Here is a 57,671-nt window from a genome sequence, read left to right as displayed (position 1 = left end):
GTTCGAGGCCGGCGCGGGCAATGAAGTGATCCACGCTCGCTGAGCTAGAGAAGACGCCGAACCTGGCCCTGCATCTGATCGGCGGACAGGTTCGCTTTTTGAAGTGCATCGTTGCTTTGCGGCCCCGGTTGCTCAGCTAGTTCGTTTATCGTTACACACAAAGAGCATCGCAATGAAAGCGATCAGACTTCATTCATTTGGGGGCCCAGAAGCGTTCGAGCTTTGTGACGTCCCCAAGCCCGTGCCACACGCGGGGCAAGTCTTAGTCCGGGTCCATGCAACGTCCATCAATCCGTTGGATTACCAGGTCCGACGTGGAGACTATTCCGACTTGGTGCAACTGCCGGCCATTACCGGACACGACGTATCGGGCGTGGTCGAAGAAGTCGGAGCGGGTGTGACGAGCTTCTCTGCAGGAGACGAAGTCTGGTACACCCCGCAAATATTCGACGGGCCCGGAAGTTATGCTGAGTACCACGTTGCAGCCGAAAGCATCATCGGAAAGAAGCCTGCCTCATTGAGCCATCTTGAGGCGGCCAGCCTGACCTTGGTTGGCGGGACGGTGTGGGAAGCACTGATCGTTCGTGCGGCGCTAAGAGTCGGCGAATGCATTTTGGTGCACGGCGGCGCAGGGGGAGTCGGTCATGTGGCAATCCAGCTCGCAAGAGCCATCGGAGCGAAGGTGTTCACGACCGTGCGTGAAGCAAATGCTGAGTTCGCACGAAGCATGGGGGCCGACGTGATCATCGACTACCAAAAGGAAAACTATGTCGATTCCATCATGCGCGAAACGGGTGGCCGAGGAGTCGATGTTGTGTTCGATACTATCGGCGGCGACACTTTGTCGTGCAGCCCAGACATACTTTCGCAACTTGGCCGCGTCATCTCGATCGTGGACACAACTTTGCCGCAAAACATGATTCAGGCCTGGGGCAAAAACGCGAGTTATCACTTCGTTTTCACAAGACAAAACCGCGGCAAGCTTGATGAGTTGAGTGCATTGGTCGAACGAGGTCGGCTGAATCCACACGTCGGCGCTGTCTATTCGCTCGCCGACATTCCACTCGCCCATACGCGTCTTGAGAGTTCCGACAACGGCGTGCAAGGGAAGATTGCGATTGCGGTCGACGATCGGCTTTGTGAAACCCTGGAGTAACCAAGAGAGAAGGCGTTCACTGCGACTTGTTCGGAGCCGAGCTGAGACGATCGACCTGTTCAGTGGGGTGTTAAAACCGCAACTCCTCATGCATTTCGCAGAGGTACCGGGTCAAATCCCCTCCACGATGAGGCCGCGGTAGACCGCGCCACGGAAACGATGCTGAGCGGCTTCTTGGTAGGCTGGGCTGTCGTACCAAGCGCGGGCCTCCTCCATCGTCGGAAACCCTGCGATGACGACGCCTTCGACTTCTGGTCCCTCCAACGTTACATGAGAACCATACGCGGCCAAAGGCTTGACCGGATGCCCCTCCATGGCTTCAGGTGCTTTCTGCCAATACGTCTCCAACTCCGACTTGTCGAGCGTCTTTTCACGAATGAATACGATATAAGCGGCCATGGTCTCTCCACCGTTGGTTGAAATTGATTGGGGATAGGTTTCGGTGCCGTTTATCGCAGACCGCCGGATGCCAGGATCACTTCGCCTGTCAGCCAGCCCGCATCGTCGGACGCGAGGAAAGTGACGACTTTCGCAATGTCCGGTGGAGTTCCGATGCGGCCCAGCGGCGTCATGGCCACCAGTTGCTGTTCGAAGTCACTGCCCGTGCCGTACAACCCGGCCGACTTCGTCCCTTCGCTTAGCGTCGCACCGGGATTGACCGAGTTGACTCGGATGCCGCAAGGAGCCAATTCTTTCGCGAGCACTCGGGTGATTGCATCGAGCGCACTTTTGCTCGCGGCGTAGATCGAATAACCGGCAGGGCACATTTGCGATGCCCCCGAACCAATGTTGATGATGCTGCCGCCGTTTTTACCGAAGCAAGGCAACGATGCCTGAATCATCAGTAACGGGCCAAGCACGTTGGTGTTGAACTCGCGATGAAATTCGAGTTCGGTGACGTCTTCAAGGTTCATTCGCTGATAGATGCCAGCGTTGTTCACCACGATATCGAGCGGCCCGTAGGCGTCAGTGACTTCTGCCAGCATTCGATCGATGTCGTTAGAATCCGACACGTCACCCTGGATCGAAATGGCCTGACTGCCGGATTCCTCGATCTTCTCAGTCACAGCACTCGCACCGTTTTTGTCCCGGTGATAGCTAACGGCGACAACCGCCCCTGCGGCTGCCAGTTCCTCGGCGATGGCGGCCCCAATCCCCTTCGACCCACCGGTCACCAAAGCGACCCGGTTCTGCAGTTTCAACATGATTTGCGTCCTCACAACCAGAAAGAAATTGCCTCTCAATGGCATAGACGCGCTGCGTGAACGACTGTGACAGTTCGTGGGAAAAAGTTCTCAACCCAATTCGAGCGTCGCGCGAACTTCCGGCAGATCAAGAATTCGCCTCAGCCAACGGGATTGCTCCGCAGGTTCAAGAAACGGGTGATCGCGGTAAATCGCGAAAAAGGATCGCTCGGCGATATCGTCGATCTCGCGAGCCGTCCCCTGCGCGACGTCGCCAATACGCTGAAGGTGGCTCGTCGCGAAAAGCAGGTTGTTGGGATCGACGTGTCCTGCGTCGATGAATCCCTTGGTCTTCCTGGGACAACGACAGGGGTTGTTTGCGTTTACCAGTCCGCATTGCTGATTCATAAACTGATGCAGGTCGCGGCGGGCGCGGGAAAGACGCTGACGGAAGTTGGCAGTCGTCATTTCCAACACTTCACTGCCGAGGGCGTCGCTCACGCCGAAGATTTCGCCCAACGTGAATATCAATCGCTGTTGTCGGTCGAGGCAAAGCAGCATTCCTGTCGTGCAGGCGACTTTGGTTTCTTCGACCAACAGCGGCACTTCTACCGGCACGCTTTTGGAATCGGGCAGATCGAGGTCCGGAGTGCCGTTGATAGCCTCGGCGTAGGTGGAGAACGTTAGAATCGCCTTCTCGCCGCCGCGGCGTTTCATGCTGAGAACGTGGTTCACCGCAATGCGGTAGAGCCACGTGCGAAACTGGCTGTCACCACGAAACGTGCTGAGTCGGGTGACGACCTTGATCAGCACTTCCTGCGTGACCTCCTCCGCGTCATAAGGCTCAAATACCATGCGGACAGCGATGTTGTAGATCCATGCCTGATGCCGCAGAATCAGCTTTTCAAGGGCCGAACGATCACCGTCATTGGCCTGGCAAACCAACTGGGCATCCTCAGGATCACCAATCGCCGCGTCTTCAGTAAAAGGGTTGTACATAGAAGTCCTCAACGGTCTCGAACAGGAGCCATTCTACGCGAACTTAACTCGCACCTTCGACTTGGACGCATTCCGGCAACGACCGTGACAGAATGAGGCGGATTTCGAGTAAAGATCGAGCAACAATCCCAAGCAGGCCCGAGAAACGCCCCCGGTCACTTCCCACATTCACCGCTCCGCCAGCTACAGGAACTCATGCAGACGACACCGCAAGTGAGTTGGTGGCACTGATTAATGCGTCTGGAATTGTGCGGAGCCCTCGGGCAAAAAGTTCTACTAGCGTCCGGTGTTCGCGAAAGTTCAAACGCTTTGACTGCGATGTCGATACTTTCATCCCCTTCACGGCTCCATCGTTCCATTTCAAGCTGCAATCCGGCGTCTTCATCCCTCAACTCACGGGGCCTGGCGGCGCACGTGTCATCATCGATCTCTTCAAGCAGTCGCTGGCCGAGTTGATTCTCCGTTAACCGAATCCGAGGATGGTCACCTTTAATCGCCAGCGTCGTCTAATTCGTGTTCAGAAACGTCACGACTGCTGGGCCTGGCTGGCGTCCATCCAAAACAACTCCCAGATATGCCCATCGAGGTCTGCAATGGCGCGGCCATACATGAAGCCTAACTCCTGCTTCGGATTGATATCGGCGGTGCCACCGTACGATGCCGCGGCCGTGTTCATTTTATCGACGTCTTCCTGAGAGTCGCAGGACAGGGCCAACATGACTTCGCTTGAATCGGTCGCTGGAATGGGCCTCGTGGTAAACGTTCGCCACTTTTCATGCGTTAACAACATGGCGTGGATCGTTTCGCTCCACACCATGCAAGCTGCGGTATCGTCGCTGAATTGCGGATTGTTCTTAAAACCAAGGGCCTCATAAAATGTCACGGAAGCTGAGAGATTAGCCACCGGCAAATTAACGAAGATCATTCTCGACACGAGTGTTTCCTATTTTCAATGATCGGGTAACAACTAAAGAGTGCGCAAACACAATGACGCTCAAAAAAACTGATCCAACGCAAAGCAGGATGATCGCGTTGTAAAGACCGTTCGCTAAAGAGAACGGCAAAGTCAATCCAGTTGCAATGCCGCTCCAGGCCACCAAACAAAGCGGACATTTGGGCATCAGGCAAAGCAGAGCGCCGGGAATCACGCCGCCGGCCAACGGCTGAAGCAAAGTGCGAATCAGAGTGCGTTTCGGCAAGTCGGCTTCGACTCGTGATTGGCAGCAGGGTCTCATCGCTGCACAACCCCCGGCTGGTCATATTCGTCGTGCCTCCGCCACCAGACGTACGGCTCCGTCTGAGGCCACCCCGGCGGCGACTCTTCCCAGTTTTCCTGTCGCCCAAACGGAGACATGTCGAGCAAAGTGAAGTTGCTGAGCAGGACTTCGACGCCGCGTCGACCGGTAAAGTAAGTTTGATAAATGTGGTCTCCGTCTCGAAGGAACATGCTCAAGCCATGAGTTTCCCCAGCTGGAGTCGTCACGCCGAAATCTTCGTTGAAAGTTGTCCCCGCGGAGGAGTACCAGGGAAGAGTCCACCCCATCCTTTGCTTGTAGGCTTCAAGATTCTTCAACGGGCCACGCGAGACGAGGGCCAGTGAAAGATCGCGCGTCTGAAAGTGAGCCGGATGACCGATGTTGTCGACCAAACATGAGCAACCTGGACAGCCGGCGTCTGGCCAGCCACCAACGCTTTCGGCGAACATAAAGTGATAGACGGCCAACTGCCGCCGACCCTCGAAGAGATCAACGAATGGTACTCTTCCGGACGGACCGTCGAACGCGTAGTCGGTCTCAATCCTAACCATCGGCAAACGCCGGCGTTCGGCGGCCAACGCATCGCGTTCTCGAGTTGCTTTCTTCTCTTTTTCATGGAAACTGTCGAGCGTGTGCTGCCACTGGCGGCGTGAGACAATTCGCGGACGTCCCTCGGTTGGAGTTTCCATCCGCCGACCGGCTTCTGATTCCTCTGCGAACCTCAATTCACGAGCAGCAAACGTTTCGTTGACTTGTTCATCGGCGGGCCGGATCTCGAAAGGGCCCAATTTCACGCCAGGATGATTCGACATCAATGCAATAGCATGTTTCAAATCGCGAGCTTCCAGCCGAAGTATCCCCCCAAGCATCTCTTTTGCCTCAGTGTACGGGCCTTCGGTCACGTCAACGGATCCATTTTTGATTCGCAACGTCACCGCGTTCGTGGCAGATTGCAAGGCTTCGCCGCCGAGCAAATGCCCACCGCGGCGCAGTTCATCGTCGTAGGCAAAACACTCCTCCATCATTTGTTGTCCGGCTTCTTCCGACAGCGATTGCTGAGTCGATTTAGCGATAAACCCCAAACAGATAAACTTCATCGTTTACAATCCCTCCGTACCTTAGACGACTATCGGCGTTGATTTTCAGGAGTAGTCGAACGGGCATTGCCGGTATCGACACCGACTTACAGAAACTCGGAAAATACTTCCTCGCACCGAGTGCATGGTCCACGGACAGTTAGCCTGCGCCATCAACGTTTCCGCAGGGGCAAACGGCGGAAGGCAGACTCAACAAGAGCAAGAGTGCTCTAAACACGCGTGTGTTTCGCGACCATGAATCGCTGCCAATCACCTTCGTCCGATTGAAGTTCGCTGGTTAACAACCAAGTGTTTGTGTCGACGATTTCAATGATGTCTCGATATTTCCCCATCCCACTTCCGTCGAACTTGGGACCTTCCGAGTTGAGCGGCAATCGTTTGGCAGAGGCATCGAGAACACCGTCATATGGCCAGATGTTTGCCATCATCGACCCGACGAAAGTTCCGACAAACCGGCTTTGAGCCGGATCAAAACCCAGTGTCATTACAGCCGACCAGTCTCCTTCTGGTGACTCGCCGCTGCTTTCGCAAATTAGCCACATGCCCCCCAGTGACCGGCAGTTCATGGTGCCACTGGCGGTAGACTTTGTGCCATCCGGCATCTCACAGTTATGCTCGAACTTCCATTGACCAACCAGTTGGTCCAGCCACTGGTGTTCCTGCTGTGGTTTGGCAAACATCTCGCAATTCTCCCGTTAAAGTTGTGTTAGTGACGCGGACCAATCGTCCGCTACCTAAGTAGTCGATTTGCGGAAATCCGAATCGACATGATTCTTTCAGTTTTTCAACAGGTGACTCTCGAACCTCAGCGGTGATTGGAATGCCACAACCTAGAGTTTCGTCTAAATCAAATGTTCGGGTTCAGCTCATCAGCCGACGGGCGTTAGCCCCGGTTACTGCACCGAAACCGTGGCTAACGCCATGCGGCTCATCCTAAATTCAAAAATAGACGAATGCACTAGTTCGAATTTTTCGACAGCCATCTTCCGTGGGTGACTGAGCCAACAACACATCGACGGCCCTTTTTCGACCGAAGGCTGATTCGGCCGATGTTGGTTCAAAGCGGCGTTCTTTCTCCGCGATTGCGAGCAGTGAATCCGCCAGTCTTCGCATCCAGTTTCTGCCGTCAGTGTGTTTCAAATTTGTGTTGAAGCGTCTTTGCTTCCTGCGTTCGGTGGATTTACAATCGTAGCGATTGCTGAGGTCGCTATTGCAGAAAGGGTCGTCTTTCGCATTGTCTGTTTCCTGGCTTCGACGATTCTTGCTAGAGGTTTCTCGATCACAATCGGCTTGCGGTCGCGAGATGAGAATATCTGTCTAATTACTGGAGCCGGAGATCGTGAAAGAGCTTACTTCGCTTATTTTCTGCAGCATTCTATTGCTGACATCAGAATCCTCTCACGCGCAAGAATCGTTGCCGTTCCCACCGACGCCATCTGCATCTACGGCAGGTCCCACGATGCAAGAGTCGGAATACAAGACACGCATGAAGCCACGTAGACTCCCGGCTGATTTTCCAAATATCTTGATCGTCCTTATCGACGACGTCGGCCCCGGGACGCCGGAAACCTACGGGGGCGAAGTGCACACACCTAATCTATCGCGGATCGCTAAAACAGGTATCTCTTTCAACCGCTTTCATTCAACCGCCATGTGCTCTCCAACACGGGCATCATTACTTACCGGTCGCAACCATACTCGTGTTGGCAACGGACAAATCGCTGAACTGGCCAACGATTGGGATGGATTCAGCGGCACGATCCCCAAATCGAGCGGCACATTGGCCGAGGTGCTTAAAGACTACGGCTACAACACTGCCGCGTGGGGCAAGTGGCATAACACGCCGGCGGCTCAGACCACATCCAAAGGTCCGTTCGATTATTGGCCGACAGGCTATGGTTTTGAGTACTTCTATGGATTCCTCGCGGGAGAAGCTTCGCAGTATGAACCACACTTAGTCCGAAACACGTCACCCGTTGAGACCCCTGAGAAGCTTGACGATGGCAGCGACTACCATTTGACGGGGGATATTGCTGACGACGCGATCCTATGGCTCCGTGAGCAGCAGGCGTTTTCGCCGGATAAGCCCTTCTTCATGTACTGGGCTACTGGAGCTTCCCATGGTCCTCATCAAGTTCCGATCAAGTGGGCCGATAAGTACAAAGGCAGGTTCGACGATGGCTGGGATAATTATCGAGAGCGTGTCTTTGCGCGTGCCAAGAAGCTTGGCTGGATTCCAGAGAATACCAAACTAACGACGCGCCCCGACTCATTAGCAAGCTGGGAATCAATCCCGGACGACGAAAAGCCGTTCCAACGCCGCCTTATGGAAGTCTTCGCCGGATTTACCGAGCACGCCGACCATCACGCTGGCCGAATTTTTAATGAACTCGAACGACAGGGACGACTCGACAACACGCTTGTCTTTTATATCTGGGGCGACAACGGGTCGAGTGCCGAAGGCCAGAACGGCACAATCAGTGAGTTGCTTGCTCAAAACGGCATCGCAACGAAGATCGAAGACCATCTAAGAGCGATCAATCAGTTGGGCGGGCTCGACGTGCTGGGCTCGGCGAAAACTGACAATATGTATCACGCCGGGTGGGCATGGGCCGGAAGCACGCCCTATAAGAGCACCAAGCTGGTAGCCGCGCATTTTGGCGGAACTCGTCAGCCGATGGCAGTGAGTTGGCCGAAAAGGCTCAACGCTGACAATCGGCCACGTTCCCAATTCCATCACGTGGTCGACATCGTGCCGACAGTCTACGAAGTACTTGGCATCACGCCGCCTCGCGAGATCAATGGAGTCCCTCAGGATCCAATCGACGGGGTTAGCATGCAGTACACCTTTAATCAGCCCGAAGCTGAAGGCGAACGCAAGACGCAGTTTTTCGACATCATGGGTAGCCGAGCTATCTTCCACGACGGCTGGATGGCCAGCACGTTCGGCCCCCGCACCCCTTGGACGCCTGGATCACCCGACCTGTCGACGTGGGACCCTCGCGACGACAACTGGGAACTCTACAACCTGGAAGAGGATTGGAGTCAAGCTCATGACTTGGCAGCCGACATGCCTGAAAGGCTCCGGGACATGAAGGAATTGTTCCTCATCGAATCGACAAAAAACAAGAACCTGCCCATCGGAGGAGGTCTCTGGGTGCCCGTGTTGCATCCGGAGGACAAGCCAGCGCCCCCTTACACCGATTGGACTTTCACCGGCGCCATAACCAGGATGCCTGAGTTTACAGCGCCGGCGCTAGGGGCACGCCCGAATACAGTAACGATTGATGCCGTCGTGCCCGAGAAAGCTAGCGGTGTTCTCTACGCCCTGGGCGGTTTCTCAGGTGGCCTAACTTGCTACATGGACGACGGATACCTCTGCTATGAGTACAACCTGTTCGAGATCGAGCGGACCAAATTCCGATCCGAGAAGCGAATCCCTGCCGGTGAGGTCCAGATAGAAGTGGTTAGCGACTTTGAACTCGTCAAGCCAAATCTCGTCGGCAATATCGTGCTTAAGGTAAATGGCGAAAAAGTCGCGGGCGGCAAGGTGCCCCGCTCGGCGCCACTTACGTTTACAGCGAACGACTGCCTCGATCTTGGCAGTGATCTCGGCTCGCCTGTTTCAGAGTTCTACTATGACCGAAAGCCGTTCGAGTTCTCGGGCACATTGAACACTACCAAAGTTACCTATCACGAATAGCGTAATAAGGTTGGTCGGATCGTCGATCGATTGCGAGTCATCGTTATTCGTGTGACACCGCCGTTCACGGTTGAAGAATACCTTTCGAGCGACTTTTGTCACGCTTTGATGCTTCGACGATCGAATCAAGCGCGGTCGCGGAAAGCCAGCCGTGATCAATTGCAATCGTTGCAACTTGAGTGCTGTCGGCGACCAAATACATCGGTACTCCTACCTCAGCGGCTTGGCACACGTAGCGATCGACCTTTTCATCGTGGTCGTTGTCGCCGTTCGGATCGATGTCTCGAATAAAGATCCCCGCGATTCGATCAGGAAACTCTCGTGCAACGCTCGCGTACAATCGAGCATCCTCTTGGCCGGAATCTCCAAAGAGCAAAAAAGGAAGCCGATCAAACGCCTTGATCAGCCGTCGCGCCTTCTCGAGTTTGTGATCGTGCCCTGACATGATGAACTTGGCCTCATCAATTCCAAAGTCACGTAGAAGCAACGGGCCGAACGGAAGCCCGTTCAGCCCCAAAAAATCTTCCAGTAGATCGTGTAGATTCCACGGCGAACTCGAAACGTAGAAGATGGGGTTTATCGGACGTCGGTCTTTGCCACTTTGAAGATGCTCGTAAAGCTTGGCGACTCCGTCAAGCGGAGCGCGGGTGCGGGCATTGCCGAAGAACGTTAACTTCGCCATCGTCGCAATGTCGGTCGCACCTGTGTGGAGAATCGTGTCGTCCACATCACTGATGATGCCAAACCGCGCCTCATCAGGAACGTTCATCACCTGAGCGACTGCTTGATCGGACTGACGCCTCGCCTTGGGGTGATTGGTCATTCGCAACTTGGCGACGTCCCAAAATGCATCGCCAGATTTTGCCGGACGCGGAAGCACGGCACGAAAATACCCTTCTGCGTCAGTCAATACTGACAGGCGCTGATCATGATAAGTGGCTTCTATCTCGACGCCCGGGACTTCATCACTCGCAAAGCGCCGGATAGTGTCAGCCAAGTTGTCCCACCATCGGTGGTGACGCAGATCGGAGCCGGTCGGCGGATTGGTAAGCACACGGCCATGTAACTGAACCGAACCGGACGAAGCATACCCTACGTAGGGTTGGATCTTCGGCACCCCCTCGCGGCCAAGACGCTTTCGCAGTCGTCGAATGCCCTTGTCGGCTAACTCGTCAGCTGCGGCGGTGGTTCGCGTAAGCCACGGTTTCCATTCCGTGCGCCAGGCTGAATTCAGCGAGCCTCTCATTGTTGCAGTTTCCTAAATGTTTTTTTCCGGGTTACCTGGGCGGGAACGTGGCGTAGTTCGCCGCGATGTTTGTAAAACGGCAAACGCCAACGCCGTTCGTTCGACGCCTCTTTCAATACAGCCTCCTAATTATTTCGATCGCCCCGCGTCTCGAACGTCACGAATCTTGTCATGACCTGCTTTCATTTGCGTGTACTGCTCAGTCAGCAAATCATTGACGGCACTGCCGGCCGTCGCCTTCAGAACGTCCTCATACGCTGCCTTTATGTAGTCTTCGCCACGTTCGGCTTCTTCCAAAATGGCTTGCGTTTCTCCACTGCTTAGCTTGCTCCGAATATTGATCCAAACACGGTGGGTTTTGGCGGCAACACTGCCATCATTCTCGGCCTTTTCACCGTTGAATTCGACAAGTTGCTGCAATTCGCTGGCCATCGCAGAACGTTGATCCCCCAGTTCCTTAAACGCCATTTTTAAGCGAGGATCATCAAGCTCTTCAGCCGATTCATGGAACCCATCGTAGGAGTCGATACATGCGCGAATTAGTGATTGCAGCTCTTTGACGGTTGCTTCGTTGAGATCGTGTTTCGTTTCTAGACTCATGTTTTGAGTTTCCCTTTACGGAGGTATGTAAACGGAGCGAGCGACATCGCCCGCAACAGCTCAGTCACATTCGCAAAGTCTGTACCACTCGCGAAAGCTGAATTTTAAGACGCCTCCTTTTACCTTGACCGTGCACAAACGCGACTCGATCGGCGACTAATTGTCCAGCATGAACGATCTGTAGCCAATCTCGCGTTCTTGGGTGAAGCTGAGGCGGTCCCCACGACCAGAACAGTTGGACCGGCGATGTCACCGCATGCGTCGACTGTCACCGAGCCGATCATCTCGCGGCGGCTCGAATCGCGAGGGGGTGATTTCGAGTCGACCGAATTCAACTAAGATGTCCGGCGTACGAGCCACGTTTTGTTTCCTTTGGTAGCTGCGGATGTATCACCTTCGAGATCCTTTCACGCAAACTCTGGTCCTCATCCTGTTTTTCGCCGTAGTCTTGGTCGGTGATCCTGCGACTGCCGATGAAAAACGGGCGATTCCTCATCAAACTCGAGAATTCACTAGTGAATCTCCGGTCGCGCACTCGTCGGCGATTGAACGAGCTAGGCAGCGAATCGATCAAGCTAACTCTATCGATCAGCTACGATCTCCTGGCGAAGTCGTAGTCATTTACTTCACGCCCCGCGACCGCGATCCGGCGCCGAACCATGTCGATCGAATTCGGCGGGTCATCGACGAAGCGGCGAAATTTTACGAACAAGAACTCGAACGTCACGGCTTCTCGGGAAGATCGATGAGTATTCGTAGGAATGCCGCCGATGAGGTCGATGTGATCGATGTCGTGGGTTTCGATACGGATTATGGCGAGAACGACGGAAGTCGGATACGGAAAGAAGTCGTTCCGCTGCTCCGAGAACGTCGTATCAATCCGGATCGGTCGGTGCTGATCACGTTCTGCAATTTGACCGACTACGATCCCGATCTAAGCAGGATCTCGCATAACAGTCCGTTTTATGGCAGGGGCTATCATTTGGCTGGCGATGCGTGGCTATGCGATTCGGAAATCTTGGACCCCAAAAGGATCGAGGACAGCACTTTCCTTTTTCATCAAGGATACGGCCCGATCAGCATCGGCAAGTACAACTCATTCTATATTGGCGGGGCGATCCACGAACTCGGACATGCGTTTTCACTGATGCATTGCCGACAACGAGATGATCAGAAAGCGAAAGGACATGCGCTGATGGGACATGGCAACCTGACGTACGCTCAGGAGCGACGGAGAGAAGGTCCCGGGACATTCTTGACGCAGGCAAACGCCATCCGACTGGCGGCTCACCCCGTCTTTTTGGAACGGGTGTCCGCCAAAATCTATGAACAAGTTCGAGTCAATCACCGCTCGTTGATCTTTCGTGAGACGAAAGAAGGTGAAATGCGAATCGAAGGACAACTCGATAGCAATATTCCCGTACACGGTATGATCGCATACTTCGATGTCGATGGAAACGAAGATTATGACGCCACGACCGCGTGCGCGGTACCTGACGAACAAGGACGCTATTCGATCGTCAGCGGAGACTTACAATCGAATTGCCAATCCTCGTTGCGTCTGGTGTCGTGCCACGTCAACGGGGCAACGACAACTCGGAAGTTCCGGTTCGGCGTCGATAGCGAGGGTGGCATCGACCTGACTCCAATCCGTTTGGAAACCGAACTGCAATCGGTCATCGATGCGTTGAAGTACCGCGGATACGCGGCGGCAGCCGGTGAGCTCGAAAAGGTCGGCGGAAGCGATCGAACACTGCTTGAGATCGGGAACCAAGTTCTGAACAGATTTCGCGATCCGGCACCCGCTGAATTGTTGCCGCTCGATTCGATTGGCGATGACGTGCGGTCGATTCCACTATCGCACGTGAAACCAGAATCCGCGACCGTCGGAGCTTCGTCTCCGACCTACAACGCGGTCCCCGGCCCCGAACGATTGCTGTCGATCGATGGTGATTACTTCGCCAAAGGCATTTACGCCCACGCGCCGGCTCGCCACGAGTACGAACTATCAGGTGATTGGTCGCGGTTAACCGGCCGGTGTGGCGTTCAGGGAAAACATATCGGCAAGGTCGAGTTCATCGTGCGAGGTGACGAGTTCGCGATGTACCGATCCTGGGAAATGGAAGCGGGGCCGAGTAAACACTTCGATATCGACGTGAGCGGTGTCGAACAACTGACACTTGAAGTCCGCAGTGCGGGGGGCAGCAACGGCAATCTCGATGCCTGGGGAGTTTGGATCGAACCCGAATTGAGCCGTTGATTCAATCGACCGACCACGCATCAGCCCCACGAGGCTATGCAACTCCATTGGAAATCTCCAGGCATGACCGAACGGCGATGCCTCGCGCAACATCGGTTGTCTTGACATACGCGATCACGCCGGGTCGATCTGGTTCATCGATTGCGAATCCAATCAATCAGTAACAACCGATTCTACGGGGCCGCATCGAATGGCCGCGATCAGATTGACAATGGGAATTGAGTGTACGGAGGCGAGCGAGCAAGTCTCACCTCGAGCGGTGAAGCATGTGCAATTGAGTCCTGACCCCTTTTCGAAGATGGCGTCCTTATTGATCTGGATCTGCTGCCGACGCGACGTCCCCCGCTACAACGATTACCATCTGATCGAATTTGAGATAGCTCTGGCCCGCCCGTTGTACATCGGCCAATGCGACTTCGTTGATTCGCCGCGTCAGGTTAGAATCGTCGACAAAGCTTCGATTTTCACTCGTTGATTCCGCGAGGCTAGAAAGCAGTGATTTGTCGCTCCAAAATTTCATCCGTGCTGAATTGGCCAATTGCTCTTTCGCGAGACTAAGTTCGTCGACCGTGATGTCGGTTGAATGCAGAGAGAAAAATGAATCGGCGATCGCTCGCTTTAACTCCAACAGTCTTACCGAGTCGCAGGTAGCTCGTAAGCTTACCCGGGACTGATCCGTGCCTGGAAGAGGCTGCAGAGCGTTCGAGTAATAGTATGACAAACCGACATCCTGGCTGATCCGAGGAATCAATCGATGCAGCATCCAAACTCGATGTGCAACTAATAACGCGACGTAGTCTGGGTGGTCTCGGCCGACTTGGACGTACAGATCACCAGCAAAGCACGCCGACGGACTCCCATCAATTTGTAGTTCCGTAGTTTCGGATTCAACTTGGTGTGACGAGGAAGGTTGAAACTTATGTTCCGACTGCCATCGGTCCAGTGGCAATGCGACTTTCGCAATGACTGCTTTCGGCTCGAAATCACCAACGGCTACAAATTCACCATGCACGTTACCGGTCAATTGCCGGTAGCAGTCAAGAACATCAGCGAACGTGATAGACTTCAGAGAATCCAACTCCTCCTGTATTGATTTAGCTCCGCTTCGACGCAGGTGCTCGTCGGCCAAGGGATAGGGAAGTCTTGAGCGACGCTCCAACGAAGCTACGTTCGTTCGTTTGAGCGATTCAAATTCATCCTGCGTAAAACAAGGCTCGCTAAGCAAATGATTGAGTCGTTCGAGCATGACCAAGAAATGCTCTTTCTCCGAGCGGATTGTGATACTGAAACCATCATCCGTGTTGCTTCCAAAGGTAGTTCCGAGTCCGACTGAACCGGGAACACGTCGGCGTGAAGTCGCTTTCGCGTTCGTTGAAGTGATTAATTTCGGGAGCAACGAGAGTGCGCCCGTGTTTGTCACAGGCATTACATTGCTATCGAGGCGGAACGTTAGTCTCGCGTGCACCATCGACCCGCGTGTCCTTTTTGGCAACAACGCTACTTTCACTCCGTTGGGAAACGAATGGCGATTCACTCGGCTTTCAACCGCTAGCGGCTCCGGCTCAATCCATTCGCCGACAGAAATCGCACTCTCGCGACGAAAACCATCGAAAGACTCCGTTGGTACCTGCGGCTCTTGTATTGTCGTCACTACGGGCTCGCTTGAGGCAAAATAAAGTCCTTCCGTTCGATTGTTGCGATGCAAATACCGCTTGGCGACTCGCCGCACATCATCGACGTGAACGTTTTTGACTCGGTCGCGATGCAGAAAGTACAATCGCCAATCGCCCAGGGACTCCCAGTATCGAAGCTCAACCGCGAACGATCTCAGATCAAGCAGCTGACTCTGCATCCTAGCAAGCACTCGGCGTTTCGCTGTTCGCACTTGTTCGCGAGTCACGCTCTCGGCAAAGCGTTCGGTGGCGGCGATAAGTTCGTTCAACAACGGCTCAGGAGCCGAATCGGTCGGCATCGTCCCATACAGCTCGACGAATCCACGTTGTTTCAAACCTGAGATTCGCCCCCAGAGCTGGCCATCCCCAAGGATGTCAGGTGAAACTACGGCAGCCGATCGAAACCGCTCTTGTGCCCAGAGGTAACCAGGTGTCGCATCCATCAATGCACTGAGAAAGATCTCAAGTGCGGCAAAGTCTTCATGAGCTCCCGCTGGCCCGTGGTAAAGGAGTGCTGCGACGGGTTTTCCGGTCATGCCTCTCACCGTTACTCGACGTTCACCGGTCTGTGGCGGATCAATCGTCGATTCGATCGGAGGCACGCGTTCAGGGCACATGAGCCTACCAAAGTGCGCCCGGATGTTTTCAAGTGCTCGCTTCGGTTCGAATCTTCCTGCCAGTACAATCGTTGCATTGTCGGTCCGATAGTGCGCCTGGCGAAATGCTTCCAGCGAGTCCACCGTTATCTTGCTGAGGTCACCCTGATTTCCGATAGTCGCTCGACCATAGTTGTGCCAAGGGAATGCCACAGAAATCATCTGTTCAGTCAGAACGTTTTCTGGACTCGCTTTCGCATTGCTGTTTTCGTTCAAGACGATCTTCAGTTCCTCGATGAGCTGACTTGACGTCACTCGGAGATTGGCGAAGCGATCCGCCTCAAAGTGGATAATTTTTCCTAAGTTCTCGCGCGTGCCAGGCATGGTTGTTTCGTAGTTCGTGAAGTCGTTCCACGTCGAAGCTTGCATCGACCAACCGTTCCGCCGGATAACGTTTCGGACATCTGGATAGGTGGCTGTCCCCTTAAACATCATGTGCTCTAAGAGATGAGCGATACCTTTCTGCCCATACGGCTCGTGACGCGATCCGGCTCGAATGATGAGATTGACGGTAAGCGTAGGAATCGAGGAATCCGGCACAAGAAGCACCTTCATTCCGTTGTCCAACTGGTATTCCGATACGCCCTCAATTTTGCATGCCGGCTCTGGCATTTCACCTGCGAGTCGTGCAGGAATGGTCAACAAACATGCAATGAAAAGCATCACGCGTGTGCACAGAAAACCTGCAGTGTCGAGGTTATTGATCCGCAAGACCTTCTCCTTCAGTAGGAAATCTATGACGTGCAAGGTATCGCTGAGTCGACACGACGACTCAAGCGTCAGTTTCGATGGGAAAGCTGCTGTGGTTTGACTCCGCGTCAAGGATTCCCCAAAGCGATCGTTTTCTCTCGAAAACTTGGACTTTACATCTCTTTTCTCATAGAAATCTGGAACAGTGCATGATCACTCCGGTGGCCGACGCGTAAGGGGCAATTGACCGTGACTCGTGAAACATTAGGCAGTTGAACACGAATGATTTGGCTTGATTCACTTCACTCTCGTACTGGGAAAGTCGGGCTTCCAGGACCGGAGATGGCACCGTCCCCTGCCGTTTGCACGTCCGACCCTCCTTCAACCGGGACAGTGTTATCCAGATGCTTAACCCCAAAGAGATTCGTATGTACCTGCTTAGCCGGGCAAGCAGTCGGTCGCCCCAAGTGTCGTGATTCAAAAGCTTGAGAATAACAACGAAAGGGGCGGATGGTGATATACGCACTGGCGAAGGGAATAACGCCAATTTCCGGCTCGCGTTCCCGCGTTCAACTTGTGGTGGTGTACCGCCAAGCGAAACGCGTGCTGTACCGTGGTACAGGATGACTCGGTCCGCCCTAAACCATCTCAACCGCCTGCCACTGCCGTAGGCCTTTACCCGAACACAATTGAGAATGACTGAGGGGTCATTGTTGATCGGCAATGCCCACGATCCAACACGCCTCCGTTGGCACCAGACCGCTTCCCAATGTTCGCCCATTGAACCATCTATTGATTTTTGCGAATGACGTTACTCACACCAGAAGATCGAAACGATCTTGATTTCAACAAGCTCGGACCGATTCTTGAGACGCTGATTAACTCCGATCGAATTTCGGAAGAAGAACGCCGTGCAATCGAACTTTGCGCTCGCGCGAGTGTAGATCTGCTCTCACTGCAGCACGAACAAACGATGCAGGAATTTTATAGTCGACCGAATATCCAACGCATTGAGTCGGAGCTCATTGCAAGCTGGCTTGACGCGAACCAAGGTGCCCCCGCCGGTAGGTCCGTCTTGACGCACGGTCGATGGTACGTTTCATCTTACGCGGCAGATGGCAAGCTCCAACTGACACCGATCGATCTGCCTTGGCCAGAATTCCCGGACGATCCAGACTGAACGACCAGATTGGTCATCGATCCAATCGAAAACCTTCGTTCAGAAGCCAGGAAAACACGCAGCCGCATCACCGCACGGCCAACTGCAGCTTAGCAACTACCTGCTTGCCTGCTTTTACCAACCGCAGCATTGCGATCGTCGGCCACAAACAAGACAACTCGCCCAAAAGAGTCCTGACACCTTTTTAGCTTGCCGACACTGTTTGCTTGCAAAGGAAGATTCTTGTCCCTCTGGCATTAGTTTGCTGATTGTGGATCAATTTGATCGCTCGAAGTGCCAGCAATCTGATAAGTTTTCTCGCTCAAGGTACAAGATTCGCAACATCTACATCGCGATTCTTTTCGGCGGACACGCTGTCAACTTGCGGCGACACGCCGTTCGCTGCCAGTTTGCGGCGTCACAGGTAGACAGACAGGAGGTGAAGTGATGGTAAACTCAGGGGCAGAGGCAGTTTTGACTTCGCGGCACGTGCGTCGAGTGACTCAGACGGCCGAGCAAGGTACGTTAAACCAGACGGATCACCAGCACGCGAAACGCCCAGGCCCGTCGTCGGATCAAGCGATCATCCGGATCGACGACGCCGTGGCCGACGAAAAACGCAAGCTATTCGAATCGGCGCTCGAAGCGACCCACAATAGCGAGCTCCGCAAGCTTCGCGTGCTTGTCACCGATGGCGAAGTGACACTCCTCGGTGAAGTCTCTAGCTTTTACCACAAGCAAATGGCGCAAGAAGCGATCCGCCCGCTTGCCATAGGGATTCAAATCATCAACGAGTTGATCGTTCGCTAGCACGCGTTGCCGGGGATCAGCCTTTCCTAGACGATTGCTTATTGCAATACGACTTCAGTCGATCGACTTTCCCCCTCACGCCAATACTGAACGTTGACGGCACGCCCGCGCCCATAGCGATCAAGCGTCTCCATCAGTTGATCCATGCTGTCGACGGCATTGCCTTCGATTGAAGTAATGACATCCCCAAGCTGCACGAGATCCTGACGACCAAGGATCGTGCCTCTCAAGCCAGCACGATCCGCACCACCGCCTTCGATCACTTCCATGATCATTACGCCGTCAAGATCCAGCCGACGCGTGATCGCATCACTTAACTCTTGATTGACGCGGATCCCCATTTGCGGTGGCTCGTAGCGACCTGATGCAATGATCTGCGGGACGACTCGATTAACCGTGTCGATTGGAATTGCAAAACCGACGCCTGCCGAGGTCCCCGAGGGACTGTAGATCGCAGTGTTGACCCCAATCAACCGTCCGGCACTATCCATCAACGGACCGCCCGAGTTGCCGGGATTGATTGCCGCGTCAATCTGTATCACCTCTTCAATCGCCCGGCCCGTCGGACTTTGGATCGTCCGACTCTTTGCCGAAACAATGCCGGTGGTCAGCGTTTGACTTAACCCGAATGGATTACCGATCGCGAAGACGGCTTGCCCGACCAGCAGCTCTCCACTGGCACCGATCAAAACCGGCTTAAGTTTTTCTGGGGGCGCGTTGATCCGTAGCACGGCGAGGTCGTGGTCGGGAGAACCACCGACCAGAGTCGCTTCATAGGACGAGTGGTCCCACATCACGACCTGAGCCGACGAGGCTTCCTGAAGGACATGAAAATTGGTCACGATATGCCCAAGCTCATCCCACATAAACCCGCTCCCGCTACCCGCATCGACCTCGATCGCACGCCGATAAAAGGGATCCGCCACACGCGATCGTGTTGTCAAATAAACCACTGACGGACTAACCTGGGCGAACAGATCCGTGGTGGTCTTTTCCCAAGACGCGAGTTCACCGCGCGGGGTAACCGGGCGTGGTTGCCCCATCGTCCCACTCCAGCGAAAAACGGACACGATCCGCGGGACGACCACGACGGCGACGACAACCAGTAGCAGGATACGGGTCAGGTTTAGCTGTCGCTGCAGGACTTCGGGATGTTCGTCTCGGACCACTTCGTTGATTTCCCCCGGTGACAGTTCGAGCGTTGTTTCGTCATACTTTTGGTATCGTACCACACCGCAAACCGACCTCCCCACCGGGCATATCACTGGATTCTTATGCGTGCCATTTGTTTTCACGATATCGAATGCGTCGCCGTCGAAGAAGTCGATGACCCCCAAATCGAATCTGCAACGGACGTGATCGTCAAAGTCGAAGCGGCGGGCTTGTGCGGTAGCGATTTGCATCCATATTTTGGTCGTGAAACCGGACTCGACGCCGGAACCGCGATGGGGCACGAATTTGTCGGCACGGTAATTGACAAGGGAGACAAAGTCGAAACGCTACAGATCGGCGACCGAGTGTGTACGCCGTTCACGACCAGTTGTGGACGATGCTTTTATTGCACGCATGGCCTATCGGCCCGGTGCGCCGACGGCCAACTATTTGGCTGGCGCGAGAACGGGCAGGGACTGCACGGCGGTCAAGCAGAACGAGTCCGAGTCCCGCTGGCGGACGGTACACTGCTGCCGATCCCTTCGTGGCTGAACAATGACGAAGCACTTCTGGTTGGCGACAACCTGAGCACTGCTTACTTCGGGGCGTCGTTGGCTATTGAAGCAAACGAGCACCCCGGATGTGTTGTTGTGATCGGCTGCGGAACAGTCGGCTTACTTGCCGTCTGCTTTGCGCTCCAACAAACCAACACAACGGTCATTGCAATCGACCTTAACGAAGCGCGTGCCCGGCAAGCTCAGGCGCTTGGCGCCATAGCATTTTCAGATCCGGACGCGGCGGCAGAGTTCACTTCCGACCAGACAGACGGCCGCGGTGCCGATGCCGTCTTGGAGTTCGTTGGCTTGCCACCCGCCCAGGCACTTGCATTTCGCTTGATCCGCCCGGGAGGCCGCATGTCCGTGATCGGCTGTCATACCGAACCGCACTTTGCGTTTTCCCCGGTCGATGCCTATGACAAGAACCTTCATTTTGCCACCGGCCGGTGCCCCGCACGAAGCTTGATGGAACCGGTGGCTGAGTCACTGCGGCGAAACCCGATGGATCTTTCCTGGTGTATCACCCACCGTTTCTCGCTCGAAGACGGAGTCACCGCCTACGATGTTTTTGCAAACCGCAAAGACGGATGCGTCAAAGCGATGATCGAACTCACGCCGTGACAGGCTACCGATCAAACCGATAAAGCGAATAAAACAAATCCGCCTCGATCGTCTTTTGCTTGCCTGCGTCGAGCCCCTTAGCCAACGCACTCGCGAGGGCAGTTAAGGGCGACGTCGTACCAAAGAGCTTGGCAAAAGCGTCGTATCGACGTTCATCTGCCAATAAAACGTGGGCCAGATTGACCGGTTCGATTTCAAGACTGATGCGTTCTTGATCGGCCAAAACTTGGACTACCGCTGACACTCCAGAAAAACCCGCACGATGGTCGTAGGTCGAGTCGGGCGATTGATCGGCCAAGCCGAAGGGCCGCAAGACGTCGTCGATTAGCATGGAAAAATCGTAGGGTACGATCGAAGCATCGGCCCGGCATACCCGCGCAAGCTCCTTCAGTGTCGCCAGTCGATTCGCGTAAGAGAGCGAACCGGCAAACGTCACCACATCGATCGAGCGATCGGGTATAGGAATCGCCTCAGCCGAACCTTGATGGTAGCGGATTGATCGATGGGGAATCGCGGCAGCAAGCATCGACTCACTTGGATCGACCGCACAAACCCGTTCACAATACTTAGCCAACGCAACCGACGAGCGACCGGTGCCACAGCCGACATCAAGCCCGTCGCAAAAGCGAGTCTGATTGCCAATCACACGCATTAAGATCAGCTCATGCAACGGGGGGCGATAGGCGGCGTAATGCGACGCGACAGCGTCGGTGTATTGATGGGCCATCGACTGGTTGACTCACGAAGGAAGCGATGACGGCAGGCCAAGGGTTTCTGCGCAGCAATCCGCAAGTGCGGCGATCGCTTCTTCACGTCGCGTGCTGCTTCGGCCAGCCCACCAACGATTCAACGCGACCTCGATCCCAACATATTGATCGGCAGAAAAACGTTGCCGCAACTTGCCATGCAAGGCATTTCGATCGCCACGAGTAGGATAATTACGACGCACCCGCAAGTTGCCGAACTCGAAGTAAACCTCATCAATCCAGTCGGCACACAAATCCGACTCATGCTCGCGCGATGAATCGTAAAGCAACCCCACATCGGTACGCAGGAAACGTCCTTTGCGATGCGGGACAAAGCTGTGAACGGATAGATGAACGACAAACGTAAAGTGCTCCAATATCTGCGTCACGGCAGCCTCGACGCGTCGCCAGTACGAATGGTAGCACTCGTCGAGCAAACGAGCTTGCTGGGTGCCGGAAAGCTGGCGACCCCGGGCGCCAAAGACGCGGCGACTCTCCGTGGGCCGGGTCACATCAACGAGGGCAGGCGAAAATGGCTGAAGCAAACAGGGCACCTGCAATCGGCTACTCAGCTGGATCGCGGCTTCGCGGCCGCACAGGTCGGCCTCGCCAAACGCGATGCCGCACCACGGACCGTGCACATCGGGAACGCCGGCAGTGATACCGCCGGCAGTGATCCCGCCGGCACTGCGATCCGCCGCAGAATCGCGGGACGCCACCCACTCAGGGATTCGAAAGCCGCCCAATTCACAGGTGATCAAAATCGACACGGGAGGCGACGTGGTGTTGGCGGCGTTAAATACTTCGCGACGTGGGCTTGGTTATGCCGCCATGCGTTCCGGCGTTACCACGGCAGCCGCTTCCTGCTCGATCACTTCTTCGGCGAGTGCGTGATAGTCGACGGCGCCGTTGCTGTCGGGCGAGTACTCGAAGATCGATTGCCCGAAACTGGGCGCTTCGGCTAGACGGATATTCCGTCGGATCCGGGTATTGAAAAACTTGGCCCCTCGGAAGAACGCGCGACCGCCTCCGGTTGCCTGAAAGAACTCGTCAATATCCGTACTGACTTCGGCGGCCAGGCGAGTATTGCTGTCGTACATACAAAGCATCACACCGGAAAGCCTCAGCTTGCTGTTCAGTCGTCGCGAGACGACTTCGACAGTCCGCAGCAGCTTGCTTAGACCGTGCAGTGCTAAAAAGTGAGGCTGAAGCGGCAAGAAGACTTCGTCGACGGCGACCAAGGCGTTGATCGTCAGGACACCCAAGCTAGGTGGGCAATCAAGGATCAGATAATCGAACGGCTCGGCGTCATCTTCCAGGCGATCGCGCAAGATCATTTCCCGCCCGACTTCGCCGGCAAGCTCTAACTCGGCGGCGGCCAAATCGAGATTACTGGGGACGACCGAAAGGCAATCATTGACTTTGCACCGAGCTTGTTCGATCGACGCATCACCACACAGGATCTCGTACATGCTGGGTTGATCGCCGACGGCTGTGATCCCGAAATGTAGCGACGCGTGTGCTTGCGGATCCAGGTCCATCACACACACCCGGCGTCCGGTTTTAGCCAGTGCGGCGGCCAAATTGACCGAGCTAGTTGTTTTCCCGACACCACCTTTTTGGTTGATTACCGCGATTGAGCGCATCCTACTGTCCTCGTCTCCAGTCCTTGGGTCGATCCTTGGGCCACGCGGTCAAATCAGCAGCTTGCTAAGCGGCGTCGCGTTGGTTCCGTAAGTTCTGGTAGGCCAATAGGACTTCATGTAGGTCGGCGTCAATAACAACATTGTCGTCCTGGAAGTCGGCCAGCCAGGCGCTGTTACGTTCCTGTGCTTCGACCAGCAGTGGTACAAAGACTTTTAGCGGAACGGTGCGAGTCTTCGCAGGAGCAATTCCTGAAAGTCGGTCCAATTCTCGACGAGTCCGCGGCGAAGGCGGAGAATTTTCGCCCGATGCTTGGGTTTCGGAGCTGGAATCCGCTGCTGGGCCTGGGTTCCAAACCCGCAAGCCTTGGGGCAGTTGCCGATCAAATCTGTTCATTAATTCTTCGGATCGTTCTCGATCAACATCCTGGGTGCCCGGTCGTTCCGGCGACCGGGGTGTTGCAGGTATCGACTTTGCGGCCTGGGAAAGTAAAGCCGAATTGGGGGAAATTACCGACGACCTAGTTTCACGCCCGACGGTCGCCTCGGCGACAGATCCTTCCGTTGCTGAACGATCGGCGGCAGTGCGTCCGGGGCCCAGTTTTCGATGGCATTGGCAAGCTAGGAAGGAATGAGGGCCACCTTTGGCCGGACGTTCCGGTCTTCATTTAGCCGACAATCACGTCCCCTCAGTTGACAGCTAGCCCCGGTCGCGCTATTCTCGCGCAGCTAGCGCCCGTGGCAATCGTGATTGCAAAGCTTTCTTCAAGGGCTTTCTGGGTGCTGGGTTCCTTTCCGCGGTGGCGACGATAGTGATGGGTTTGGACAAGCCCAAAGTGGCGTCACCGCACTCAATCGATTCCAGGATCGCCATCAAAACGCGAATGGCGTCCGGCCCCAACATGAGACCGACCGAAAATGGCTGTCGATCTAGAAGCGATCGCTCGACGTGGGCGTTGCGATGTATCGAGTCTGAAACTTGCCCTGCCACTGCTCGAGCAAGGTTACGAGGCTCCTTTCTTGGCCCGCTATCGCCGCGATGAACTTGGCGGAGTCGACGAGTCGACGCTTTGGGCACTCAAGGCCGCAGTTCAGCAAGACGAAGCGATTGCGACGTTTCGGGACGAACTGTACTCGACCTGGGAATCCTCGCCATTGCAGGACCCTGCGATCGGAGATGCGATTCGAAAGAGCGGTTCCAACCGTACGCTCGGACGATTGTCCAAACGACTTCGCCAAGAAACCGCGACGGGGGTCGATTCGGATACCAATCGCCTGGCCGTTCGTTTGCTTAACCCACAGAAGGGCGATAGCGAAGACGCCAAAGCGGTGGCCGAAGCATTAGAAGCGATCACCGATGCGGACGCAGCCGTGGCCGGACTCGATTCCGCCCTGCCAAATCGACTCGCCGGTGACCCTCGCGTGATCAGCGCCGCGGTGCGTTGGCTAAGCCGAAACGCGAAGATTCATATTTCCAACGTTCATGACCCACACATCGGCGGAAACGATCCCGATGATGACCAGGATCATGACGGCGAATCCGCCGAGAAAAGTTCGTCAGACAATGCTTCGTCAGACCAGCCATCGGCTGAAACGGAGAACGCCGCCCCCGCTTCGGATCCACCCACCAATGCGGCGACATCGGCCGAACAGCCCCAGGCGGTAAGCGAGCCAGAGGCGTCGAGCGAGGCTGCTACGCCCGACCAAAGTTCTCAAGAAAGTACTGAACAAAGTTCGGCAGAAACTCCTGAACAGAGTCCTCAAGGAAGCACGGAACAGAGCTCCCAAGAAGGCATTGAGCAGAGTTCGGAGATGCCTGCCGCATCCCAGTCGGAACCAGCGTCTAGCGACACTTCGACCGAGGATTCTCTAGAAACGACGTCCGACCTGCCGAGCTTCAAAGACGAAGCCAAGGATCACGAGGTTGTCAAAGAATCGAAAAAGCCGCCGGCGCCGAAGAAGAAAAAGAAGATTTCGCCCCGCCAGCGTCGTCGCCGCTGGTTGGTCAGCGTGCTCAAACCACTCGAAGGCAAACGTTTACCGGCAAGTAAGCTGAGCGCGTTCCAAGTGGTCATGCTTGGCCGGGCTTTGCGAAGCCAGGTCGCAGTGTGCTCGTTTGAGTACGACGCGGCGAAACTGGTTGCCGAAATCAAAAAGTCGGTCGTCGGATTAAATCGCAAATTGGAATCCACCCTGTCCGATCTTGTGATGCAGCACGAAGCGGACATCCGCGAAGCTGCCGAGGCGGCTTGGTGGGACGAACTACACGAGCGTGCGTCCACCCGTTTGGTCGGCGTCGTCACCGACCACCTGCGCAAGCACATCAACCGTGGACCGCTGGACGCCAAAGTCGTGATGTCGATCGACGCTGTCGGTCCCAAGACGGCGGCGACCGCAATCGTCAACACGGACGGTCGCGTACTGCACGGTGAAGACTTGCCATGCCAATTAACGGGCAACGTGCGTAGCCAAGCGGTTGCCAAAATGGGCGAGCTGATTCACCAGTACAACGTGGACTTGGTGATTGTCAGCAATGGCCCGGCCCGCCGCGCCTGTTTAATCGCGCTCGGTGATTTGATCAGCCAATCTCCCGATGGCTCGATCCGCTGGACCGTCGCCGACCGCACCGGCGCCGACACCTACTCCAGCAGCGACGTCGCGAACTCGGAAATGCGATCCACCCCGCGACGATTCCGAGCGGCTGCCTGGATCGCGTTTTCAATCCTGCATCCCTCCCAGGCATACGCCAAGGTCGATCCATTGCGATTGCGTTTGGCTTCGTTCCAAAGCGAACTCGCCGACGACGCGCTGGAGATTTCGCTTGGCCATTTGATGGCCAGTGGGGCTTCCCGGGGCGGAGTGGATGTGAACGCCGCCGCGATGCCGTGGCTGGAACAACTACCCGGCGTCAATAAATCAGTCGCTGGCGCGATCGTTAAGAAACGCGAAAGCGATCTCTTCAAAGCAAGAAACGAGTTGCTGGAGGTCGAAGGCTGGGACTCTGCGGTTCAATCGCGACAAGCCCTGCCGTTCCTGCGCGTTTTTGGTAGCGACGAAGAGCTCGACGGAACGCTGATTCATCCTGACGATTATGCGTTGGCGAAAAAACTTGCCTCAGCACTTTCGATCGAACTGCCACCGAACACGCCGCCAGGATACGAAGCCCCCTCCTACGAAAAACCGGTCGCCGAGCCGAAGCTGGTAGACGCGACAACTCCGGCCGCCCCGGCACCCGTGGAAGACTTTGACACCGCCGGTGACAAAGCATCCGAGTTCAAGCTAGCGGACGGCGGATCCGAGACGGGTGAAACGTCCGAAGCGGAAGCCGACGCCGCTACCACATCGCCGGAAGCAGAACCTTCCGATGCAACCGATTCGGCGACGACCACCGAGGCTGTCTCATCAGATTCAACTTCTGATCAAACGCCCGCCGGCGAATCTGCCGAGTCGGATTCCGGCAACGCCGATCCCGCGGAATCGGCGGCAAGCGAAAGCCCCACTGCCGAAGGCGCCGACAGCGGTAGCGACGCTGCTGCTTCACCTCAGCAATCCGACGAGACACAACCGACGGTCGAGCCGATCCGTCGCCCGCGGCCCGAACAAGCGAAGATCGATAAGTGCATCAAAGAATGGCAAGTCGGTCGCTACCGCGTGTCACAACTGGTCGATTGGCTTTGTGATCCCTTCGGTGAAGCCGCCACCAGTGGGCCCGCTCCAGGTGTGCTCAACACCATGCCGACACTCAAGACCCTCAATCCTGGCGATCAAGTGATCGGTGTGGTCGTCGGCGTGATGAGCTTTGGCGTCTTCGTTGAACTCGCGCCCGATTGCAGCGGATTGATCCATGTGAGCCGCCTGAGCGATGGCTATGTCGAAGACCTAAACGAAGCGATCCAGGTCGGCGATGTCATCACTGCCTGGGTCACCGGCATCGATGAAAAACGTCGCCGTGTCGGCCTGAGTGCGCTCTCACCGCAGCGTGAGGCCGAATTGGAACAGGAACGCCAAGGCCGAGATGGCGGCCGTGGTCGTGGCCAGGGCGGCGGGCGTGGGCAAGGTGGCCGTGGCCAATCCGGTCGAGGCCAGGGTGGTCGCGGACAAGGCGGCCGTGGCCAGGGACAAGGTTCCCAAGGCGGTCAGGCTCAAGGTGGCCAAGGCGGTCGCGGACAGGGCACCGGACGTGGCCAAGGCGGACAACAAAACCGCGGCGGAGGACAACGTTCCGGCCAGGGACAATCCGGCGGACGCGGTCGTGGGCAAGGCGGCCAAGGACAACGTGGCGGACGCGGCAAACCGCACGATCGCGGTCGCAAATCACACCGACCAGAATCGTATCGCGTGGTTGCCAAGCCTGAAGCAAAGCCAATCTCCGATGCGATGCAAAAAGGCGACGAACCGCTGCGGTCCTTCGGTGACCTCATGCAGTTCTACTCCAAACAAGGTGACTCGGAGACGGCAAACACAACACCGAAAAAACCTGCCAAGGATTCGACGCCCGCCGAACAACCCCCGGCTGAACCGAAAGCCGCCGAGCAGTCGACGCCACAACCACCTGCGTCTCCAGAGGCAAACGCCCCCGCCACTGAACCAGCACCGGCCGCTTCGTCCAACGACGCCGGTGAGGGTCAAGCGACGGAGACGAAGGAATGAGCGACGATTTTAAATCTCGGCTCCAGTCGGCGATCCAACGGGGCGAACAACGCCGCGATCAATCGCAAAACGAGGCAAAGCGCAAAGAACTCACCGACGAGGAACTCAAACGCTTACACACCTCGTTTCGGCTGAGCTTGTCAGAGCGGATCGATGCCAAGATTAGGAACATCATCGATGCCTTTCCGGGATTTCGCCAAGAAGCACTCTTCGGCGAAGTCGGCTGGGGCACGGCGTGCTACCGCGACGATCTACTGATCCAAAGCGGGCGGCGCACCAACCAGTACAGCCGATTCGAAATGGTCATTCGACCATACAGTGATCTACGCGTTCTCGATTTAAAAGGGAAGGCAACGATCAAGAACCGTGAGTTCTTCAACCGATCCCTGTTTCGCAACGTCGATGAAGTTGAAATCGAAGAATTCGAAAACATCATCGACGCCTGGACGATCGAGTACGCCGAACAGTACGCCGCCAAGGTGTGATCAACCAGTCGCGACGGCGACGAGGCGGACGCTTATGCCGCGTGCTAGCCCGCCCACTGAAGCAAAACCGTGACGGTACGATTTTGCCGTAGTCATATCCACGGCCTCACGCACCGCTGATGCTGCGGCGACATCTGAAATTAGAATTAGCCGATAGGCGTTCGCCGCGGTATCCGTCCAATAACCGGTGCTAACGCCAGTCGGCTGGTAAGTCGATCGGGAATAGTTGTTCTATCGCAGATCTACTCTTGCTCGGCAAGGTAGCGTTCGGCGTCAAGAGCGGCCATACAACCGGTGCCCGACGATGTGATGGCTTGACGATAGTAATCGTCGGCAACATCGCCGGCGGCAAAGACACCTTCGACCGATGTATTCGTCCGGAATGGCTTTTTCCAGACGATGTAGCCGCTATCTTTCATCTCGACCGCTCCGTCAAGGAACCCGGTATTCGGGGTATGCCCGATGGCGACAAACATGCCGCCCACGTCGAGGTCACTGATCGAGCCATCTTTCGTGCTTTTGACCTTCAGGCCGGTCACCAGGTTTCCATCGCCGACGACTTCTTCGACGGTAGAGTTCCAAAGGATTTCAATGTTGGGGTGCGTCTTGGCGCGTTCCTGCATGACCTTGCTGGCACGCATTTCGTCGCGGCGGATCAGCATGTAAATCGTCTTGGCATCTTTCAAGTTCGCCAAGTAAACCGCTTCCTCGACGGCCGAGTCACCGCCACCGACAACGGCAAGTGGCTTGGCACGGAAGACCGGCAACGCCCCGTCGCAAACCGCACAAGCGCTGACGCCTTTGTTTTTATAGGCTTCTTCACTGGGTAAGCCCAGGTAATTCGCCCTGGCACCGGTGGCGATGATCACCGTCTTCGCTTCGACGGTGTTACCGCCGCTGGTGGTCAGCTTTTTGACGTCACCGGAAAAATCCACGCTCAGGATGTCTTCCCCAACCACTCGGGTCCCGAAGTTCATCGCCTGTTGCTTCATCAGTTCCATCAACTCAATCCCCTGCACTGCGTAGTGCGGGGTAATATCGCTAAGGCTGAAACGCGACTTGCCTTTGCCGCGTGAATGTTCCGGGCCTGGAATTGCGGGCAAGTTATAGTGACGGTTTTCGTCGACCGCGGATTCGACGAAGGCACGGATGTTTCCGGCCGGAAAACCGGGATAGTTTTCGACCTCGGTGGTGTAGGCTAGCTGGCCGAGCGGAATCATCTCCGCCTTGACGGTCCCTTCATAAACCACCGGATCCAAATTTGCTCGGGCGGCATAAATCGCGGCAGACCACCCGGCGGGCCCACTGCCGATGATGATAGTTTTTTCGATCGAGTCGCTCACCGTTCGTTGCTCCTTTTTCTAGTTGCAGATACCCAGCAAGTCTGTCGCGCTTACAACGTTGATCGACATCGTTGGTATCAAGGCAAGTCGTACTGACTGCGCAATGAAGATTCTGTAGCGGGATTATAGGAGTCGACAACTGGGGCGGGAACCATGAGCAAATCGGCCAATTCGGCGCTCTCGGTCTCTCGATTCGAAGCCGGCGGCCCCGGCGTCGCAGCGGCGATTTCTTTCTCTTTGGACCACTTTGGCGTCACCGATCTACCCCGCGGCGGTTTTCGGCTAAACTGATCGCCCCCTTGGATTCCTCGCTCCCCTCCCATCTTGATAGCGGTTTGATAACGAAACGATGAGTACCCTGGTTGTCGCAGTTCTTTCGATGGTGGGTTTCGTCGTCGCCTACAACACGTACGGCAAATGGTTGGCGAAACGTTTGTTTGCGTTGACCGATGACGCGGTGATGCCGAGCACCGAATGCCGTGACGACGTTGACTTTGTCCCGACGCGAAAATCGATTGTCTTTGGGCACCACTTCACAAGCATCGCGGGGACCGGCCCCATCGTCGGTCCAGCCTTGGCGGTGTTTTGGGGTTGGTTGCCGGCGCTATTGTGGGTGATTTTTGGGTCGATACTGATCGGCGGCGTTCACGACCTTGCCGCACTGGTGATTTCGATCCGCAATCGAGGGCAAACGATCGGGCAGGCCGCCGGGCGGCTGATTTCAACGCGCGCAAAGGTGCTGTTCCTTATCGTACTCGCGCTCGCCCTGTCGGTCGTCCTGGCCGTCTTCGGCTTGGTGATCGCGAACATCTTCAAGCTGTACCCCGAATCGGTGCTAAGCGTTTGGATCGCGATGCCGATCGCGGTCGTGATCGGCCTGCGTTATCGCCAAGGTGGCGGATTGGTGATTCCAAGCTTGGTCGGGTTGGCGTTACTTTATGTTGCCGTCTACGTCGGTGCTTACTGGCTGCCGCTGGACATCGCGGGCTGGCTACCCCAGGAGGGCAGCTACATGACCCCGGTTGTAGTTTGGACCGTTGCGCTATTGGCGTACGCGTTTATCGCATCGGTGTTGCCGGTCTGGCTATTGTTGCAACCGCGTGATTACATCAACAGCCTGCAGCTGTTTGTCGCCCTGGCGTTGCTTGTCGGTGGTCTTGCGGTCGCTTCGCTGACCGGTCAAGCCAATTTGTCGGAATCGGCACCGGCGATCGCCCAAGAAGTCCCCGCGGACGCACCGAGCATGTTTCCGTTCTTGTTCATCACGATCGCCTGCGGTGCTTGTAGCGGATTTCACTGCTTGGTCAGCAGTGGGACCACCAGCAAACAACTTGAGAAAGCGACCGATGCCCAAGCGGTCGGTTACGGAAGCATGCTCCTGGAAGGGATGCTGGCCGTGCTCGTCATCTTGGCGTGTTCAGCCGGCGTCGGAATGGGAACATTGACCCGAAACGTCGTCACGGCCGAAACGGCGACGGCCGATGCGCCTGTGGGGACGGTGCAGATCGTGCGCGGAGAAACCAAAGGGCAACAAGCGTGGCGGGACTACTACCGAACCGGCGTCAACGGCGAGAAAGACGCCGGTTGGGGCAAGCAATCTCTGGCAAGGAAACTGCGAGCCTTCATCGACGGCGGTGGTAACTTTTTATCAACGCTGGGCATTCCGCTGCGAATGGCGATCGCAACGATGGCAGTACTGGTCGCCTGCTTTGCCGCCACCACGCTCGATACCGCGACGCGACTTCAGCGCTACGTGCTCAGCGAACTCGCTCTTTCGGCAAACGCAAAACCACTTGCCAATAAATATGTCGCCACCGCTATTGCCGTGGGCATCGGACTGGCAATCGCCGTCTTTGCCGGCGACACACCCGGCGAGGGCGGCCTGATGCTTTGGCCCCTGTTCGGCGCGACGAACCAGTTGCTGGCAGGATTGGCACTGATGGTCGCGGTCGTTTATTTGGCGCGGCGCAGTAAACCGGTTGCCGTGGTGATGTTCCCGATGATCATGATGCTGCTGATGCCAGCCTGGGCGATCACGTCGGACCTGTACTACAGATGGCTTCCGGAAGGGAAATGGGTGCTGTCAATCTTTGGCATTTCGATCATGGTCCTACAAATCTGGATGGTGATCGAAGGCATTCTGATCCTGCGGCGATGTCGGGGCGTGATCGAACCACCGATCGAGGTATCGGTCCCCCAGGCAACCGCCTAGGTTTTTTGCCTAGCCCAAATGATTGGGATCGCCCCATCGCCCGACCGCCTTGCCATCCAACCGCCTTATCAACCCGACTTGCGTTGCCCACGGTTCTTGCATGGAAACGGTGGCCAACGCCATTCGGCGAATCCATATTTTCGATTTTGGCGAACCACAAGATCTCCCTCGTAGTAGGTTTTCCTTTGGTCTGTCACCCCACCTGTCCTGCGGGAAGGAACTTTTGCGGTCGCCGGGTGTCTTTTCTCAGTGTTATGATGCTTAACACGAAACTCTTCGGGTCAGGAAACGATAACCGAAGCTGGCAACAGTTCAGGGTGTGACGAGCGCGTCTGGCGAACGATTGCTGGACAGTCACTTACGACGTGAACGAATCATGGTCGCATACCTCGCAGTTCAAAACGGTCCTGAAAAAGGCCGCCATTTCCTATTGGATCCTGATCGTCCGATGCATGTCGGGCGTGGCTCGACGTGCGAAATCATGTTGTCTGATCCGGTTGCCAGTCGCTTTCACGCGGTCGTTTACTTCGAAGAAGGCTTATGGCAAGTTCGCGATACCGGCAGCCGCAACGGGACGCTGGTGAACGGGCAAAAAATCGATTCGGCTCAAATCATCGACCAATCGTTGCTAAAGATTGGCGGCACTGAAATCTTGTTCGTCAGTCCCGACGAAGACACCGAGGTCGAAAACGCCTTTCAAACCATTGTGCAAGATATCTCAATGGCTGGCCACGACGAGTACGATGACCCGATGCGTGACATCGCCCACGCCGGGTACCTGTTTGACCTATATCAACTTAGCCTTTCGATGCTGCGTTCGGAAAACCCCACCGACATCATCGACTGTGTGCTCGAACTACTGCGCGACCGTGCCAATGCGGATGCAGTCGGTCTGTCGTTTGATATCGGTGACGGCCGTCAACGGCCCCACAAAGTCAGCCCGGCGGATTTTTTGGACCGAGTCAAAATCGGGAAAACAATTTTGAAGCGGGTGATCGGCAAGGGCGAAGCGATCTGGGTGAATGACAAACGCTCGGGAGATTACGACGACCCCGAAGGCTTATCGAAAAAGCTGAATTGGTCGGATGCGATCTATGTCCCGCTGGACACCCACGAAGCCAACATCGGTGTCCTGCATTTGTATCGCGACGCTCCGTCATTCAGTGAAATTGATTTCGAACTAGCCGTCGCCGCGGCTCGGCTACTTGCGATCGGCCTGCAGCGAGCCCTCGAACACGATTCGCTAAAGGTCGAAGCGAAGCAGATCGCCCAGCGGAATGCGGACACCGACGAGTTAATCGGTGACAGCCCCGTGATGGTTCGCTTGAAAGAAAAAATCACGCGTGTCGCCAAAGCAAACGGATGCGTACTGGTTCGTGGAGAAAGCGGCTGCGGCAAGGAATTGGTCGCCCGCGCGGTGCACCGCAGCAGCCAGCGATCGAAGCGACCGATGCTGACCGTCAACTGCGCGGCGATTCCCACGGAACTGATCGAAAGCCAGTTGTTCGGTCACAAGAAAGGCTCCTTTACCGGGGCGGAAGCCGATCACGAAGGTTGGTTCCAACAGGCCCACACCGGAACGCTGTTCCTGGATGAAATCGGCGAACTTACCCTCGAAGGACAAGCCAAGCTGCTGCGGATTCTCGAAGGGCACCCGTTTCTTCCCGTCGGCGGAACCCAAGAGGTCCACGTCGACGTTCGTGTGATTGCGGCGACGAACCGAGACCTCGCCGAATTTGTCCGCGAGAAGCGTTTTCGTGAAGACCTGTTCTATCGTCTCAGCGTCTTCGAACTGCTGATTCCTCCTCTACGCGAACGAGGCGAAGACGTCGACTTGTTGATTGAGCATTTCCTCAATCACTTCCGCAGCCAACACGGGCGTTCCAAACTGGGGATCTCTCCCCAAGCGAAAAAGCGACTCCAAGAATACATGTGGCCCGGAAATGTTCGGCAGCTTCGCAACGTCATTGACAGCGCCGTCGTCATGGCAGACGGCGATGCGATCGAAGCAGACGACCTGGGATTGCGCGACGCCGGTGTCAGTCGACTCGATACATTCCGCTTGGATGAATGGGAAAAACGCCTGATCAATAAGGCACTCCAACGCACCGATGGAAACGTCCCCAAGGCGGCTAAGCTTTTGGGCATCAGTCGTGCGACGGCCTATCGAAAAATCGCCGAATACGACATCGAGCGTTAACCGCTTGCCGTCAATCCTCCGCTTCACCGACGCCGCCCATCGATGACTCGCCTCGCCATTCTGTCCGCGCCTGGGTCTCGCGGCGACGTGAACCCCATGGTCGCTATCGGCGCAGAATTGCGGCGACGCGGGTTCGATGTGATGATATCGCTCGCGGCACCCTACGCCGATATCGCCCGCCAAGCCGACCTGATTCCGCATTCTTTGATCGACGAGGCACAATTCGAAGGCATGCTGGCTGATCCTTCGATGTGGAAACTGTTGCGTGGGATGCGACGGGTCATCCGAGGCATCGCATCCGACTTTTTGACGCCTCATTTTGAATTGATCCGTCGGCACTATCGTCCCGGAAAGACCGTCTTGGTTTCTCATCCGCTGGACTTCGGATCGCGGATCTTTCGCGACGTCGAGCCATCGGTTGCGCTGGTCGACATTCATCTGGCTCCGGTGATGTTGCGGGTACCGAATGCCCCGGCGCGTCTGACTCCCTGGCGTTTTGAACCGACCGCGGATCCGCGAACCTTTCGCCTGGCATATTGGTTGGGCGATCAACTGATCCTCGATCGTCTGCTTGCCGCACCGATCAATCGCATTCGGCGGCAGTTCGCTCTGACACCTGTTCGGCGCGTCATGCACCGCTGGTGGTTGTCGCCGGATCGGGTTCTGGCGTGCTATCCCGACTGGTTTGCGCCGTCGACAGTGGGTGCGGCCGATCAACTTGTTCACGTCGGATTTCCGCTCAGCGATGGGACGGACGAACCCTTTGAAGCTCCGCGCGACAAGCCCGTCGTCTTCACGGGCGGCACGGCCAATTGGCACACGCGAAATTACTTTCGCACTGCCGCCGACGCGTGTGTTCAAATGGGGATCCCCGGCATTTTGCTAGGCAATCACCCTCAATGCTTTCCCCAATCGCTACCGCCGGGGGTCCGGGCCCAGTCCTACACGCCGCTGGGAAAGCTCTTGCCATTTTGCCGAGCAATCGTGCATCACGGCGGCATCGGAACCACCTCCCAAGCACTTGCGGCGGGCATTCCACAACTGATCCGTGCGATGGCATTTGACCAGTTCGACAATGCGGCGCGTGTCGAGTCCTTGTCGTGCGGCGTCCGCTTGCGAAACGATCGTGATCTTGCCAGCGAGCTCCGCTGGTTGCTACAGGATGACTCGGTCGAGCGATCCGTCGCGCGGACCGCTCAACTGTTTGATAATTCGGACCCAGTCGAGCGGGCGGCCGATGAGATCGAAAACGTCATGACCGTCGGAAGCGCCACAACTTGACACCGTGTGGGTGACTTTGCGGATTGCTCGGGTTGTCCGGCAGAAATTCCTGGTCGGGCTGTTCTAGTTTTGCCGCCGGATCGGTCGATACGCGTTAAGCCGGTTCAGCCAGAAATGGGGCTACTCCGGATCACGCACGCTCCGCCAAATGCGGAACAAGTTCACCCGATGGGCCAAAAGCATGCTTTGTCACCACCAGCCAACTCGATCGTCCACCCGACGTTCCAAGCGAAAGTTGCTCCACAACCTCGTGGTCGCCTTGTCGCTGACGTCGACTACGTTGGCATCAACGGGGTGCCATGTTTGGGACCGAATCGAGCCCGGACCGCACGACACGACGATGTCTTACCATGACAACGTCGGGATGTCGATCGAATACCCCGAGGTCGCCGAGTGTGCGACACCGATCGCCGCGGCCGCCGAATCGACTGCCGCCCCTCATGTGCTGCAAGATCCATCAAAGATCCCCGCGATGGACATGACGCTGCCCGAAGCGATGACAATGGCGATGCAAAATAGCCCAGTCATTCGTTCGCTAGCGGCGGTCGTGCCTAGCTCCGAAGCCGGGCAAACGATCTATAACCCCGGCGTCACCGCTTCGTCAAATCAGGGTGTCGAAGCGGCACTTTCAAACTTTGATGCCCAGTACAGCAACTCGCTGATTTGGTCGACGCAAGACGAACCGAACAACGTTCGCATCGTCGATCCGACCCAGCTGTTGTTCACCGTACCGGTGAATGAATCCACCAATGCCGCTTGGTCGAGCCAGTTACAAAAACGAACCGCTACCGGTTCGACGTTTGCTTTACGACACGTCGTCAACTACGCCAATAGCAACCGGCCGCAGCAACGGTTCTCCAGTAGCTTTGCCGGATGGCTGGAAGCCGAATGGCGTCAACCGTTATTGGCCGGTGCCGGACTGCAATACAACCGGATCGTCGGCAGCAGTCAGGTACCGGGACAATATAATGGTGTCCTGATCGCGCGGATCAATGAAGATGTCGCCTTGGCCGACTACGAACAATCCATCATTCAGCTTGCCGCGGACGTCGAGGAAGCATACTGGAATCTATGGACGTCGTACCGACTTCTGGAGGCGAATATCAAAGGCCGCGAGTCGGCATTGAAGACGTACCAGTACCAGAACGTCCGACTGGAAGTCGGCGCCGGCCGGCAGGACGAAGAAGCCCAAGCCCAATCGCAGTATTATCAATTCGAAGCGAGCGTTCAAAACCAACTGGGCGGACCGACCGGGCTGTATGCTCGTGAGCAACGCCTGCGTTATCTATTGGGAATGTCGGCGGCAGACGGCAAGCTGCTTCGTCCGACGTCCGACCCAATGGACATGCAGGTGACCTTCGACTGGAACTCCGCCTTGTCTCAGGCCCTCGACCGTCGCGTCGAAGTCCGGCGGCAACGCTACCAAGTGAAACGTCGTGAGTTCGAACTGTATGCCGCAAGACTCGGAAAACGCCCGACCCTGGACCTGATCGGCCAATATCGCTGGCGAGGATTCGGAGACCATCTGTTGGGCGACTACGACGACTCGCCGTTTGATGGGTTCTACTCCACAATCGCCGACGGAAACTACCAGGAGTGGTCCGCCGGGTTTGAATTCGCCATGCCGGTCGGACTTCGTCTGGCTAGTACGGCGGTCGCCAATGCCAACTTGCAATTGCAACGTGAACGCGCGATCCTAGCGGAAACCGAACTTGCGATCAGCCACAACTTGGCCGACGACGCCCGCAGCGTTGAACTCGCGTTCCAACTAATGGAAACAAATTACAACCGCTACCAGGCCGATTTGCGGCAAGTCGAAGTGCTGTTGCGACGTTACCTTGACGGGACCGATAACATCAACTTCTTGTTGCAAGCGCAACGTTCGGTCGTACAAAGCGAAGTCGCGTTCTACGAATCGCTCGGTAACTACAATCTTGCGATCCGTGACCTACATGTCGAGAAGGGCTCGTTGCTGGCTTACAATCAGATTCAGCTTGCCGAGGGAGCCTGGGCAAACGGTGCCAGTCGCGATGCGTATGAAAAAGGCCTATTCCTAACTCCACGCAAGGATCCGAGTGAAATCACTCGCACTCCGGTCGTGACGCGTCAAGGTTTCGACCCGTCCGCGGTTCAGAATACCGGTGCCGCAGTCAATACCATTGCACCTCCGCAATCGATCGAAATGTTAGAGTCCACACCGAGCGACGCGCCACCGGTGGGAAACACCCATTCGGTCATCGAGGTCGAAAAGGTGCCGGTCGAAATCGGCTCCAACGTTCCACCATCGATCAAGTTTGACTGAGCAAGCGGGACGGATCACCACAAGCAAAAACCGTGGCTAACGCCATGCGGCTAATCCTGCGTGCAGATAATTCCGCGTGGAGAAACCGTGGCTAACGCCATGCGGCTAATCGCTAGTCCAGATACCGACGAAACGCTAGCGTTCTTCGGCCGGGCGTTCAAGTGTTCGAAGCACTCGGGCAGGATTGCCAGCGACCAACACCCCATCGGGGACGTCTTTGGTGACGACCGCACCGGCGCCGACCACGCTACGATCGCCGATCGTTACACCGGGGCACAGGATCGCTCGTCCCCCGATCCAAACGTCATTGCCAACGGTCACCGGTTTTCCAAATTCGAAGTCTCGACGCTGTTGCGCGGCAAGCGGATGCGAAGCGGCGTAGATGTGGACGCCTGGACCGAAAAATGCGAAGTCTCCGATTCGCACGTCACAAACATCCAAGATGACGCAATCAAAGTTGAAGTAAACGCGATTGCCAAGGTAGATGTTGGTTCCATAATCGCAGCGAAACGGCGGCTCGAGCCAAACCGTATCGCCACCTTCGGCAAACAACGATTCCAATAATCGACGCCGAATCGCCTCATCGGAAGGTTCGGACGTGTTGAGTGCGTGACACGTTTGCCGGGCCAGCAAACGAGCGGCTCGAAGCTCGCTATCCTCCGGATCATATGGTTCACCGGCAACCATTTTCTCACGTTCACTTCTCATCAGATTTCTTCACATCTTCTCTGTGGCGTTCACGCGGATTCGATCGATCGCCGGCCCACTAAATGGAACGCGATACACCAAAGAATCGAACCGATCATCAGTATTGCCCCCGATTGTTTAATGGCAATCCCAAGAGCACGGTAAAACACCGGCTGAATTAGGAACGCATGCACGCTGACGATGACGATCGCAACGGCGGCTAGAAGGAAGGTCAAGCATTGACTACGAATGCCAATCGATGCGGCCCCCGAAGCAATCGAAGTCGCACCTCGAAGTTTCCACCACGCGATCAGCACCAGTAGTGGTAGCCCCACGAAGGTGCTTCCATATTGAAATAGTTTGTAACCGCGAAGTTGGAACGGCCCAATACTCCACATCATTTCAAGGGCCGGAACTAGCTTGGTTCCCCATCGCCCCTCGTGAGTGAATGCGTCCCAAATTACATGGGTCGACGAACCGATGACGACCGCAAATCCAACTTGCACGATCAACGTCAGTACCGGAGCGATAGTCGATGAATGCGGCAACCGAGGACTCGGATCGATCCTACAGCGGATCCAATTGGGCAACAGTGTACACAGCGGCTTACGCATCAATAGATCGAACAGCAGAAACAGCCCGATCCCCATTGGACCACAAAAGAACACGACGCCTGTGGCACTATGCGTCCTCGCATAATCAACGATCGGAAAGAAGAGAGCGATATCGGGAACCATTGCACCGATCGCCAACGCAGACATCGGCAACCATTTCGCTTTCAACCCAAAGGGAACGACTGCGAGTATGTGAGTGGGGGTGAAGGGCATCTAAGCTGACCACGTTGCCGCATCGGCAACCCCGTTGGAAGATCGAGCAAGCATCGACAACTCGATCTACCAAACATCGATCGACGGGGGAACCGAGTCGTCATCATCGGATTGGTTGCGGGTGATTTTGCCGTCCTCCACTCCGTCCTCTAAATCAATTTCACGCATCACAGTTTCGAATCGCTTGGGGTCAATCGCGCCGGATTCCCGCAGTGTCGTCAACAGCGTTCGGCACAAAAGCGCGAGTTCGCCGACCTGCTCCTCAAGTTCCTCGATACGAACCGACTGATCATCCAGTTCCCGCCGGTGGCGAAGTTTGTCGCGGCGGTAGTCTCGTGACGTCGTTCGCAGTGATTCAATATCGACCCGTTGCTTGTAATCGCTGTCGAACAGGAAGTTCCATAGATCCATGCGAAAGTTCCTCCGTCAATCAAGTGCGGTGCGGTGTATCATTAGCGAACGAGACTCTTGCTACCGGTCACTGAAACTCAGCGACCGGAACGATCGAAAACCGAATCGATTCATAAGGACTCTTCGATCCGGCTTCGTAAATCACACCGATGTGTTTGTAATCGATTTGTACCATTCCGCTGTAAGCCGCCGGCCCGGTATGCACGAGCGGCCCGTCCTGCCAATCGTCGGCGCCGGCACGCGAGAACCGTAATCGCAAGTCGCTACGCCCCGTCCCCGAAGGCCCATTGTCATCGGGACCACTGAAGACAACGACGTCTCCGACCGTTCGCAATAAACCGCACTGGACCACCGGAGGGTCTAGGACTTCAGCGGTGGGACGAAAATGTGGGTACTGATCGTGCCGACTTTCAAATGTCAATCCGCCATCACGACTCCACGCTTCACCGCGTGTTCCCGGTGCTTTCCCGTGTTGGTCTCGCGTATTGATGTAAAGCGTACCGTCGCTAAGTTCGACGACGGCGGTCTCGTTGGAATCCATCGTGTCTTCATAGTCATCGTCAATCGCACCGATTTCCCAGGACTGGCCGTGGTCATCGCTGTAAACCAAGTGAGCTCCCAAGGCACCACGATCTTTTCCGTCATCTCCGAGCCGATGGTCGGCGGGAATCACCAAACGCCCTCGGTGCGGTCCATTTTGAATTTGAATTGATTGAACAGGGCCCGTCGCATACCATCCCCACTCCTCTTTCTTGACGGACTGGGTGATCTCGCGCCGCTCGGACCACTGTTTTCCGTGGTCATCACTGTAGACCACGAAGACGCGATCGTTTTCAAGCGTGAACGGTAACCAAATCCGTCCGGGATGCTTCTCATTTAGCAAATCAACCACCGGTGCAGGATTACCGATCGTGATCGCCGGTGCGTCGTCGGCAAACAACGACCGAAAGTGATCGCTTTCTTGAATGACAACAAGCTCGCCCCAAGTCTTTCCACCATCAAGCGACGTTTTTTGGACGAGATCGATTTCACTCGCATCACCACCTTGTCGTGCCTCGGCGAACGCCAGCAAGTCTCCGTTCGCCGCGGCGATCACCGCCGGGATCCGGAAAACTTTGTAACCGTTGTCACCCGATCTAAAAATGGTTGTTGTCGGATACTCTGCCCGCACGGTTGCGGCGGTGAGCAGCAAAACAAGGCACGCGGCAGATGTCAGAACGTTAGATCGAAACATGAATCGTTGGGGTGGGAGCCATACGGGAGGACCGCCGCGAACTCATCGATCCAGAAGAACAATCCTGAAATCATCGCTCGGCGGTAAGGTTGGAAGTGACGCGTATTTTAGTCGCCTTTGCAGGCGCCGGGTGTGCCGGTTGGATTTAGCACTAACCTAAGTCCCACAAGCTGCTTTGTCGTGGAAAATCGGCGATCGGCTCCGCTTACCGGTACTTTCAGCTCTAAAGGGCGAATAAATTACGGTTCTGCGATATCGCTTACCTCCCAAACGACACTTGTGATACGCCTTCTTGTCGGCATCACATTGATCGTCGCGTGTTCTTTCCAACCTGCAAACCTCATGTTCAATCATCGATTTGTCTATTCGTGGCTGCTTAGCTTCACGATCGCTTTCCCCGTCTTGGCAACCGACGCAAATGCGGAATCCGCTCCTCCCGAAAAACATGTTCGCGTTCTAACGATCGGAAATAGCTTCACACGCAACGCGACCGAGTACCTCGATGATTTGGTAGCCACTGCCGGTTACAAACTCACCCACAAAATGCTGAACATCGGCGGCTCACCGCTTGAGCTACACGCCTCAAAAGCAATCGCGTTTGAAGCCGACCGAACCGATGCGACGGCTCGCTACAAGTCATTCTCGGGAAAGAGTCTGCAAGAGGCGTTGCAGTCCGAGCGATGGGACTTTGTCACGATTCAGCAACTGAGTGTCCGAAGTCATGACCTGACCACCTATCGTCCGCATGCCGATCAACTTGCCGCGATCATCCACCGCTATGCACCGCAAGCTCAGCTACTGATACACCAAACCTGGGCTTACCGAAAAGATGATCCCCGCTTCCGTGCCGCCGCCCCAAAACCCGGTGAACCGGCCAGCCAAAAAGAAATGTACGAAGGTCTCAGCGACGCGTACCGTACGATCACCAAAGCACTCTCGGCCAAACGCATTCCAGTGGGCGATGCTTTTTATGCCGCCGACAACAACGCGACCTACGGATTTCAGCCCGCGGACTTTGATGCGAAAACTGCGACACACCCGCAACTTCCCGATCAAACACACTCGCTGCATGTCGGCTATCGTTGGCAAGCACGCGATGGCAAAAGGGCCCTGCGGATGGACGGTCACCATGCCAACCTGGCTGGCGAATACCTTGGGGCTTGCGTCTGGTTCGAGTGTCTCTACGGCGAAAGCGTTGTCGGCAACTCGTTCGTGCCTCAATCACTTGACGCGGATTACGCCGCGTTCTTGCAAAAAACAGCACATCAAGCTGCGACCAGCGGTAACGACATCGCTCGCGGTGTCGCCAATGACGCGGTCCCGGCATTCCGAGACGACTCGCCCCAGCGGTACACGTTGAAAGTTCGCGCGAGCAAGCTCGATTCACGTGTCAAAGAGTATCCCGAAATCGGCTTTGTCTTCGGCACCGACAAGAAACCCGCCGACATGGAGTACGCATCGGTTGATACTCGCGTCGCACCGCAAGGCAAGTTGATGATTTGGCTGATGGGACACAACAGTGGCTTGTTCGAACGAGTCAACTCGTACGGCATCCACGCGATCGGTGTTAGTTATGCCCGCGGATGGTTCGGCAAGCTTTGCCGGCCACAACCGTCTGATGCGTACGCTCGGGGTCGCGTTCGATTGGAAGCGGCGACGGGTTTGGACATCAGTGACGAACTGGATTTGCAACTTCCCGACGGTGCCGCCGAACGTGCTCGCCAACTGGTACTGTGGTTAGCTAAAGAAAACCCACAAGGCAATTGGGATCAATTCCTCGCCGACGAAGGGTCACGATTGCGTTGGGACAAAATCATTGTCTCTGGTGCGTCGCACGGGAGTACGACCGCGGCGCGGTTTGCGAAACACCAGCGAGTGGACCGTGTCGTGATGCTTTGCGGACCACGCGACCAGGACCAAGACTGGCAGGGCTTGCCCTCTGCGACCCCCGCCAATCGGTTTTTTGGATTCACGCATGTCCTCGACGGTGGCTGGACCGGGGATCATTACTGCCGTTCATGGGAGCTATTGGGCCTGCATCAATTCGGTCCGATCGTCAACGTTGACCGGCAAGCTCCGCCGTACGAGAACACTCGCCGGTTAATCTCCGACGCCGACGTCGGTGGTGACGCCAAACGTGCACACTCATCGGTAACACCAGGCGGTTCTTCACCGAAAGCAAGCGATGGATCGCTGATGTTTGATCCAGTGTGGCGGTACCTCTATACGCACCCGGTCGATCAAGTTGGTGAACCGACCGAGGAGGATCCAAGCTGTGAACGCGTCCATGTAACCTACGAATGATCCGTGAACCGCACCACATCACCTGACTGCCAATCTCGTGTTGATGCTGCCGAGGTTCGTGGACATGTCGAGGGAAGTGCTCAAGGCATATTGACTGGAAAGTTCAAGTGCGTCGTCAACCTCTGACATTGGGATTAGCCGTATGGCGTTAGCCACGGTTCCTGCGCAATAACCGGAGCTAGCACCTGTCGGCTGAGAAGACGAACCCGAACATTTGGTCTAGGCGCGGCACGACGTCAATCGTCGCGTTTCAATTAGTTATCGGAACATGCCGATCGTTGGTCGATTGACTAAGAAGTGTGGAGGCCATAGTCGCCTTTTGCTCCGCAAAATTAGCGATCGCGTACGCGGCTTTTACGAGCATTGCATCATTGAATTCGAGCGTGTGACGTTGAATCTTCACAGCTCTCCAAATCATCGGCGGCTGCTCACGATTTACCCGCACCACGGTCATTTTCGATCGCGACTTCTGCCTGGTCTTCCCCGCCAGCCGACTCGCCCTTTTCTGCGGTGGCTAGGTCTCCAGCTATCATCAGGCGGCGATCGTCTAGATATCGGGTGTAGGGACGACGGCGATGGCCTGACTGCTTAAGTTTGCGTAGGTCAAAAGCAGATAAAGTGCGGTGTCGTGTGCGCGTGGATCGACTGCAGTCAAGAAGTAGAGCTCGTCCTCCAAACGCTCTTGGGATGGACAGAGCACCGCGTTCATCTCTGAGTCAAAGTACACTTCCATACTCGGCACGTGCACGTAGTCCCTGACGAGCGAAGCCAAATATGGGATGACGGATAAGTTGATCGGGTATCGCGGTACGGGATCCAAGTGGTTGTAGGTCCGAACACAAGTGATGCCGCTTGACGCGAGATCCAGGCAAAATTCGGCGTCACCAACGAGCGGGTTTGCGAACGCATAAAGTGCCGCGACATCGACTCCGTCACGTTCCAGCCGACTGGCCGTCAGTGTTGCCACCGCACCGCCCAAGCTGTGCCCGGTGATCAACACACGCTTGCCTGCTTTTGACGCCGCGTCGACTCTTGCCAGAATCTGGGCGTAGACTGTTTCAGCAGACATGGCAAACCCCATGTGCACACGGCCAGCGACGCCATAGTCGGATCCGTCAACAAGCAAGACGTTCGCGTCGGTGCCCCACCAATCGACAAATCCATCTGAAAACTCGGAACCCGAGAATGAGACGACTACGGTATCGTCGCTATAGGCGATAAACCCACGAGTGTCGGTCAAGAACGTTCGGTCGTAGAACATCTCCACTTTATTGAATCCCCATCGCCGCATGCCGGTCGCAACGCCTGTTTGGTGAAGCGAGATCACCAAGTCGTCGCGGTAACGAGAGTCAGCCCAGAAAGCGATATCGATGAACGTACTTGGGTTGGCGTAATAGCTTGCTTGGCAGGTCAGCATCCACTCCCACTCATCGATCGGCGAAGGAGTTGAATACCTGGCTAGATCGCGAACAGATGGAACGTATGGTCTGAGAGCAGTCACCTCTGTCGGTCGGTCTTGTCCGTTCGCAACTGCTCCGAACATGCAAAGAACTGCGATCGCAATCAATCCGTTAACTGGCTTTTGAGACATCGTTGGTACACCATTGGGAAGTTTTCAACAGCATCGCTGTCATCGCGTTCGATGTGGATCAGCTATGCCACAGGTGTACCGAGCGTGTCAACGCGCCGAGTGTTACAGTCTCTGTCGTACGATGCGACACTAAAACGAAACTCGCGGGCATTCGTCGCCGGAGTTACTTGCGAGCAATACCCTCCCCCAGTTCCACCGGCATTCAAGACGATGATGTTGCCTCCACAACCGGCTGCGTTCAACGCTCTTGTTGAACGAATTGATGCCGAGTGCCCTTGCTGTCGGCGGCAGTTTTTGCACGCGTAGCCTCGGCAGAGTCAAATTCGGGGGGCGTCTTCGCTAAAATCGCGGAGGTCTCGCCACCGATGTCTACCCGGGATTCCGCCACGAAACAACGGTTTGTCCAACCGATGCTTGTTATCGATCGCAGCTCGTTGCATCGGTCCGTTCGTGATGGGATGATTGAATGTCCTCGGAATGAAAACACTCTAGTTCACTCTGGCTCCCCTCACCCCCAGCCCCTCTCCCTCATCGTGAACACAAGTGGTGCTTGTGTTCACGATGAGGGAGAGGGGAGCCAGAATGAAAAGGTGCGCTGACCACTTGCACATAGCAGACTTCCGACGACGCAGAGGTTGCATCGACATCGGTTTTCTCGTCATTCGATGAACTCCTGGAGGTCGTGAGCACCGATGCAACTTGGGTTCGGTGAGTGCACAGAGATCGCTTGACAGCGCAAATGGAATCGTTGACTGACCAAATCAAAAACTGACGACTCGCAATTCTTCGCTGCCGCCCGGTTTCTCTGACCGGCGATGACTCGGAGACCATTCTGAACGGTGACCGAACCAAGATGTAGCTGGACGGCTAACGGCTGCAGCCATGCTGGGCTCATCCAAAACGCGACATTCGAAAACTGGTGAATCGAATGACCGACATGTTCGTCGCTTGAGACATGACGTGATGCGACAGAAACGATTTCTCTTCGAGCAGCAACGCCGGTACCGAGACGGCGAGGCTGCCAAAGTTTGGGCGGTCCAATTTGGGGCGAGTTCAACGACTTGCTGCGCGGCAAACTTAGCGGGTGCGTGAAACGAGCCGGACTTCTAAAAGAGATCTTGCTTGGCGAAGATCAGTGGTGAACGAACCCGAACGTGAAAGTGATTGAGCCAACCGTGTGACACGGCCGGGCGCGTGCTTCGGCCGGCAGTGATCTACCGTAAGCTGAGCTTCGGGACACAGATCCCAGAAGGAATCCGGTATCTTCACCACATGCTGAAAGTCTCGGAGACGTGTCGGCTGCAAAACCAAAATACTGATAAATACCTAGTCGAAACGCTGCATGCAAAGTTCAGTGCCTCGTCCGCTTTCCGCTCGAATAAACAAGGCCGGCTTCGCAGATTGTGCTACGATCGCGAGTTAGGGAGTCGTTGATAGGAAGTGGTAAGTTTTTAGTTTCGTGCACCGATGAATTTTCAAATGATAGACGACACGAACAAGGCATTCAGTCCAATGATCACGCGACGTGGTTTGATCGCCTTGGCAGCTGCCGCGCCGATGTTCGGATCGGACGATGCTCTGGGACAGAATCCTTCTGATTCAACTTGCCACTTCGCCGATGGCCGAAGACTCGGATACCGAATCTATGGTTCGCTAAAGGATTTTCCGGTTCTATATTTCCACGGAACACCAGGGTCCCGTCTGGAGGCGGCACTACTGGCTCCGTTTTGCAATGCGAACGGCGTCTGTTTAATCGCGGTTGACCGCCCGGGGATGGGAATGTCCACTTTTTCGCAACGGCATAGTCACGTGAGTTGGCCCAGCGATATTGCTCGGTTAATGGACCTGCTTACGCAATCGACCTCTTTCGATCGATTCGGCGTTTTGGCAATGTCGGGTGGTACTTCGTTCGCGCTCGCCTGTACCGCAGTGTTATCAAAAAGAATTACAGCGACCGCAATTATTTCGCCACGCACGCCAGGTGCCCCTGGGGTCCCCAAAGGCGTCCTAGACAATGCGCTGCAGCAAGCGGCAGCGTATCCGAGATTGGCCGAAGGCGTCTTACGACGCCAAATACGGCGAAGCCGACGTCATCCGAATGTGATGCCATCGCAATTCAAGAAGTTTGCTGCGGTGGATCGCAACTATATTCAGCGCAACGGAACTGTACTTCGTCAAGTGATCGCCGAAGCATCTCGCCACGGTACGCAAGGCATTGTCCACGACATGTCCTTGATGCGCTGGCCCTGGCAAATTTGTCTCCCTCGCATTGACGTCCCCGTAGGCCTGTGGATCGGAAACTGCGACTACTCGGCTCCGCCCGAAACGTTGCGTTTTCTGCATCGGAACATTCCGCGTAGCCAGGCAACAACCGTTCTTGGTGAAGGCCATTTCTCGATCATCGACATAGCGGTTGCTTCCGCGGCGATTTGGTTGAAGTCGAATTCTGCCGCAAAGTGACTTTCAGCTTACCAGAGGACAGCAAGGTAATCCCCGATGAGCAATGCCACATCCAACTGGAATCCCTCCACATTCAGTAAACATCATCCAAGGCTTGTAGGCTTCGTAGGATACCTGTCCACGCCATGCCTTGGGCTGGGAATGATCCTGGCATTGCATTGGTCGGCGATGGGGCGTGCTGAGTTCGACCTGAAAGCGATCGGCATGTCCGTCTTGACGACAGCTGATGCACAGGAACTGCGCAAAAGTTTATCTGGTGAAGACAAGGACTCAACGGGATCAGAGATTCTAAAACCTTTGACAGATCCACTCGGATCAAACAGCCCAGCATCGTCTACGAGTGATCCAGTGATTCTGTCGATCGAGCCAGCGATTCGTGACGCCTGGGTCTCCCTCTCGATGAGCGACCAAGGGAATTACGGGCGGGTCTTCGACGTGAAAGAGCGCCGACAAGCAAAATGGATCGACGAATGGGTCGAATACACAAAATGCCGCGTTTTCCTAGCGCGGCATGCCGTGGTCATCAGTTTTATGACGCTCGTTCCCTTTGGTTTTTTGGCAACAGCCCTTTTCTGCAGCGATGGCGCGTACCGTCGGCAAAATGACTTGCAACGACGCCGCAGCCCCAATGCATACCGTCGGTGGTTCCGAACGGGAGCGGGGATTCGATTTTTACTAGGCTGCGTGATTGCCTACTCGTGGTCCCTCCATGTTTGCCCCGATGGGCGATCCCTATCATTTGCAAAGGATTTTGTCACGTTCTGTACTCTGGGATATGGACCGACTGTTGCACAATATTTCCGACTTCAAAATGGGGAACTCGCTCCGATACTTGCCGGGATGCTTGGGTGGTATGTTCATCTATTTGCAACGACGCTGTATCGTTCTCGGCAAGGTGATGTGGTGAGTACTGGAATTCAATCGTTGATGGTTCAGCGATTCTTTCTAGTCATCGGTATCGCGATGGTCACACGATACGCATACTCTGGCGGTGAAGGTGCCGGCGCCATCCCCTTGTTTCTATTGTTTGTTGCCGGAGTATTCCCAACCACTGCGCTCCGATTCATTGGTGCTTTTATCGACAAGAGTATCTCGTCGGTGGAAGAGCCGGCGTCTCTGACCCAGCTTCCCATTATCCCGTTCTCCAAAGTATCACGTCTCAGTGAGGAGGGCATCAGCGATGTCGTCGACTTGGCGAATATGGATATCGATCGTATCGCCGACTTGACAGCCATTCGGAAAAGCGACCTTGCCCATTGGGCTGATCGAGCTAGGCTGGCGTCTGTTGTCGGAGCGAACGACTATGCTCAGCTTCGTACGCGATGTCGTACGGCATCAGAATTTCTAAGGCGAGTTTCGGATCCAACTTTTGTTGCCGAGTTGGAGAAGATTCAAATACGGAATCCCGAGGAACTGGCAAGGCTCATCCGGAAAGCATGGCCACTGATTGACATTAGCCCCGTCGTTTCGAAACCGTCGGAATTAATCGGCAGAAGCTCCGATGATACAAAGATACCATTGAGCTTTACCCGTGATTTCGAATTGAGGCTTCCATTGTTCAACGATAATTGTGCATGGCGACAATTAGTGGTTGAATCGCCCGAGAAGCCAAACCAGCCACGGAGATTGGAACAGATTCATTCGATTCTGGAACAATTCGATCAGAACTTCATCTACATCAACCATGACCAATTTACGATTCCCATCTTCCCGGTCGATCCCAACGGACGGACCAACGAAGTCACTCTAAAGACTTACTTCGGAGACTCTTGGCGTTCGTCTACATTGGCGGAGGAGCAAGATTGCGACCGCGACCTATGCCGCCTCCAGGGAATTCCGATACCCGCTGGACCGGTCCGCCCAGCGCTACCGTGCGGCAAAGATTCAGATGGCCATTTGGTATTGGTTGATCCAAAGAATCGGTTTGAAGTCGATTTCTTTGCCGCTTCGACGGTGATCGACAAAGACGGCGAGTCGTTGGGAAGTGGATTACCGGGAAACTCAATTCCGTATGCCGGTGTCGTTGACCGGTTTTCGCTAGACGGCGATGGTGCGCAGACGCCGCGCGACGACTGCCGCGCTCGAAACAGTGCGAGGGCAAGTGGCGTCCCGCTTCTGGCCGGATTATTGTTGCCCGAGGACTTTACACAAACCGATGAAATCGAACACGCGTTGGTCTTCGCGTTTCCCGGACTGAGAAGGATTTTCCCCACCCAGTCTGCCACGCCCGCTGACTATGTGTATCCAGCCAGCAAAACAGAATCTTCCGATGCCGTTCGTTCCCAATGGGCCCTCGGTGCGGGCGAACGAATCCGGCTTTCCGAAACGATTGGCGATAAGAATGGACAGATGATCGACGAGAGCAACTTGAGGCCCGTGACGCGACGATTCTTGCGTGCACTCAGGACCTATGGTGCATATCTGGTTGATGGATCGGGTGCTTTCACTTTCTATGCTGAAGACGTCTCAACAGCGAACTTGAAACTAGGCCGGGGTGACTTTCGCCGATTAGCGGGCGAAGATGTCGATGTTGATTCTCCTGATCGTTCGCAATGGAGTTTGCTGATGGACGCTCTGCTAAGCGACATTGAAACGATCCCATTTACTTATGAAGTCGATGGAGTTGTCCACTCCAATTTCGCTGTGGTCGCCGACGCGGAGATTCCCCCTGGATTCGAGCCGAAGTGCTCAATTGAGCAGATCAACCAATATTCCGCAGGAGAAATCTGAAGCTCGTTGTCAGTTTTTTTCTCGGCGCCAGCAGTCTCGCAGTCTGCGATTCCCGTCCGTAATTTGGACCACTTCGGCATTCGAGAAGAACGAGTCAAGGCACGCTGTTGCGTTGGGATCACCCCCGATCAGTTTTCCCCCGTGCTCCAGCGGACGATTGCTTGTCATCATTTGCGGCGAACGCGTACAAATTGCCCGCCGATACGGGTCAGTCACATTCATCGATGACAAAACGCCACCGAGGCGTCCAAGGTCGCTTTAAAACTTGCGTCGGGAATTGCAACCGAGGCAGGTCGCTGATACAGCGACCTGCCTCGGGCAGCTCAGAATTGACCTTAAACCAGAAGCATTTTACTGACTACGCTGGCTTGCTAACACGTATTTGATGAACTCATCTTCAGTCCAAGTGGACTCGGCGACACTTCATTAACCCGGAGTTCCGTTTGGAATCAGCGACTACCTCTTCTCGGGTTTCATCGCTACCGAACTGCCTGAGAGATTACGGACTTCGACCGCTTGGCCCGCTCGAACCAAAAAGTTCACCGAGATCGCGTGAGCCGAATCGGATCTAAGGATCTCTTGCTCGACCACATAGGTCTTGCTGATCGCCTGGGTCACTTGCTGGAGGTCAAGTCCTTTGACCGGCAACGGATCGATCAAGGGAAGCTGGATGGTGCCGTCATCTGAGACAGTCACAGGAATACCGGTCACCGGTGCCGCGGTTCCGGCCTGTAGAATCGGCGGGTCACCGGTTTGAGGCAACAAGCCAGGAATCTTCACTGCCAACGTATCACCAGGACTGACCAATCGTAGCTTCCGTTCCACTTCCGCTTGATAGAGATCGGTGGGACGTTGATTCAGTAATTGAACATCTTTCCCCAATAATGCTCCCGTCTGTAGGTACCAAACATGGAAAACAAGCTCACCTTTGGAAAGACGTGCAATCAGACTTTCCCAGCCTACTTTGGGCCAAACATTTCGTCCAAACAACGGTTTGCTGAACGTGACGTTCCTTTCCTCAATCGCATGATGCAACGCCGTGATTTCAGGCTTTGCGATCTCGACGAGTTCGGAAGTTGAATCATTCGAGAGGTCGATCAATAGGTTGAGAACAAGAACGATGACATTGGTTGGTTTTTCATCGCTCTCACGCGAGTCACCCTCCAAGATGTCAACGTCACCAAATCGAGGTTCTCCCATTTTATACCTACTCGACAACGACTCGATCTCGCTGTAGACGCTGGGGTTTTTCGCCGCCGCATCAAGACGGTTTCTCAATTCGTCGATCAAAGCGTTCTGTTGCGGCGAACTCAATTCGGGAATCGATTCGACGCCGGAAATAATCACCGCCAAAGCTTGGCAGTCGTTTGATTCCGGATCATCGGAGGTGTTCTTCAGTTCTGCGATCGCTTTCTTAAGAATCGCCAAACGCATCGGTAATCCGAATCGGCCTTCGCCATCCATGTCGAGCCGCCGAACCAGCCAATAATCGCTGCCAAGATGTTCATATGCTTCAAGATGGTCAATTACCCGCTCCTGGCACGTGACACTGGTGCGAGTCGTTTCGAAGAGCAGAGAATACAGCATCCACAATATCGACGCCGTCTCCTGGTTGTTGATCGAGTCGGACTGACCAATGGCTTGATCGCACCAACGCAACAATGGTTCGAGTTTCTCCGGATCCGAACAACTGAACCCTTCAATCTTGGAAAAGTTGGCGACTCTTAGCAATTTAATGCGATTGTCGTCACTTGAACTCTCCAATACGCGGACGTAGCTGGCGATGAAGTCATCACCTGTCGCACGATTCAACAGCTCAAGTACGGCACTCGTCGGAAGAGCATGTATTTGTTTTGAAAAGTAATTTTCGACGAGTGTTGCCGCGCGGGACAAGTAACGTTCAGGCATGAATTCTACCAGCACATTGATCGCACTGGCCTGCTCCTGATCGGTTCCAAATTCCAGTTTATCCAATGCACCATCAACTTCTTTGGCGATATCAGCCGGAAGTCGTTCATCAAATCTCGCGAATAATTCGGTGGCATTCTTGCCAATCAAAAAGCCGGATTGCAAATAGACGACACGCGGATACAGCAGCGATTTTCCAGGACCTTTCGTAACAATCGACCAAGAGAAGTTCTGCGGATGACGCAATGCATTCCGCAACGAATCCTTTCCATGAAGGGGGGTTTCTCGAAAAGCCTCATGGAACTTGGATAGCGGCGAACTCAATGTCTCCTGCAAGTTTGCCACGTCGATGAGGTTCAAGACCGCGACGAAGTTGTTAACACGCGGTTCCGTCGCCTCCCCAAAGTGACCGAGCGGCGTGAGCGGGGCGGCAAAGTCCCACAAGGCACGCGGCACCAAATACTCAGCGAGCGATCTGGTTGGAGTGTCTGCGGCTTTCGAAAGGAAGTCAGCAAGGTGACTCACGACCTGTTTCCGCTGTTCAGAATCAAGTTCCAGGTGGAATTTAATTTGGCTTCGAATGAAGATGGCAGCTTGCGTAACCAGTTGATTGACTTGCTGTTCGCTCGTTAACACCTCGATCGCGCGACGAGTTACCTCGATGCGGATTGGCTCACAAGTCATCACGTACTTCAAAGGTCGCGCTGCCCTGTGAAGATACCTGACCGGATAGGCGAGCCAAAATTGCTTGTTCGTCAATGTCTCGATTGATTTCAGTCGTTCGACGACTCGCTTTTGAAACTCCAACGCATCGCCGCCGGCTGCAAAATCGGCAAGACCCCGCAGTAGAAAGGCCGTTTCGTCAGCCAACTCGGGCGAATCGCTCAATAGCAAACCCGCAATCACTTCCAGAAATTCGTCGTACTGCTCGGCACCATTGATCTCGATGATTCGGAGTTCATCGAATGCAGATCGCAAGAACAACAGTTTGGTTTCTTGGCTGTCCAACTGCTTGATGATGTCGGCAGCGACTTGATAGAACTCCGATCCGGTGCAAGTTGCCAGAGGCTCGATCGCCGAGGTGTAAAACTCGCGGCGTTTTCCCTCCAACGAAACGAGAAATTCGATCAAGGGTTCTTCAATCACTTCTCGCAAGCTTTCGTCAGCCAACGAGTTGATCGCATGGATGGTGCGCGACACCTCCTTCGGATTGCGTTCGAACTTCAGTCTCCGCAGCCACGTGTCCAACGTCTCGCCGTCGTAGACAACTTCGTTCAGCCGAGGATCTTCTGGTGTCGCTTCGGCGATCATGCGATCAGTTTCTAAGGCGTTCTCATCCGAATCCGGCTCGCTTGCCTTCCTTACGATCGTGGCCACGACCGTTTCACGGTTACGAATCGAGAAGGTCTTGTTCGTGACTCCAAACGAATCGCTGGGCGCGTCGAGTGTGATCTCATACTTTCCGGCTTGCAGCCGAGTCACCTTGGTTCCCGGTTCGATACGCAGTTCATCAATCTCGGCGCGTTGACCTTGTGAGTCAACTGAAACAATCTTGACTTGAACGTCGGCTTCCGAGTCGATTACCAGTTGCCCTTTGCGCAGTTCAAGAACCATCATGATTCCGCCGAACAACATTGCCGAAGCGGTCGCGAGAAACAACCAAAACAGTCCGCGACGGCCGGTGTTTGACTGATCGCCATTGGACTGTGAAGCAGCGACGGTTTGAATCGGTACGAGCTGTTCCGAATCCGCCAAATTCCTCTGCAGGACCGGACTGACAACGAAACTGTCATCAGCAACGGCGGGCTTCGACCGAGCACGAATGAGCAGGCTGACAAGATCCGCTGGTTCCGCGAAAGGCTCAAGCAATTCCGCCGCGTGGGTTGCACTCGCGGGACGCCCGGCCGGATCGCCCGACAACATCGAATCGACCAGTTCGCCCAACGCCTCCGGTACGTCAGGTCGCAGCGAACGTAGTCTTGGCGGTTTGTGAGTCGCGAGCAGTCGCAATTTTTCCAGCGGCGTCAGGTTCGGTGCGGCAGCCAACGGAGCTCTTCCGGTTAACAAGCGAAACAGCGTTGCCCCCAGCGAATAGAGATCGGCGCGATAGTCGACCGCTCCACCACGTTCGGCTTGCTCCGGCGCCATGTAGTCAAGCGTGCCCATCAACTGGCCAACCGTCGTGATTTCGGCCGATCCCAAATCCCAGAATCCAGTTTGAGCCAATCCGAAATCCAGAATCCGTACGGCCCCGTCGGTATCCAGCATCAGATTCGAAGGTTTAACGTCGCGATGCACGATCCCTTTTTCGTGTGCATGTGCTAAACCGATAGCCGTTTGCCGAATGACTTCGCAGGCATCAGCGATGGTGAGCTTTTCTTCGGCCCGGCTGATGCAACTGAGATTCACCCCGTCGATCGCATCCATCACCAAGAAATGAATGCCTCCTTGCTCACCGGCATCGGTGGTTCGCACGATTGCGGGGTGATCGAGTTTTCCTGCCGCCCGCATCTCTCGTTGAAACCGCGCGACAAATTCCGGATTTTGAGCGGGCAGTGCGGGAAGTAGTTTTAACGCAACCTGCTTATCTAAACTCTTGTGCCGAGCCAGGTAAACGGCCCCCATGCCTCCGGTCCCTAACCGAGAAAGCAATTCGTACTGCCCCAACTCGGACGGCATCAGCTCGTTTAAGATCTCGATTGAGTCTGACGTCGGCGACGAGTCTCTATCATTGGACTCACCGAAGCCAGAATTCACCGGCAAATTCGCTTGCAACAACTCGACCAGCGTGTCCGGTTCGGTTTCCAATTCGGTTGCCGTACGTTCGCAATCCTCGCAATCCTGTAAATGCTGGGCCACGCTATCGGACGAAGTAGCATCCAACTTCCCCGATAAATAGTCTCTTAGTTGGTCCGGCGGCGGACAAAGGGTTGTTTGCATCTCCGGGCTCCTCGCTTCATTATGATAACACGTCGGTCACCTAATGAATCGATTCAGGCGTGACAGCACTTTTTCGAATCATGGAAAAACAAATTCGCTCTTCGAAGGCCGCATCGTACCTTCAGGACCAGAACGTGTTCCAATTTCAGCCTTCACTTGACAATTCGACCAGCGAGTTAATCCATGCCTGAATCCAGTCTTTCCGGAGTGACGCGATTGAGTCTGCTTTCGCGGATTCGTAGTGATGATGGTGTCGCATGGACGGAACTAGTCGAGTTGTATTTGCCATTGGTTAAGTTTTGGTGTCGCCGACAAGGTATCGCTGAAAACGATCTCAGCGATTTGACACAGGAAATCTTCTTCGCCGTCTCGCGTTCAATCGAACGTTACCGTCCCACGGGCAATGGTGGCAGTTTTCGTGCGTGGCTATGGTCGTTGAGTCGGCACAAAATAATTGACTTTCTGCGGCGGCAAGAACGATGTCCGGTCGCAAAGGGCGGAAGCACCGCGATGCAGCTCGTCCAAATGATTCCGGAGGAAATCGACGAGAGTGACCTGTCGGAACGGATCGAGTTCAATCAACTGATCCACCGGGCGTTACAGCAAGTTCGCACCGAGTTTGAGCCTCGATCTTGGCAAGCGTTTTGGCGGACCACCATCGATGGATTAACCGTGTCAAACGTTGCCGACCAGCTTGAGATGAGCTCGGCGACCGTTCGGCAACATCGCTCTCGAATCCTTCGTCGGCTTCGTGAACAACTCGGTGAGGCGGAGTAAAACCAGCGCATCTGAACAGCGTTAGATTTGTTTCGGAAATTGACGCTGAAGGCGGTTTGCGGTTGAAACGTAATGGTGTCCTTTTGCTAATCAAAACCAACCGCAAACTTGTTGCTGCGATATTCAATAGGCCGCATTGATCTGCGGTCATCGAATGCGAGAATACTCTGATGGTTTCCTAGCGGATGTGCCCCGTCGCGGTTCGCGTGTAAGTTCTTAATAGCCGATCCGATCAGTTCGGTTCGACTGCCTGTTGGTTAGATCCAGGAGCATTGAAAATGAAAGCCGTAGTTCTTTTGTCAGCGATGACTTGCTTTGGATTCCCGTGCATTACGGTCGCGCAGGCTGTCCCAGCGGACTCAATAAAAGACGGGTACTACGACCTCGGCGGCTTTCACTACAAGGTTTCGACAGACTCCGCCGACGCGCAAAAATGGTTTGATCGTGGGCTGGCTCAGTGCATTGCCTTCAATCATGAAGAAGGTGCACGCTGTTTTGAGCGGGCGATCGAGTACGATCCTGCGATGGCGATGGCTTACTGGGGGATGGCATACGCTTGGGGCCCCAACATCAACAACACGGAAATCGAACCGCACCAAATCGCCGAGGCAAATCTCGCAATTCGCCTCGCCCAGTTACATTCGACAGATTCCACCCCGTTAGAGAAAGCGATTATCACCGCATCTGCGAGTCGGTACGCGGCGCCCGTGCCAGAGGATTATGAGCCACTTAATCGGGCCTATTCGAATGCAATGCGAGACGTCTACGCGAATCACACCGACGATCCGTTAGTTGCCTCTTTGTTTGCCGAATCGCTGATGATCCTGCGACCATGGAAACAATGGGACGCTGACGGAACGCCGGCACCAGAAACGCCGGAGATCGTCAACGTTCTCGAAAAAGCCCTCGAGACCACACCAAACTTTGCCGCGGTCAATCACTTGTACATTCATACGATGGAGGCCTCGCCCACGCCGCAAAAAGCACTCGACGCTGCAAACCGGCTCCGGAACCTGATGCCAGGGGCCGGCCATCTCGTGCACATGCCATCGCACATTGATGTGTTGCTCGGCAACTATGAAAGCGTCGTCCAAACCAACCTGCGAGCCATTGAGATTGACAAGGCAGTTTTGGAACGCCAGGGCAGCATGAACTTCTACACCTTCTATCGGATTCACAACTATCATTTTGTCGTGTACGGCGCTATGTTTCAGGGGCAAAGCAAGATCGCGATGAAAGCGGCAGAAGATCTTGTTGCGCAAGTTCCGGATCAGTTGCTACGTACTCAGACTGATTTCTTGGATGCGTTCATGCCAATGAAATTCCACGTTCTAATTCGGTTCGGTCGCTGGGAAGACATACTCACTGAACCGGAGCCAGCCGACTACTTGCCAATGAGTCGGTCGGTACGGCACTATGCAAGGGCATTGGCGTACGCTGCGACCGACCGAATTGATGATGCGGAAGTCGAGCAAGCTCTGTTGTCAGATACCAGGGCGCAAGTCCCCGAGACGAGCGTCCTTTTCAACAACAGGTCTCGCGATATCTTGGAGGTCGCAGAAGCAATGGTTGCCGGCGAAATAGCGTATCGAAAAGGCAATTTTGACGAGGCGTTCCGACAGCTACGAAATGCGGTCAAGCTTGACGATGCGATGAACTACGACGAACCATGGGGCTGGATGCAACCGGCGCGACACGCGTTGGGTGCGTTACTCATTGAACAACGCCACTATGAGCAGGCCGAGCAAGTTTTTCGAGCGGACCTCAAGAAGCACCCAAGAAATCCTTGGTCGTTAAACGGGCTTGCCGAGTGCTTGATGGAGTTAGGGAGAAACGATGAAGCAACCACGATACGAAACCAATTCCTCTCGGCAGCCAAGCAAGCGGACGTAACGATCGATCGTTCATGCTTTTGCCGGCTTGAATAACACGGTGTCAACATAAGTGGCTCGCGGCCTGAGGACCGATACAAGCTACGCCATTCGGACGGTGTTGAACCTAGCGACTGAATTCGATTGTCGGTCGACGAGATATGATCGAAAGTCGTGTTCTTGATTGAATGAAAAAAGGCGGCGTATCCTGTTGAAACTATCACCCTTCAACGGCCCAACGCGGGCACAA

39 protein-coding genes (1 of these 39 running past the window's edge) are annotated in these 57,671 nt (G+C 55.2%); 18 read left to right on the top strand and 21 right to left on the bottom strand.

All coding sequences use genetic code 11. The features are described 5' to 3' along the window. Both FYC48_RS23350 and FYC48_RS23345 read left to right on the top strand, forming a co-directional pair. On the top strand, positions 1 to 43 hold the final stretch of the coding sequence (locus tag FYC48_RS23350) for an isochorismatase family protein (RefSeq protein ID WP_149499560.1). The gene continues 659 nt to the left of window position 1, outside the view; the window shows 43 of its 702 coding nt (coding positions 660–702); its start codon lies beyond the left edge, outside the window; the stop codon is at positions 41 to 43. Between the two features lie 129 nt (positions 44 to 172). Then, entirely contained in the window at positions 173 to 1,156 is a 984-nt protein-coding gene (locus tag FYC48_RS23345; protein ID WP_149499211.1) for a zinc-dependent alcohol dehydrogenase family protein, read from the top strand. A 111-nt stretch (positions 1,157 to 1,267) separates the two neighbouring features. Here FYC48_RS23345 and FYC48_RS23340 read toward each other — a convergent pair whose 3' ends face one another. The 6 genes from FYC48_RS23340 to FYC48_RS23315 form a co-directional block, all read right to left on the bottom strand. After that, on the bottom strand, positions 1,268 to 1,555 hold the full coding sequence (locus FYC48_RS23340; RefSeq protein ID WP_149499210.1) for a DUF1330 domain-containing protein: 288 nt from the start codon (positions 1,553 to 1,555) through the stop codon (positions 1,268 to 1,270). Between the two features lie 50 nt (positions 1,556 to 1,605). Further along, a complete protein-coding gene (locus FYC48_RS23335) occupies positions 1,606 to 2,361 on the bottom strand; it encodes an SDR family NAD(P)-dependent oxidoreductase (RefSeq protein WP_149499209.1) in 756 nt (251 codons plus the stop codon). Between the two features lie 90 nt (positions 2,362 to 2,451). Then, complete coding sequence (locus tag FYC48_RS23330) at positions 2,452 to 3,339, bottom strand: RNA polymerase sigma factor (RefSeq protein WP_149499208.1); 888 nt, start codon at positions 3,337 to 3,339, stop codon at positions 2,452 to 2,454. A gap of 526 nt (positions 3,340 to 3,865) precedes the next feature. Continuing rightward, a complete protein-coding gene (locus FYC48_RS23325) occupies positions 3,866 to 4,264 on the bottom strand; it encodes a VOC family protein (RefSeq protein ID WP_390622166.1) in 399 nt (132 codons plus the stop codon). A gap of 306 nt (positions 4,265 to 4,570) precedes the next feature. Next, on the bottom strand, positions 4,571 to 5,692 hold the full coding sequence (locus FYC48_RS23320) for a DUF899 family protein (protein ID WP_149499206.1): 1,122 nt from the start codon (positions 5,690 to 5,692) through the stop codon (positions 4,571 to 4,573). A 209-nt stretch (positions 5,693 to 5,901) separates the two neighbouring features. Continuing rightward, positions 5,902 to 6,372, bottom strand: a complete 471-nt coding sequence (locus FYC48_RS23315) for a DUF1579 domain-containing protein (RefSeq protein WP_149499205.1) — start codon at positions 6,370 to 6,372, stop codon at positions 5,902 to 5,904. Between the two features lie 806 nt (positions 6,373 to 7,178). Here FYC48_RS23315 and FYC48_RS23310 point away from each other — a divergent pair. Next, positions 7,179 to 9,395, top strand: coding sequence for an arylsulfatase (locus FYC48_RS23310; protein WP_235034388.1), 2,217 nt, complete (start codon positions 7,179 to 7,181; stop codon positions 9,393 to 9,395). A gap of 64 nt (positions 9,396 to 9,459) precedes the next feature. On the opposite strand, the gene FYC48_RS23305 is transcribed toward FYC48_RS23310, so the two are convergent. After that, complete coding sequence (locus FYC48_RS23305) at positions 9,460 to 10,641, bottom strand: App1 family protein (protein ID WP_149499204.1); 1,182 nt, start codon at positions 10,639 to 10,641, stop codon at positions 9,460 to 9,462. A 129-nt stretch (positions 10,642 to 10,770) separates the two neighbouring features. Beyond that, a complete protein-coding gene (locus tag FYC48_RS23300; protein ID WP_149499203.1) occupies positions 10,771 to 11,241 on the bottom strand; it encodes a PA2169 family four-helix-bundle protein in 471 nt (156 codons plus the stop codon). A 385-nt stretch (positions 11,242 to 11,626) separates the two neighbouring features. Between FYC48_RS23300 and FYC48_RS23295 the strand changes: the two genes are divergently transcribed. Next, positions 11,627 to 13,501, top strand: a complete 1,875-nt coding sequence (locus FYC48_RS23295; RefSeq protein WP_149499202.1) for an NPCBM/NEW2 domain-containing protein — start codon at positions 11,627 to 11,629, stop codon at positions 13,499 to 13,501. A gap of 307 nt (positions 13,502 to 13,808) precedes the next feature. Here FYC48_RS23295 and FYC48_RS23290 read toward each other — a convergent pair whose 3' ends face one another. Further along, complete coding sequence (locus FYC48_RS23290) at positions 13,809 to 16,493, bottom strand: M16 family metallopeptidase (RefSeq protein WP_160149730.1); 2,685 nt, start codon at positions 16,491 to 16,493, stop codon at positions 13,809 to 13,811. A gap of 832 nt (positions 16,494 to 17,325) precedes the next feature. On the opposite strand from FYC48_RS23290, the gene FYC48_RS23285 reads away from it, so the two are divergent. Continuing rightward, entirely contained in the window at positions 17,326 to 17,700 is a 375-nt protein-coding gene (locus tag FYC48_RS23285) for a hypothetical protein (RefSeq protein WP_149499200.1), read from the top strand. Between the two features lie 426 nt (positions 17,701 to 18,126). Then, entirely contained in the window at positions 18,127 to 18,489 is a 363-nt protein-coding gene (locus FYC48_RS23280) for a BON domain-containing protein (protein WP_149499199.1), read from the top strand. Positions 18,490 to 18,527: 38 nt separating this feature from the next. On the opposite strand, the gene FYC48_RS23275 is transcribed toward FYC48_RS23280, so the two are convergent. Continuing rightward, positions 18,528 to 19,721 (bottom strand): S1C family serine protease, encoded by a 1,194-nt coding sequence (locus tag FYC48_RS23275; protein ID WP_200836684.1) that lies wholly within the window; start codon positions 19,719 to 19,721, stop codon positions 18,528 to 18,530. 42 nt (positions 19,722 to 19,763) lie between these two features. Between FYC48_RS23275 and FYC48_RS23270 the strand changes: the two genes are divergently transcribed. Continuing rightward, positions 19,764 to 20,819 (top strand): alcohol dehydrogenase catalytic domain-containing protein, encoded by a 1,056-nt coding sequence (locus FYC48_RS23270; RefSeq protein ID WP_149499197.1) that lies wholly within the window; start codon positions 19,764 to 19,766, stop codon positions 20,817 to 20,819. A gap of 4 nt (positions 20,820 to 20,823) precedes the next feature. On the opposite strand, the gene FYC48_RS23265 is transcribed toward FYC48_RS23270, so the two are convergent. From FYC48_RS23265 to FYC48_RS28510, 4 genes are all read right to left on the bottom strand, one after another. Beyond that, a complete protein-coding gene (locus tag FYC48_RS23265; RefSeq protein ID WP_149499196.1) occupies positions 20,824 to 21,546 on the bottom strand; it encodes a class I SAM-dependent methyltransferase in 723 nt (240 codons plus the stop codon). A gap of 12 nt (positions 21,547 to 21,558) precedes the next feature. Further along, positions 21,559 to 22,335 (bottom strand): N-formylglutamate amidohydrolase, encoded by a 777-nt coding sequence (locus FYC48_RS23260; protein ID WP_149499195.1) that lies wholly within the window; start codon positions 22,333 to 22,335, stop codon positions 21,559 to 21,561. Positions 22,336 to 22,386: 51 nt separating this feature from the next. Continuing rightward, on the bottom strand, positions 22,387 to 23,211 hold the full coding sequence (locus FYC48_RS23255) for a ParA family protein (RefSeq protein ID WP_149499194.1): 825 nt from the start codon (positions 23,209 to 23,211) through the stop codon (positions 22,387 to 22,389). 64 nt (positions 23,212 to 23,275) lie between these two features. Then, positions 23,276 to 23,605: a hypothetical protein gene (locus FYC48_RS28510; RefSeq protein WP_230775543.1), complete on the bottom strand. Its 330-nt coding sequence runs from the start codon at positions 23,603 to 23,605 to the stop codon at positions 23,276 to 23,278. Positions 23,606 to 24,126: 521 nt separating this feature from the next. Here FYC48_RS28510 and FYC48_RS23245 point away from each other — a divergent pair. Both FYC48_RS23245 and FYC48_RS23240 read left to right on the top strand, forming a co-directional pair. Then, positions 24,127 to 27,858, top strand: coding sequence for a S1 RNA-binding domain-containing protein (locus FYC48_RS23245; RefSeq protein ID WP_149499193.1), 3,732 nt, complete (start codon positions 24,127 to 24,129; stop codon positions 27,856 to 27,858). Beyond that, the gene (locus FYC48_RS23240; RefSeq protein ID WP_149499192.1) at positions 27,855 to 28,343 is read left to right on the top strand and encodes a hypothetical protein; all 489 of its coding nucleotides are present in this window, start codon (positions 27,855 to 27,857) and stop codon (positions 28,341 to 28,343) included. Before FYC48_RS23245 ends, FYC48_RS23240 begins: the two co-directional genes overlap by 4 nt. Positions 28,344 to 28,585: 242 nt before the next feature. Here the strand turns inward: FYC48_RS23240 and FYC48_RS23235 are convergent, their stop codons facing one another. Further along, the gene (locus FYC48_RS23235; RefSeq protein WP_149499191.1) at positions 28,586 to 29,686 is read right to left on the bottom strand and encodes an NAD(P)/FAD-dependent oxidoreductase; all 1,101 of its coding nucleotides are present in this window, start codon (positions 29,684 to 29,686) and stop codon (positions 28,586 to 28,588) included. A 349-nt stretch (positions 29,687 to 30,035) separates the two neighbouring features. Between FYC48_RS23235 and FYC48_RS23230 the strand changes: the two genes are divergently transcribed. From FYC48_RS23230 to FYC48_RS23215, 4 genes are all read left to right on the top strand, one after another. Then, on the top strand, positions 30,036 to 31,898 hold the full coding sequence (locus FYC48_RS23230; RefSeq protein ID WP_149499190.1) for a carbon starvation CstA family protein: 1,863 nt from the start codon (positions 30,036 to 30,038) through the stop codon (positions 31,896 to 31,898). A gap of 319 nt (positions 31,899 to 32,217) precedes the next feature. Continuing rightward, positions 32,218 to 34,098, top strand: coding sequence for a sigma 54-interacting transcriptional regulator (locus FYC48_RS23225; protein ID WP_230775539.1), 1,881 nt, complete (start codon positions 32,218 to 32,220; stop codon positions 34,096 to 34,098). A gap of 42 nt (positions 34,099 to 34,140) precedes the next feature. Next, positions 34,141 to 35,379, top strand: a complete 1,239-nt coding sequence (locus tag FYC48_RS23220; protein WP_149499189.1) for a nucleotide disphospho-sugar-binding domain-containing protein — start codon at positions 34,141 to 34,143, stop codon at positions 35,377 to 35,379. Between the two features lie 340 nt (positions 35,380 to 35,719). Beyond that, positions 35,720 to 37,681, top strand: a complete 1,962-nt coding sequence (locus FYC48_RS23215) for a TolC family protein (protein ID WP_230775534.1) — start codon at positions 35,720 to 35,722, stop codon at positions 37,679 to 37,681. 135 nt (positions 37,682 to 37,816) lie between these two features. On the opposite strand, the gene FYC48_RS23210 is transcribed toward FYC48_RS23215, so the two are convergent. From FYC48_RS23210 to FYC48_RS23195, 4 genes are all read right to left on the bottom strand, one after another. Beyond that, complete coding sequence (locus FYC48_RS23210; protein WP_149499187.1) at positions 37,817 to 38,389, bottom strand: sugar O-acetyltransferase; 573 nt, start codon at positions 38,387 to 38,389, stop codon at positions 37,817 to 37,819. A gap of 29 nt (positions 38,390 to 38,418) precedes the next feature. Next, complete coding sequence (locus FYC48_RS23205) at positions 38,419 to 39,195, bottom strand: DUF4184 family protein (RefSeq protein WP_149499186.1); 777 nt, start codon at positions 39,193 to 39,195, stop codon at positions 38,419 to 38,421. Between the two features lie 66 nt (positions 39,196 to 39,261). Then, positions 39,262 to 39,606, bottom strand: a complete 345-nt coding sequence (locus FYC48_RS23200) for a hypothetical protein (protein WP_149499185.1) — start codon at positions 39,604 to 39,606, stop codon at positions 39,262 to 39,264. Positions 39,607 to 39,673: 67 nt separating this feature from the next. After that, a complete protein-coding gene (locus FYC48_RS23195; RefSeq protein ID WP_149499184.1) occupies positions 39,674 to 40,840 on the bottom strand; it encodes a sialidase family protein in 1,167 nt (388 codons plus the stop codon). A 342-nt stretch (positions 40,841 to 41,182) separates the two neighbouring features. On the opposite strand from FYC48_RS23195, the gene FYC48_RS28505 reads away from it, so the two are divergent. Beyond that, entirely contained in the window at positions 41,183 to 43,144 is a 1,962-nt protein-coding gene (locus FYC48_RS28505; RefSeq protein WP_235034387.1) for a BPSS1187 family protein, read from the top strand. A 547-nt stretch (positions 43,145 to 43,691) separates the two neighbouring features. On the opposite strand, the gene FYC48_RS23185 is transcribed toward FYC48_RS28505, so the two are convergent. Continuing rightward, positions 43,692 to 44,735: a lipase family protein gene (locus FYC48_RS23185; protein ID WP_149499183.1), complete on the bottom strand. Its 1,044-nt coding sequence runs from the start codon at positions 44,733 to 44,735 to the stop codon at positions 43,692 to 43,694. Positions 44,736 to 46,202: 1,467 nt separating this feature from the next. Between FYC48_RS23185 and FYC48_RS23180 the strand changes: the two genes are divergently transcribed. Both FYC48_RS23180 and FYC48_RS23175 read left to right on the top strand, forming a co-directional pair. Continuing rightward, a complete protein-coding gene (locus tag FYC48_RS23180) occupies positions 46,203 to 47,195 on the top strand; it encodes an alpha/beta fold hydrolase (protein ID WP_149499182.1) in 993 nt (330 codons plus the stop codon). Between the two features lie 36 nt (positions 47,196 to 47,231). Then, a complete protein-coding gene (locus FYC48_RS23175; protein ID WP_160149728.1) occupies positions 47,232 to 49,925 on the top strand; it encodes a hypothetical protein in 2,694 nt (897 codons plus the stop codon). Positions 49,926 to 50,381: 456 nt separating this feature from the next. Here the strand turns inward: FYC48_RS23175 and FYC48_RS23170 are convergent, their stop codons facing one another. Beyond that, positions 50,382 to 54,773: a protein kinase domain-containing protein gene (locus FYC48_RS23170; RefSeq protein ID WP_149499180.1), complete on the bottom strand. Its 4,392-nt coding sequence runs from the start codon at positions 54,771 to 54,773 to the stop codon at positions 50,382 to 50,384. Positions 54,774 to 54,956: 183 nt separating this feature from the next. On the opposite strand from FYC48_RS23170, the gene FYC48_RS23165 reads away from it, so the two are divergent. Then, complete coding sequence (locus FYC48_RS23165; RefSeq protein ID WP_149499179.1) at positions 54,957 to 55,550, top strand: sigma-70 family RNA polymerase sigma factor; 594 nt, start codon at positions 54,957 to 54,959, stop codon at positions 55,548 to 55,550. A 278-nt stretch (positions 55,551 to 55,828) separates the two neighbouring features. Then, positions 55,829 to 57,478, top strand: coding sequence for a tetratricopeptide repeat protein (locus FYC48_RS23160; protein ID WP_200836683.1), 1,650 nt, complete (start codon positions 55,829 to 55,831; stop codon positions 57,476 to 57,478). The last annotated feature ends 193 nt before the right edge of the window (positions 57,479 to 57,671 follow it).

It is taken from the genome of Roseiconus lacunae (genome assembly GCF_008312935.1).
Lineage (GTDB): Bacteria > Planctomycetota > Planctomycetia > Pirellulales > Pirellulaceae > Stieleria > Stieleria lacunae.
This window is presented reverse-complemented; position numbering and strand designations above follow the sequence as displayed.

Coding starts and splice junctions, on each gene's coding strand:
- FYC48_RS23205 (WP_149499186.1), bottom strand. CDS start 39,195: ATGCCCTTCACCCCCACTCACATACTCGCAGTCGTTCCCTTTGGGTTG.
- FYC48_RS23175 (WP_160149728.1), top strand. CDS start 47,232: ATGAGCAATGCCACATCCAACTGGAATCCCTCCACATTCAGTAAACAT.
- FYC48_RS23330 (WP_149499208.1), bottom strand. CDS start 3,339: ATGTACAACCCTTTTACTGAAGACGCGGCGATTGGTGATCCTGAGGAT.
- FYC48_RS23180 (WP_149499182.1), top strand. CDS start 46,203: ATGAATTTTCAAATGATAGACGACACGAACAAGGCATTCAGTCCAATG.
- FYC48_RS23320 (WP_149499206.1), bottom strand. CDS start 5,692: ATGAAGTTTATCTGTTTGGGGTTTATCGCTAAATCGACTCAGCAATCG.
- FYC48_RS23265 (WP_149499196.1), bottom strand. CDS start 21,546: ATGGCCCATCAATACACCGACGCTGTCGCGTCGCATTACGCCGCCTAT.
- FYC48_RS23335 (WP_149499209.1), bottom strand. CDS start 2,361: ATGTTGAAACTGCAGAACCGGGTCGCTTTGGTGACCGGTGGGTCGAAG.
- FYC48_RS23325 (WP_390622166.1), bottom strand. CDS start 4,264: ATGATCTTCGTTAATTTGCCGGTGGCTAATCTCTCAGCTTCCGTGACA.
- FYC48_RS23240 (WP_149499192.1), top strand. CDS start 27,855: ATGAGCGACGATTTTAAATCTCGGCTCCAGTCGGCGATCCAACGGGGC.
- FYC48_RS23215 (WP_230775534.1), top strand. CDS start 35,720: ATGTCTTACCATGACAACGTCGGGATGTCGATCGAATACCCCGAGGTC.
- FYC48_RS23280 (WP_149499199.1), top strand. CDS start 18,127: ATGGTAAACTCAGGGGCAGAGGCAGTTTTGACTTCGCGGCACGTGCGT.
- FYC48_RS23170 (WP_149499180.1), bottom strand. CDS start 54,773: ATGCAAACAACCCTTTGTCCGCCGCCGGACCAACTAAGAGACTATTTA.
- FYC48_RS23195 (WP_149499184.1), bottom strand. CDS start 40,840: ATGTTTCGATCTAACGTTCTGACATCTGCCGCGTGCCTTGTTTTGCTG.
- FYC48_RS23270 (WP_149499197.1), top strand. CDS start 19,764: ATGCGTGCCATTTGTTTTCACGATATCGAATGCGTCGCCGTCGAAGAA.
- FYC48_RS23255 (WP_149499194.1), bottom strand. CDS start 23,211: ATGCGCTCAATCGCGGTAATCAACCAAAAAGGTGGTGTCGGGAAAACA.
- FYC48_RS23210 (WP_149499187.1), bottom strand. CDS start 38,389: ATGAGAAGTGAACGTGAGAAAATGGTTGCCGGTGAACCATATGATCCG.
- FYC48_RS23200 (WP_149499185.1), bottom strand. CDS start 39,606: ATGGATCTATGGAACTTCCTGTTCGACAGCGATTACAAGCAACGGGTC.
- FYC48_RS23220 (WP_149499189.1), top strand. CDS start 34,141: ATGACTCGCCTCGCCATTCTGTCCGCGCCTGGGTCTCGCGGCGACGTG.
- FYC48_RS23295 (WP_149499202.1), top strand. CDS start 11,627: ATGTATCACCTTCGAGATCCTTTCACGCAAACTCTGGTCCTCATCCTG.
- FYC48_RS23185 (WP_149499183.1), bottom strand. CDS start 44,735: ATGTCTCAAAAGCCAGTTAACGGATTGATTGCGATCGCAGTTCTTTGC.
- FYC48_RS23165 (WP_149499179.1), top strand. CDS start 54,957: ATGCCTGAATCCAGTCTTTCCGGAGTGACGCGATTGAGTCTGCTTTCG.
- FYC48_RS23245 (WP_149499193.1), top strand. CDS start 24,127: ATGGCTGTCGATCTAGAAGCGATCGCTCGACGTGGGCGTTGCGATGTA.
- FYC48_RS23315 (WP_149499205.1), bottom strand. CDS start 6,372: ATGTTTGCCAAACCACAGCAGGAACACCAGTGGCTGGACCAACTGGTT.
- FYC48_RS23305 (WP_149499204.1), bottom strand. CDS start 10,641: ATGAGAGGCTCGCTGAATTCAGCCTGGCGCACGGAATGGAAACCGTGG.
- FYC48_RS28505 (WP_235034387.1), top strand. CDS start 41,183: ATGTTCAATCATCGATTTGTCTATTCGTGGCTGCTTAGCTTCACGATC.
- FYC48_RS23300 (WP_149499203.1), bottom strand. CDS start 11,241: ATGAGTCTAGAAACGAAACACGATCTCAACGAAGCAACCGTCAAAGAG.
- FYC48_RS23160 (WP_200836683.1), top strand. CDS start 55,829: ATGAAAGCCGTAGTTCTTTTGTCAGCGATGACTTGCTTTGGATTCCCG.
- FYC48_RS23285 (WP_149499200.1), top strand. CDS start 17,326: ATGACGTTACTCACACCAGAAGATCGAAACGATCTTGATTTCAACAAG.
- FYC48_RS23310 (WP_235034388.1), top strand. CDS start 7,179: ATGAAGCCACGTAGACTCCCGGCTGATTTTCCAAATATCTTGATCGTC.
- FYC48_RS23340 (WP_149499210.1), bottom strand. CDS start 1,555: ATGGCCGCTTATATCGTATTCATTCGTGAAAAGACGCTCGACAAGTCG.
- FYC48_RS28510 (WP_230775543.1), bottom strand. CDS start 23,605: ATGAACAGATTTGATCGGCAACTGCCCCAAGGCTTGCGGGTTTGGAAC.
- FYC48_RS23345 (WP_149499211.1), top strand. CDS start 173: ATGAAAGCGATCAGACTTCATTCATTTGGGGGCCCAGAAGCGTTCGAG.
- FYC48_RS23230 (WP_149499190.1), top strand. CDS start 30,036: ATGAGTACCCTGGTTGTCGCAGTTCTTTCGATGGTGGGTTTCGTCGTC.
- FYC48_RS23290 (WP_160149730.1), bottom strand. CDS start 16,493: ATGCTTTTCATTGCATGTTTGTTGACCATTCCTGCACGACTCGCAGGT.